The 57295-nt window shown below is 54.8% G+C and carries 57 protein-coding genes and 2 pseudogenes (1 of these 59 cut by a window edge); 34 read left to right on the top strand and 25 right to left on the bottom strand.

Annotated features, from left to right (window positions below):
* The 4 genes from H573_RS0115035 to H573_RS19185 form a co-directional block, all read right to left on the bottom strand.
* Positions 1–770 carry the start of a GMC family oxidoreductase gene (locus H573_RS0115035; protein WP_036257001.1) on the bottom strand. The gene continues 844 nt to the left of window position 1, outside the view, so the window shows 770 of its 1614 coding nt (coding positions 1–770); its start codon is at positions 768–770; the stop codon falls past the left edge of the window.
* Positions 771–880: 110 nt separating this feature from the next.
* Complete coding sequence (locus H573_RS0115030; protein WP_051171358.1) at positions 881–2158, bottom strand: cytochrome P450; 1278 nt, start codon at positions 2156–2158, stop codon at positions 881–883.
* Between the two features lie 17 nt (positions 2159–2175).
* Complete coding sequence (locus H573_RS0115025) at positions 2176–2496, bottom strand: 2Fe-2S iron-sulfur cluster-binding protein (protein WP_027874990.1); 321 nt, start codon at positions 2494–2496, stop codon at positions 2176–2178.
* Positions 2497–2727: 231 nt separating this feature from the next.
* Entirely contained in the window at positions 2728–3756 is a 1029-nt protein-coding gene (locus H573_RS19185; protein WP_027874989.1) for a helix-turn-helix transcriptional regulator, read from the bottom strand.
* A gap of 249 nt (positions 3757–4005) precedes the next feature.
* Between H573_RS19185 and H573_RS0115015 the strand changes: the two genes are divergently transcribed.
* From H573_RS0115015 to H573_RS0114965, 10 genes are all read left to right on the top strand, one after another.
* On the top strand, positions 4006–6507 hold the full coding sequence (locus tag H573_RS0115015) for a TonB-dependent receptor (protein WP_084498107.1): 2502 nt from the start codon (positions 4006–4008) through the stop codon (positions 6505–6507).
* A gap of 37 nt (positions 6508–6544) precedes the next feature.
* Complete coding sequence (locus tag H573_RS0115010) at positions 6545–6958, top strand: hypothetical protein (protein ID WP_027874987.1); 414 nt, start codon at positions 6545–6547, stop codon at positions 6956–6958.
* Positions 6959–6984: 26 nt separating this feature from the next.
* Entirely contained in the window at positions 6985–7464 is a 480-nt protein-coding gene (locus H573_RS18495) for a styrene oxide isomerase (protein WP_036256990.1), read from the top strand.
* A gap of 13 nt (positions 7465–7477) precedes the next feature.
* Positions 7478–8710: an NAD(P)/FAD-dependent oxidoreductase gene (locus H573_RS0115000; protein ID WP_027874986.1), complete on the top strand. Its 1233-nt coding sequence runs from the start codon at positions 7478–7480 to the stop codon at positions 8708–8710.
* A 173-nt stretch (positions 8711–8883) separates the two neighbouring features.
* Complete coding sequence (locus H573_RS0114995; protein WP_051171357.1) at positions 8884–10179, top strand: alpha/beta hydrolase; 1296 nt, start codon at positions 8884–8886, stop codon at positions 10177–10179.
* A gap of 69 nt (positions 10180–10248) precedes the next feature.
* The gene (locus tag H573_RS0114990) at positions 10249–10968 is read left to right on the top strand and encodes a spermidine synthase (protein WP_234701882.1); all 720 of its coding nucleotides are present in this window, start codon (positions 10249–10251) and stop codon (positions 10966–10968) included.
* Between the two features lie 20 nt (positions 10969–10988).
* The gene (locus H573_RS0114985) at positions 10989–11423 is read left to right on the top strand and encodes an SRPBCC domain-containing protein (RefSeq protein WP_036256989.1); all 435 of its coding nucleotides are present in this window, start codon (positions 10989–10991) and stop codon (positions 11421–11423) included.
* 141 nt (positions 11424–11564) lie between these two features.
* Positions 11565–12926, top strand: coding sequence for a bifunctional UDP-N-acetylglucosamine diphosphorylase/glucosamine-1-phosphate N-acetyltransferase GlmU (gene glmU, locus H573_RS0114980; RefSeq protein WP_027874982.1), 1362 nt, complete (start codon positions 11565–11567; stop codon positions 12924–12926).
* 26 nt (positions 12927–12952) lie between these two features.
* Positions 12953–14782, top strand: coding sequence for a glutamine--fructose-6-phosphate transaminase (isomerizing) (gene glmS / locus H573_RS0114975; protein ID WP_027874981.1), 1830 nt, complete (start codon positions 12953–12955; stop codon positions 14780–14782).
* Positions 14783–15381: 599 nt separating this feature from the next.
* On the top strand, positions 15382–16563 hold the full coding sequence (locus H573_RS0114965; protein ID WP_027874979.1) for an acetyl-CoA C-acyltransferase family protein: 1182 nt from the start codon (positions 15382–15384) through the stop codon (positions 16561–16563).
* Positions 16564–16667: 104 nt separating this feature from the next.
* Here the strand turns inward: H573_RS0114965 and arsB are convergent, their stop codons facing one another.
* The 5 genes and pseudogenes from arsB to H573_RS19795 form a co-directional block, all read right to left on the bottom strand.
* Positions 16668–17687, bottom strand: coding sequence for an ACR3 family arsenite efflux transporter (arsB, locus tag H573_RS0114960; protein WP_027874978.1), 1020 nt, complete (start codon positions 17685–17687; stop codon positions 16668–16670).
* Between the two features lie 34 nt (positions 17688–17721).
* Entirely contained in the window at positions 17722–18441 is a 720-nt protein-coding gene (arsH, locus tag H573_RS0114955) for an arsenical resistance protein ArsH (protein ID WP_027874977.1), read from the bottom strand.
* The gene (locus tag H573_RS0114950) at positions 18441–18905 is read right to left on the bottom strand and encodes an arsenate reductase ArsC (RefSeq protein ID WP_027874976.1); all 465 of its coding nucleotides are present in this window, start codon (positions 18903–18905) and stop codon (positions 18441–18443) included. Before H573_RS0114950 ends, arsH begins: the two co-directional genes overlap by 1 nt.
* Positions 18906–18921: 16 nt before the next feature.
* Positions 18922–19182, bottom strand: a complete 261-nt coding sequence (locus tag H573_RS19800; protein ID WP_234701881.1) for a metalloregulator ArsR/SmtB family transcription factor — start codon at positions 19180–19182, stop codon at positions 18922–18924.
* A gap of 99 nt (positions 19183–19281) precedes the next feature.
* Positions 19282–19650: pseudogene (locus H573_RS19795) on the bottom strand (arsenate reductase ArsC); the annotation flags it as partial.
* Between the two features lie 449 nt (positions 19651–20099).
* On the opposite strand from H573_RS19795, the gene H573_RS0114940 reads away from it, so the two are divergent.
* Complete coding sequence (locus H573_RS0114940) at positions 20100–22514, top strand: TonB-dependent receptor (protein WP_027874974.1); 2415 nt, start codon at positions 20100–20102, stop codon at positions 22512–22514.
* A gap of 242 nt (positions 22515–22756) precedes the next feature.
* Entirely contained in the window at positions 22757–23614 is an 858-nt protein-coding gene (locus H573_RS0114935; protein WP_027874973.1) for a TIGR03619 family F420-dependent LLM class oxidoreductase, read from the top strand.
* A gap of 119 nt (positions 23615–23733) precedes the next feature.
* Here H573_RS0114935 and H573_RS18490 read toward each other — a convergent pair whose 3' ends face one another.
* Genes H573_RS18490 through H573_RS0114920 form a run of 3 tightly spaced genes read right to left on the bottom strand, consistent with a single transcriptional unit; the run spans position 23734 to position 27455 of the window.
* A complete protein-coding gene (locus tag H573_RS18490; protein ID WP_051171355.1) occupies positions 23734–25506 on the bottom strand; it encodes a monovalent cation:proton antiporter-2 (CPA2) family protein in 1773 nt (590 codons plus the stop codon).
* 36 nt (positions 25507–25542) lie between these two features.
* Positions 25543–26793 carry an ABC transporter permease gene (locus tag H573_RS0114925; RefSeq protein WP_027874972.1) on the bottom strand — a complete coding sequence of 417 codons (1251 nt, stop codon included), beginning with the start codon at positions 26791–26793 and terminating at the stop codon, positions 25543–25545.
* Positions 26793–27455 carry an ABC transporter ATP-binding protein gene (locus H573_RS0114920; RefSeq protein WP_234701879.1) on the bottom strand — a complete coding sequence of 221 codons (663 nt, stop codon included), beginning with the start codon at positions 27453–27455 and terminating at the stop codon, positions 26793–26795. Before H573_RS0114920 ends, H573_RS0114925 begins: the two co-directional genes overlap by 1 nt.
* Before the next feature lie 129 nt (positions 27456–27584).
* On the opposite strand from H573_RS0114920, the gene H573_RS0114915 reads away from it, so the two are divergent.
* Positions 27585–28157: a DUF3299 domain-containing protein gene (locus tag H573_RS0114915; protein WP_234701878.1), complete on the top strand. Its 573-nt coding sequence runs from the start codon at positions 27585–27587 to the stop codon at positions 28155–28157.
* Here H573_RS0114915 and H573_RS0114910 read toward each other — a convergent pair.
* The 7 genes from H573_RS0114910 to H573_RS18480 are packed head-to-tail and all read right to left on the bottom strand — an operon-like array spanning position 28145 to position 33998.
* On the bottom strand, positions 28145–29182 hold the full coding sequence (locus H573_RS0114910; protein WP_027874969.1) for a CobW family GTP-binding protein: 1038 nt from the start codon (positions 29180–29182) through the stop codon (positions 28145–28147). The two genes, H573_RS0114915 and H573_RS0114910, sit on opposite strands and share 13 nt — an antisense overlap.
* A gap of 36 nt (positions 29183–29218) precedes the next feature.
* Entirely contained in the window at positions 29219–29392 is a 174-nt protein-coding gene (locus H573_RS19405) for an SEC-C metal-binding domain-containing protein (protein WP_084498105.1), read from the bottom strand.
* A gap of 41 nt (positions 29393–29433) precedes the next feature.
* The gene (gene hisI, locus H573_RS0114905) at positions 29434–29847 is read right to left on the bottom strand and encodes a phosphoribosyl-AMP cyclohydrolase (RefSeq protein WP_027874968.1); all 414 of its coding nucleotides are present in this window, start codon (positions 29845–29847) and stop codon (positions 29434–29436) included.
* A gap of 4 nt (positions 29848–29851) precedes the next feature.
* Positions 29852–30247: a MerC domain-containing protein gene (locus H573_RS0114900; RefSeq protein ID WP_027874967.1), complete on the bottom strand. Its 396-nt coding sequence runs from the start codon at positions 30245–30247 to the stop codon at positions 29852–29854.
* A 60-nt stretch (positions 30248–30307) separates the two neighbouring features.
* A complete protein-coding gene (locus H573_RS19180; protein ID WP_161624279.1) occupies positions 30308–30826 on the bottom strand; it encodes a ZrgA family zinc uptake protein in 519 nt (172 codons plus the stop codon).
* A 33-nt stretch (positions 30827–30859) separates the two neighbouring features.
* Positions 30860–33301, bottom strand: a complete 2442-nt coding sequence (locus H573_RS0114890; RefSeq protein WP_036256983.1) for a TonB-dependent receptor — start codon at positions 33299–33301, stop codon at positions 30860–30862.
* Positions 33302–33344: 43 nt separating this feature from the next.
* Positions 33345–33998, bottom strand: a complete 654-nt coding sequence (locus H573_RS18480; RefSeq protein ID WP_051171353.1) for a DUF1826 domain-containing protein — start codon at positions 33996–33998, stop codon at positions 33345–33347.
* A gap of 384 nt (positions 33999–34382) precedes the next feature.
* Here H573_RS18480 and H573_RS0114880 point away from each other — a divergent pair, with 384 nt between their 5' ends.
* From H573_RS0114880 to H573_RS0114865, 4 genes are read left to right on the top strand one after another with little or no spacing between them, the layout of a single operon-like run.
* Positions 34383–36065, top strand: a complete 1683-nt coding sequence (locus tag H573_RS0114880) for an ankyrin repeat domain-containing protein (protein WP_027874965.1) — start codon at positions 34383–34385, stop codon at positions 36063–36065.
* Positions 35981–36979 (top strand): hypothetical protein, encoded by a 999-nt coding sequence (locus tag H573_RS18475; protein ID WP_036256981.1) that lies wholly within the window; start codon positions 35981–35983, stop codon positions 36977–36979. The genes H573_RS0114880 and H573_RS18475 overlap by 85 nt, the downstream gene beginning before the upstream one ends.
* Positions 36976–37434: a hypothetical protein gene (locus tag H573_RS0114870; RefSeq protein WP_027874964.1), complete on the top strand. Its 459-nt coding sequence runs from the start codon at positions 36976–36978 to the stop codon at positions 37432–37434. Before H573_RS18475 ends, H573_RS0114870 begins: the two co-directional genes overlap by 4 nt.
* 15 nt (positions 37435–37449) lie before the next feature.
* A complete protein-coding gene (locus H573_RS0114865) occupies positions 37450–37824 on the top strand; it encodes a PaaI family thioesterase (RefSeq protein WP_027874963.1) in 375 nt (124 codons plus the stop codon).
* Here the strand turns inward: H573_RS0114865 and H573_RS0114860 are convergent.
* Both H573_RS0114860 and H573_RS0114855 read right to left on the bottom strand, forming a co-directional pair.
* Positions 37808–38218: a hypothetical protein gene (locus H573_RS0114860; protein WP_027874962.1), complete on the bottom strand. Its 411-nt coding sequence runs from the start codon at positions 38216–38218 to the stop codon at positions 37808–37810. The two genes, H573_RS0114865 and H573_RS0114860, sit on opposite strands and share 17 nt — an antisense overlap.
* 61 nt (positions 38219–38279) lie before the next feature.
* Positions 38280–38795 (bottom strand): winged helix DNA-binding protein, encoded by a 516-nt coding sequence (locus H573_RS0114855; protein WP_154653921.1) that lies wholly within the window; start codon positions 38793–38795, stop codon positions 38280–38282.
* 176 nt (positions 38796–38971) lie between these two features.
* On the opposite strand from H573_RS0114855, the gene H573_RS0114850 reads away from it, so the two are divergent.
* The 12 genes from H573_RS0114850 (at position 38972) to H573_RS0114795 (ending at position 48900) form a co-directional block, all read left to right on the top strand.
* Positions 38972–40354, top strand: coding sequence for an aldehyde dehydrogenase family protein (locus tag H573_RS0114850; protein WP_051171352.1), 1383 nt, complete (start codon positions 38972–38974; stop codon positions 40352–40354).
* The gene (locus H573_RS0114845; RefSeq protein ID WP_036256979.1) at positions 40351–41610 is read left to right on the top strand and encodes a cytochrome P450; all 1260 of its coding nucleotides are present in this window, start codon (positions 40351–40353) and stop codon (positions 41608–41610) included. Before H573_RS0114850 ends, H573_RS0114845 begins: the two co-directional genes overlap by 4 nt.
* The gene (locus tag H573_RS0114840) at positions 41607–42437 is read left to right on the top strand and encodes an enoyl-CoA hydratase-related protein (RefSeq protein WP_027874958.1); all 831 of its coding nucleotides are present in this window, start codon (positions 41607–41609) and stop codon (positions 42435–42437) included. The genes H573_RS0114845 and H573_RS0114840 overlap by 4 nt, the downstream gene beginning before the upstream one ends.
* A complete protein-coding gene (locus H573_RS0114835; RefSeq protein WP_027874957.1) occupies positions 42437–42739 on the top strand; it encodes a 2Fe-2S iron-sulfur cluster-binding protein in 303 nt (100 codons plus the stop codon). Before H573_RS0114840 ends, H573_RS0114835 begins: the two co-directional genes overlap by 1 nt.
* A 10-nt stretch (positions 42740–42749) precedes the next feature.
* Entirely contained in the window at positions 42750–43145 is a 396-nt protein-coding gene (locus H573_RS18470) for a nuclear transport factor 2 family protein (protein ID WP_051171351.1), read from the top strand.
* Positions 43135–43515 (top strand): hypothetical protein, encoded by a 381-nt coding sequence (locus H573_RS0114825; RefSeq protein WP_027874956.1) that lies wholly within the window; start codon positions 43135–43137, stop codon positions 43513–43515. Before H573_RS18470 ends, H573_RS0114825 begins: the two co-directional genes overlap by 11 nt.
* A 57-nt stretch (positions 43516–43572) precedes the next feature.
* Entirely contained in the window at positions 43573–45939 is a 2367-nt protein-coding gene (locus tag H573_RS0114820) for a TonB-dependent receptor (protein ID WP_027874955.1), read from the top strand.
* A 95-nt stretch (positions 45940–46034) separates the two neighbouring features.
* Positions 46035–46460 (top strand): hypothetical protein, encoded by a 426-nt coding sequence (locus H573_RS0114815; protein WP_027874954.1) that lies wholly within the window; start codon positions 46035–46037, stop codon positions 46458–46460.
* 149 nt (positions 46461–46609) lie between these two features.
* On the top strand, positions 46610–46999 hold the full coding sequence (locus H573_RS0114810) for a hypothetical protein (protein ID WP_027874953.1): 390 nt from the start codon (positions 46610–46612) through the stop codon (positions 46997–46999).
* Positions 47000–47021: 22 nt separating this feature from the next.
* Positions 47022–47420, top strand: coding sequence for a SirB2 family protein (locus H573_RS0114805; protein WP_027874952.1), 399 nt, complete (start codon positions 47022–47024; stop codon positions 47418–47420).
* 72 nt (positions 47421–47492) lie between these two features.
* A complete protein-coding gene (locus tag H573_RS0114800) occupies positions 47493–48089 on the top strand; it encodes a pentapeptide repeat-containing protein (protein WP_027874951.1) in 597 nt (198 codons plus the stop codon).
* Between the two features lie 268 nt (positions 48090–48357).
* Positions 48358–48900 (top strand): porin family protein, encoded by a 543-nt coding sequence (locus tag H573_RS0114795; protein WP_027874950.1) that lies wholly within the window; start codon positions 48358–48360, stop codon positions 48898–48900.
* A gap of 23 nt (positions 48901–48923) precedes the next feature.
* Here H573_RS0114795 and H573_RS18465 read toward each other — a convergent pair whose 3' ends face one another.
* Complete coding sequence (locus H573_RS18465; protein WP_051171350.1) at positions 48924–49583, bottom strand: sterol desaturase family protein; 660 nt, start codon at positions 49581–49583, stop codon at positions 48924–48926.
* 180 nt (positions 49584–49763) lie between these two features.
* On the opposite strand from H573_RS18465, the gene H573_RS0114785 reads away from it, so the two are divergent.
* Positions 49764–51215, top strand: a complete 1452-nt coding sequence (locus H573_RS0114785; protein WP_027874949.1) for an SLC13 family permease — start codon at positions 49764–49766, stop codon at positions 51213–51215.
* 48 nt (positions 51216–51263) lie between these two features.
* Entirely contained in the window at positions 51264–51671 is a 408-nt protein-coding gene (locus H573_RS0114780; RefSeq protein ID WP_027874948.1) for an MAPEG family protein, read from the top strand.
* 7 nt (positions 51672–51678) lie between these two features.
* Here H573_RS0114780 and H573_RS0114775 read toward each other — a convergent pair whose 3' ends face one another.
* Both H573_RS0114775 and H573_RS0114770 read right to left on the bottom strand, forming a co-directional pair.
* The gene (locus H573_RS0114775; RefSeq protein ID WP_051171349.1) at positions 51679–52512 is read right to left on the bottom strand and encodes an enoyl-CoA hydratase/isomerase family protein; all 834 of its coding nucleotides are present in this window, start codon (positions 52510–52512) and stop codon (positions 51679–51681) included.
* 23 nt (positions 52513–52535) lie between these two features.
* Complete coding sequence (locus H573_RS0114770; RefSeq protein ID WP_036256977.1) at positions 52536–53297, bottom strand: SDR family NAD(P)-dependent oxidoreductase; 762 nt, start codon at positions 53295–53297, stop codon at positions 52536–52538.
* Between the two features lie 180 nt (positions 53298–53477).
* On the opposite strand from H573_RS0114770, the gene H573_RS0114765 reads away from it, so the two are divergent.
* Positions 53478–53909, top strand: coding sequence for a hypothetical protein (locus H573_RS0114765; protein WP_027874945.1), 432 nt, complete (start codon positions 53478–53480; stop codon positions 53907–53909).
* Positions 53910–53933: 24 nt separating this feature from the next.
* Complete coding sequence (locus H573_RS0114760; protein ID WP_027874944.1) at positions 53934–54353, top strand: GFA family protein; 420 nt, start codon at positions 53934–53936, stop codon at positions 54351–54353.
* 55 nt (positions 54354–54408) lie between these two features.
* Here the strand turns inward: H573_RS0114760 and H573_RS0114755 are convergent, their stop codons facing one another.
* Positions 54409–56427, bottom strand: coding sequence for a TonB-dependent copper receptor (locus tag H573_RS0114755; protein ID WP_154653920.1), 2019 nt, complete (start codon positions 56425–56427; stop codon positions 54409–54411).
* A 597-nt stretch (positions 56428–57024) separates the two neighbouring features.
* On the opposite strand from H573_RS0114755, the pseudogene H573_RS0114750 reads away from it, so the two are divergent.
* Positions 57025–57295 (top strand): annotated as a pseudogene (locus tag H573_RS0114750) (transposase); the annotation flags it as partial.

The raw sequence follows: 57295 nt of genomic DNA, 5'->3' as shown, positions 1-57295 counted from the left end.
AAAAAAGCAAAGCTGTTAACCGTCTTTACACGATAGCCCTCTTCACCGTCACCGGAGGTGCCCAGTGGTGATACATCCACAACACGCGTTTCAGGAAGCAACTGAACGCCATTATGTTCAGCCAGGTATAAGTAGTTTTTGTCTAAGCTGTTTTTCGCATTATAATGGCAGCCCACCATACAACCACCGCAACCGATACAGGAATTGCGAGAGGGCCCCTTGCCGCCAAAATAAGGGTCGCTATATTCAGTGCCAGGTGCGTCGTGCTTTTCTCCGAAGAAAACGCCAACATCGGTATAGTAAAAGCTATCTTCTACGTCTGCCGCCTTTGCCATCTGCCGAAGTTTTTCATCCGCCGCCGCTCCGCGTTCATTGCGCGTGACGCCTAACATTTTCTTGGCCATGGCATAGTACGCTGGCATGATATTCTGCCAATCATCAAGAGACGACCAGCCACCATCATTCCAAACTGAATCGGGGGGAACAAGCAGAGTTTGGGCATAGGTGATAGAGCCTCCACCTACGGCATTGCCATGAAGGACCATCACATGTTTAAAAAGACGAAGCCGGAGAAAGCCGTGCAAACCTAGTATTGGTTGCCAAAGGTAAGACCAAATTTTCCAGTTCGTCGACGGTAAATTCTCGGGAGTCCATCGCTTTCCTTGTTCGATGACCAGTACACTATAGCCTTTTTCGCTTAATCTATATGCGCTAACACTGCCACCAAAACCCGAACCGACGATAATATAGTCATAATCGAACTTATTCATAATATCGGCCAAAATAGTAAAAAAGCCTCTCAGGAAAAATCCTGTGTGATAATAAGCGTGCCAGATCCGATCACATAGAGGCGTAAGGGGAGGGTGATTAGTTATAATAATTACGAGGCTTTAGGAATCACTTTAACTTGCATATTTACATAACCATTCACAAAATTTGAATGTACTCTCTCTGGCTGTTTAAGAACTTCTATATTATCGAATCGCTTGAGTATCTCTTCCCAGGTAATTCGAAGCTGCATCTCGCCAAGCCGATTACCCATACAGCGGTGAATTCCCATACCAAATGATAGGTGTTGACGCACTCGAGGCCGATCAATAATTACCTTATCAGGATTGTCGATCACTCTTTCATCGCGGTTTCCGGAGATATACCACATAACGACCTTGTCGCCTTTCTTGATCAATTTGCCATTGAGGTTGAAGTCAGATTTAGCTATGCGGCGCATATAGGACAAGGGGGTCTGCCAACGAATAATCTCGGAAACCATGCTGGGGATTAGATCCGGATTATGCTTAAGTTTCTCGAGCTCACCTGGAAACATGTTCATGGCTAGAACACTACCTGTGATCGAATTGCGAGTTGTATCATTGCCGCCGACGATTAACAGGCCTAAATTGCCAAGAAACTCAGCAGGGCGATTGATCATATCTCTGGTGTCGGCATTAGCTTCCATTAAGCTAATTAAATCGAAGGTGGGTTCATGTCCGGCTTCTCTTAGCGCCGCTTTCTGAAACCACATTTTCGAAAACGTTTCTGCCATATCTTGGAGTGCCGCATTCCTCTCTTCTTTATCGGCGGTGCCTCCCGACAGTTCGGGGGCGCCTGTGGCAATATCAGACCAATACGGCAACTTATGACGATCTTCATAAGGAAAGTCAAAAATCGTTGCCAGCATTTGCGAGGTTAGCTCGACGGAAACTCGAGATACCCAGTCAAAGCTTTCATTGAGCGGCAGATTATCTAAGATCACGCCGATTCTTTCGCGAATGAGGCCCTCCATTGCCGATAAATTCCGCGGCGCCACGACTGGTTGAACCGCTGCGCGCTGAACGTCGTGTTTTGGCGGGTCCATCGCAATAAAATTTTCTAGCGGGAGGTCGGGCTCCGGGTCACCGATCATAATAAAAGGTTCAGCAGAGAAAACCTCATGATTGGTGTCTACGGCAACGATATCCTCAAAACGAGTAATAGACCAAAAGGGACCGAATGGACTGTCCTCTAGAAAGTGCACAGGATCTTCGTCACGAACGCGCCGGAAGTATTCCGGCCACCTGTGTTGTGAATAAAGACGCGGATCGCTGAGATCGATTCTATCTAAGGGAACACTGGTCGCATCCGGCAAGGTATTATTTTGTGGGTCTAGCTGATTTGCCATTACTATCTCCTGATGAGCTACATCTGAAATTCTGGAAGTTTTACAACCAATCCGTTTAAAGGCGTCTCAACAGTTATTTGGCAAGCTAACCTGGACATTTCGTTTTTTTCTGGGGTCATTTCCAGCATTGCACACTCCGATTCGCTGGGCTTGCCGGCTTTGTCCATCCAGCTAGTATCGATGAAAACGTGGCATGTGCCGCAGGCACAGCTACCACCACAATCAGCATCAATACCTGGGACGTTGTTATCCAGCGCAGCCTGCATTAGATTGGTACCAGGTGCAGCGCGTACGTTATGTACTTCGCCGTTATGTTCAATGAAAGTGAGTTCAATCAACGTCGTTCTCCTTATTTTGGGTAATGCTGATATTGTCGAAAGAAATATAGGTTGGAACGACTTGTCATTTTCAGTCCATTCCTGTTCATAAGACGACAGCATGCACAGCCTGTTGGAACTCAAGGAGAGAAATTATCTGGATGGAACGAAAAATTGTGCGCCGATTTGGACTACGGATAAAGTATTTGAAATATATAAGGAGGAGAGCAGGCAATATCAACGGTTTTAAGCCTATTGATCTTGACGAAATCTCTTGGGTGTTTTGCCGGTAAAATTTTTGAAGGCGCGTGAAAAATTGGAGTCGCTGTTATAGCCACAAGCGTGCGATATTTTACAAATTGGATCGTCGGTGCTGGCTAGTAAAAACTTCGCATGTTCGATCGAAACTTGTTGTTTTAATTCAAGAAATGATGTGTTTTCGCTCTGTAGGTGGCGCGCGAGCGTGCGCTCTGAATAATGCATTTGTTCGGCAATAGGAGCGATATGTATCGATAAGCCCTTAGTGAGTCGTTGCCGAAGAAGGTTTTTTACTTTACTGGATAATGACGTCGTGGACGGTGGGGTAGCGGTTTTTAAACTAGCGTAGACCTGCTCAAACGTGGATTGGTTATGGGTGTGAAGGTGTTGAATTAGATGATGGTTGTCGAAAATTACCTCAATAATGCGCTTTGAGAAAGCAAAGGTCGCTTTGAAATGATATTCATACCGGGAAATATCATTTTCAATGCAATGAGTCAGATGAATTCTTGGGGCAGGCAAAGGCAAATTACAAAAATATCGCAGGTTTAAAAAATAGCCTGCAACAACCTCATCTAAGTAATGCTGTACATCACCAAAATCGATGACCGGACGCATAACTATGTGGCACTTTCCGCCGCTATCAATTCTTTCGAAGTGATATGCGGGCATTACGGTATGTGAGTAGTCAACCATTAATTTCAGTGCCTGATCCACTGTTTTGGCTGTGAAGGATGCTAATCCAAACATACCGCCAGGTACCGTTATCGGCGCAAACTCCGAAAGTAAGACGGAAAGTGGTTGGCCCGGAATGGCGATGTCTCGACAGCTGCGGAGCATCTCGCGTAGTTGCCAGCCTGAAATATAGCTATCGCTACGGTTAATCTGATCGGCTGTGATCTCGCAGCGGTCGTATAAATTTTTTACATCTACTTTTCTGTGTTCAAAAAAATTTTCTCCTAAGTCCAGTAAGGAGATAGAGAAGGTTGAACCATCGATAGGGAGGAGCGTTGCTGTCGTCATTATTATCGTGTCTATTTTTCTGCGGATGGCGGGAAATGAATATAAACACTGAGCGTTAAAGAGTCCAGAGGATTGTGATTTACCGATATGGCGGTGATGCCCGCTTTGGTAGTTATCGTGTAAGTACCTTTGGTGACGGGCAATAGCTTGACCTGATTTGAATAATAATGGCGGCTATTCATAAACGCACAAGCGTATCTTGCGTGAGGTTATAAATCATAATATCTAAAGTTGCGGGAGATAATAATAATGGAGTCGCGGAAGTTATTGCTAGGCAGTGCTATTAGTATTGGTCTGCTTAGTGTTGGGAGTACAGCAGTCGCTGCTCCTATGCTCGAGGAGGTGATTGTTACAGCTCAGAAAAAATCTGAGAGCACGCAAGACACACCAATCGCAATTACCGGTATGTCGGAGAATCAACTGGAAAAATTTGGATTTTCTAGCGCTAATGACATATCGGCCCAGGTGCCAAATATGCAAGTTAGTGGCCCTTACGGAGAAGTACAGCCGATTTTTTCGGTTCGCGGCGTTAGCATGTCGGACTACAGCTCAAACCAAGCAAGCCCAATAGGTGTGTATAACGACGAAGCATATATGGGTGCCGTGTATACCCATGGGATGAGTTTTTTTGACGTAGCTCGGTTGGAGGTATTGCGCGGTCCTCAAGGAACACTGTACGGCAAGAATACTACGGGTGGAGCTATCAATATTGTTACGAAAACTCCGCAGATCGACGATGGTCTTCACTTCGATGCTAAGCAGGGAGTTGGGAACTACAACAGCCATAAAGGCGATTACGGTGTAGAGGGTACGTTAGTCAAAAATAAGCTGGCTGCGAGGCTTGCTTACTCTTATTCGCGTCGCGACGGCTATTATAAAAATGCGCTTGGCGGACCTGATCTATCTCAGCAGGATTTCCAGGGTGCGCGCCTAGTACTTAACTATGATATGACAGATCATATCAATATGGTCTTCAAGTATACCAAGGCAAGAAACGACGCCTTGGGTAGCCCCAGTCGCAATGAACCGCGTGGCAGGTTGGCAAATAATCCGGCATTGGTGACTGCGTTAGAGACGTCTGGGGTCGGTGTCTACGATCAGCCTAACAATGGATATATCGACAATACCGGCTACTCCCGGCCTGCGAGGGGCTTAGACTATTACGAGGTTGAGGATAACTACACTGGTGCTTTAGTGGTTAATTTAGACCAGTACGTGCATAAAATAGATTATATCCATGATGCCTTTACGGTTACCTCGGTTACGTCTTACACCGACAATGATTATGCGCAACAGCAAAATGTAGATGGTAGTCCTGATGGGCTTCTCGAAATCGATTGGGCGGTCGCTACCCAGGCATTTAGCCAAGATCTACGGATATCGACGACGTTTAAAGAGGATTTTGATCTGATAGCGGGCGCTTACTACCAGTTCGAAGATCAACAGCTAAACAACGTTTATCGATTGTATGAAACGCCGCCGGATACGCGTGTAGCAGCTACCTTCCCAGGGGTTGGGGGTTACTATCCATATCTACTGGATTTTGGTGCGCTCGACCAAAAAATGGAAACTGAGAAAGAGAGCTTTGCACTCTATTCGCAGATGCGTTGGAACGTCACCGCGGACTTTGGTATCGATTTCGGCGTACGCTATACCGACGACAAGATAGACCTCCCCTATTTAAATATCTCACGCGTGGGCTATGACGGATCGCCCAGGGGTACCTACGTTCCAGGGAATAATACGGGTGTTGATAATATCTTCATTCCAGCAAATGTAGCGGGGCAAAGCCCCTTTGAGCCTGGGGTGTTGATACAAGAGCTCCTCGCCGGAGAAATAAGTGTGAATGACCTTTTGCTAACGGCACAAACTGGCTATACCCACGGTCCCTACACCGAGGAGTCAGCGACCCCGCTGAGTGCTCACGAAAAAGAATGGACCGGAAAAATAGGTATGGACTACCGTCTGAATGATTCCCTGATGGTATATGGCTCATATAGCAAAGGCTTCAGAGCGGGGAACTTCAATGCTGGCGTGTATTACGAAGAGCGTGAATTTGAAGACGCCTATGCCGCTCCTGAATTCCTGGATGCTTATGAAATAGGCATTAAAGCTGACTTTTGGGATCGGCGCGCTCGCATCAATAGCGCGTTCTTTTACTACGACTACACCAACCAACAATTTATCAACGTAGTCGGGGTGTCTAACTTTCTTGAAAACGCGGGTGGTTCTAAGATCATTGGCTTTGAATCTGAAATGTTTTTCGCGATGACGGAAGCGCTTACCGTCCAGCTAGGTATGGGAATTCTTGAGACGGAATATACCGAACTGGAACTATCAAACGTGCAAACGGTTAACGATGACGATGATGTTGTGGATCTCTCTGGTAATGAGTTGATTTCAGCACCCAAGATCAGCGCAAACGTATCAATCGATTGGGAAATATTCAGCAATAACGCTGGCTACCTGAGTATGAATCTGAATGGTAATTACCAAGACGACCAATGGTATAGCGCTTACAACGACAAAATTGGCTACGAAAATATAAAGCAGGATGCCTACGCAATATACAATGCGCGGTTTACCTGGTTTAGTTCCAATGACGACTACACTATTGCTATTTGGGGAAAAAACATCACTGAAACTAAATACGATAGTTACGCGATTAATCTGCAGGCTGGTTTCGGGTTCGATTATTACCAACAGGGCGCGCCGGCAACCTACGGTTTAGAAATGACATATCGTTACTAAAATCGATTTATTATGATTTGATAATAGGGTTATAAAAATGAAAATAAAAAATTATATTTATACGCTTATAACAATTTTTTTACTAAGTTCAGCAAATTCTGCGAGTAGTATGGGTATTCCTGTCGTCAGTGGCGGTTCGCTGGGCTCCTTAATACCGGTGGGTGTTTTGTCCCAGGTAGATGGGTTGTTTATTGGCCGCGATATCCCGGTGTTAAGTGACCTCGTTTTGGTGGAAGACCTCCCTGTTGTTGACGGCAGAGGCATACCGGTTATTAGAGGTGTTGATGAGTCGCTGAGGATTAGCGAGGGGCTGGTTGCGGTAGTCCTTGGAAACCAAAACCTTGCAGCTAGTGAGTCGCTTCCGGCAACTGACCCCTTGTTCATTATTGAGCTACTGTTGCCCCCCGATGCTCTGGTCAACGTAATTTCTATCAATGAATTATTTTTTTGAATAAGCGTAAATAATGAGATGTTGGCATGACTGATTTTTACAGCTGCCGGCTGGTTCGGCAAGGTTTTTGGGCGCTGCTAGTCGCTTTAATTTCTGGGTTTACGCTAATTTTTTCAATGATAGGTGGGGTTTCGCTTAGTCCGATTCCCTTACACATTCCCGTTGACATTCCTGGCACGACCGAGGGCTGGAGAACGGTACATACTGGAATGCTTATGAATGCATTAATGGCGATATCTATAGGCTCGTCGGTTAGATTGTTGGGCGTAGATGGCGATTCAAGCAGAAAAATATTTTTAGGATGCTCAATCGCCATTTGGGGGAATTTTTGCTTCTATGTATTTGGCATGTTCGCCCCGAATCATGGCCTTACACTGCAAAGCAACGCGCTGGGTGCGGCATCGCTGTCAGGTGCACTGGCTTTCTTTCCCGCGTTATTGGGAGCTGTCTCATTGATATATGTGGTAGTCATCGTGTTGCTCTCTAAGCCCGGCAATCGCTTTTAAATTGGGGGTACCTATGTCTGTAGATAATTGCTTGATTATTGGCGGTAGCCACGCGGGTGCGACCCTGGCTGCGTCACTAAGGCAGGAAGGTTGGTCTGGCAAAATATCTCTTATTAGCGCCGAAGAATCCCTGCCGTATCATCGGCCGCCACTTTCAAAGAGTGCTTTGAATGGTGAAAAAGAGGGTAGCGAAATATTAATTCGTCCAGCCGATTTTTATAAGAAGGCTGACATTGATGTGGTGCTTGGGGCGCGTGTACTAAAAATTGACCGCGTGGATAAAAAAATAGCTCTCGAAGACGGGCGTGAGCTGTCATATAGCAAGCTGGCCTTAACTACCGGTGCCAGCGTACGGAGAATTAAACTTCCAGGCATTCATTTGCCGGGAGTGTGTTACCTGCGTGACCTTCAAGATGTTCATGAAATTCGTAAGTATATTGGCAATGGGCGGTCAGCGGTCGTTATCGGTGGTGGCTATATTGGCCTTGAGGCTGCAGCGTCGTTAAGGGCCGTTGGCATGGACGTGACAGTACTAGAGGCATTGCCGCGAGTACTGGCTCGAGTGACATCGCCAGAGATCTCCGAATTCTATGCCAGGGTGCATCGCGAAGAGGGCACTCGGGTACTCACAGATGTGTCCATTGATAGAGTCGCGGGGGAAGGCTCTGTGACCGGCGTTCAACTGGCCGATGGCAGTTACATTCCGGCCGACCTGGTATTGGTTGGTATAGGGGTTTCCCCGGCGACTGGGCTTGCAGAAGAGGCTGGACTAGATGTGGACAATGGCATTGTTGTAGATGAGTTTGCCCAAACCAGTGATGAGGATATCGTTGCCGCGGGTGATTGCACCCTCCATTACAATCCGATCTATAAAACCACCCTGCGTTTGGAGTCAGTGCAAAATGCCAATGATCAGGCCAGGGTTGCTGCAAGGACAATATGTGGTAAGTATCAGCCATATCGTGCCTTGCCGTGGTTTTGGTCTGATCAATACGATGTAAAACTGCAGATTGCCGGATCTTGCGCTGGTTTTGACAAGGTGGTCTTACGTGGTGATCCGAAAAGTGGTCGCAGCTTCGCTGCTTTCTATTTTAGTGGCGATACACTTTTGGCTGTGGATGCGATAAACCAACCTAAGGCATTTTTATTGGCCAAGCGATTTTTAAGTGAGGGAAAAACGGCGGATCCATTAAAGGTAGTGGATGAAACAGTTGATCTAAAAGACGTATTTTTCGACCCTAGATAGTGTCCGTGTGAAATAGGGCGCTATCTTGATGTCGCCCTTCGGTGTCGGGAGAAATTACCCTTCTTCGTATGTTGATCGAAAGCCAGCGAGATGCTTTCCATTTTCGGTATGCCCAATAACTACGCCGCGTTGTGTACAATGTGTAATTCCATGTGCATTTCTTGGCAGTTTCTATGAGCGTCTCCAGTTACCGTATTGTCAACACGTGTTTCCAACTCGTGTGTTGGAAAAAACAGCTTCTTCGTGGTTTGGTTGTTCCTTTACTCATTCTTTCCCTTGTAGCCTGCGGTGGCAGCAGTAGTAGTAATAGCGGTAGTGCAGGTTCAGGCAACAGCCTTCGGGTGTGGCCGGCCTCGCAACCCGGTGAAGACCCCCCGGCTGCGCCCGAGGAATTGGCGCCATTGATCACTAATTTGTCGCTGCTGTCAGCGGCCCTGCCACGCGATGTCGCCGCCCGCCTGTTCGACCCCGTTGCCCTGGGCTACACCATTAACGATATTAGCGACCCGGTGATTGTCGAGCACATGGTGCGATCAACCCTGGCACAGGGGCAGGATGGCTCGCGCATTGAGCACGCTTACCACTGGTACGGTCACCCTTACGAAAACCCCAATGTGGCGCTGGTGCCGGTGGAATTTAATAACCGCTACGGCACCCGTCTGCACGGCGAAATCGTGCTGCCCAAACAGGGTTTGGTACCGCCTACGCAGGGGCCGTTCCCGGTGATTGTTGCCCTGCAGGGCTTAAACACCAACACCGCCATGTATCGTTGGTGGCACCGCCTGTTCGCCGATAATGGCTATGTGGTGTTCGCCTTCGACTTCAGCGGCCAGGGCCGCTCGGATGATGCCGGCGAGTCCGACCCAGACAATAATCTGCACGATGCCCAAGACGCCATTCGCTACTTGTTTGAAGACTCTCCCGTGGCCGCCGCGTTGGATGCCGACCGGCTGGGCGTGATTGGCCATAGCATGGGCGCGGCTGCGGCGCTGCGCGTGCAGGAACAAGAGGCCGCCGATGCCGCCGAGCCCAACCCGGTTCGCGTTCGCGCGGTTGTGGCGGCGGCGCCAGTATTCGAGTCGGTCACCGCCAGCCCGGTACCGGTGATGATCCAAACCGGCGATCACGATGGCCCCATTGCGCCACTGCCGTTTGTGAACCCCGCCGTGGTGCGCCCGCTCTACGACAGCCTGAGCAGCGACCGCGCCTTTATTGTTGCCGAGGCAGCCAGTCATGCGCAGCACACTAATTATCCCTTGCTGCCCACCTCAACCTGGGGACGCGAAATTGCCGCGAACTACTCGCTGGCATGGATGGAGTACTACCTAAACAACAATACTCAGGCGCTGTTGACCCTGCTTGGCGGCCATCCGCATTTGTCGTATTTGCACGACAGCCTGGTGCGTATTGGCGACAGCGAGCAAAGCTACCGCGGCAATGGTCTGGCGCCCTCAGGCGACGAGCTGTAGCGACCAATATTGCGTATGATGGTCGGCGCACCGCAACAGACTGAATAAGGAAGCATCACCGTGTCGCTAATGTTTGAAGAAATCGACAGCCAGGACTCTGCCCTGGGTGAAATTTCCCTGCGTCGGCGGCGCATTCCCGCACTGGGTGAGCGCGATATTTACGAGGTAAAGCTGGGCGACGAGTTTCTGATGTCGAGCATGTTTTACGATGCCGAGGAAGCCCTGTCGACCCTGGGCTTAGCCGCTGTGCAGGGCGAAAACCTCAGCGTGGTGGTGGGCGGCCTGGGCCTTGGTTACACCGCCGTTAAAGCCCTGGAAGACGCGCGCATTGATGAGTTGTTTATCGTGGAGGCGCTGGACACGGTGATCGGCTGGCACCGCGATGAAAAAGTGCCGCTGGGTAAAATACTCAACGCCGATAGCCGCAACCACTATGTGCTGGGCAGCTTTTTTGAGCTGGCCACTCAGCCCGAGCTTGGCTTTGACCCGGCGGTGCCCGGCAAGCGTTTCGACGCCATATTATTGGATATCGATCACTCGCCGTCGGAGTTTCTCAACGCCGCCAACGCCGGTTTTTATACCACGCAAAACCTCTCCCTAATGGCTAGCCAGATCAAGCCCGGTGGCGTGTTTGCCATGTGGTCGCAAAATCTGCCCGACGCTGAATTTGAAGCGCTGCTCGGCAGCGTATTCGCCAGCGTGGCGTCCCATGTGGTGTCGTTTTACAACCCCTTCCAAAATACCGAGTCCACCAACTCAGTGTATGTGTGCACCGTGGCGGCCGAATAGTCGTTAACCAGGGCAGCAATATGTTTGAAATTCGCTTTACCGAAACCGTGGCGGCCCCGGCCGAAAAAGTCTGGCAGGTTCTACTCGATACCGCCCACTACGCCGAGTGGAATCCGTTTATCGTGGCCTGCGAATCCAGCTTTGTTGTGGGCGAGCCTATCGTCATGCAGGTACAACTGCTGCCTTCGCGCTGTATTTCGCAAACCGAAACTATCCTTGCGAACACGGCGGCTGAATACCTGGAGTACGGTATTCAATTGCCGCTGGGCTTGCTGTCCAGTTCGCGCCAGCACCGCCTAACCGCGTTGGATAACAACAGCTGCCGCTATGAATCGGTGTTTATCCTGCGCGGCGCATTGTCACCGCTGGTGCGCCTGTTATTGGGCAAGCACTTGGCGCGCGGCTTTCAGGGTATGACTCGCGGTCTGGTTCGCCGCGCTGAAGCACAGCGTTAACACAACCCGCTTTACCCACCCATGTTCGGCGGCAGTGGTCAGCTTTTCCATTTATAGCAAGTACTTACGTTCGCCACGCTGGTGGCGGTGGGCGGCATTCGTTACCATTCTCCTGTTGCCACGGTATTGAAGGGATCATCGGTGTCTTTAGAAGTCATTATCCTTGCAGCGGGTCAGGGTACTCGTATGCGTTCGGCCTTACCCAAAGTGTTGCACCCATTGGCGGGTAAGCCGATGTTGCAGCACGCCATTGATGCGGCTGCGCAAACTGATCCGGCCGCTATTCATGTGGTGGTGGGACACGGCGCCGAGCAAGTGAAGGCCGGGGTTTCGCACCCCAATTTACAGTGGGCCTTGCAGGCAGAGCAGAAGGGCACCGGCCACGCGGTGGCTCAGGGCTTGGCCGCGGTAGCCGAGGATGCCACGGTGTTGATTACCTACGGCGACGTGCCGCTGGTGCGCCCCGAAACCTTGCAGGCCATGGTTGCCCGCTGCCGCGACAACCTGGTGCTGCTCACCGCCACGCTGGACGACCCCACTGGTTATGGCCGCATTATTCGCAATGCCGACGGTGCGGTGCAGGCCATTGTTGAGCAAAAAGATGCCAGCCCCGAGCAATTGGCCGTTCGGGAAGTGAACACCGGCATGATGGCTCTGCCAGCCAAGTATTTACGGGAGTGGCTGCCTGCGCTGTCCGCCGACAATGCGCAGGGCGAGTACTACCTAACAGATATTATTGCCATGGCGGTGGCGGCGGGAGTTGCCGTTGACGTGGCTCAGCCCGAGGCGCTGTGGGAAGTGGAGGGCGTGAACAATCGCCTGCAACTCAATGCGCTGGAGCGCCAGTACCAGCGTTTGATCGCCGAGCAGTTAATGACTGACGGCGCGACTCTGGCCGATGCCCAACGTATTGATGTGCGCGGTGCGCTGACCATTGGTCAGGATGTCAGCATTGATGTGAACTGCGTGTTTGAAGGCGAGGTCAAGCTGGGTGATGGCGTCGAGATCGGCCCCAACTGTGTGATCAGCAACAGTCGCGTGGCGGCGGGTACGGTCATCAAGGCCAACTCGGTGTTAGAAGATGCGGTGGTCGGTCAGCAGTGCACCATTGGCCCCTTTGCGCGTTTGCGTCCTGGCACTGTGCTGGCCGATACGGCGCGCATTGGCAATTTTGTGGAAACCAAAAACGCGCAGGTGGGCGAGGGCAGCAAAATCAATCACCTCAGCTATGTTGGCGATGCCAGCCTTGGTGCGGGCGTAAATATTGGTGCGGGAACCATTACCTGCAACTATGATGGAGTGAACAAGTCGCGCACCGAGATTGGCGACGGCGCCTTTGTTGGCTCCAATACCGCGCTGGTCGCGCCGGTGTCGGTGGGCGAGGGCGCGACGGTGGCGGCGGGCTCAACCATCACCGGAAATGTCGCCGACGGCGAACTGGGCGTTGCCCGTGGCCGCCAACGCAATATCAAGGGCTGGAAGCGGCCCGTTAAAACATCCTGATCGCTACTATTTATTAGGGCTCGAATATGTGTGGAATCGTCGGTGCTGTTGCCCAACGAGAAGTTGCTGGAATTCTGCTAGAGGGCTTGCGTCGCCTGGAATACCGGGGCTACGACTCAGCCGGTATGGCGGTTATCTCAGCCAATGGCGACAACGACTGCCGCAAGCGTGTGGGTAAAGTCGAGGCGCTGGCACAGGCGCTGGGCGAGCAGCCGCTGCCGGGCCACACTGGCATTGCCCACACCCGCTGGGCCACCCACGGCGAACCCTCGGAAGCCAATGCCCACCCCCACAATTCCGGCAAGCTGTCGCTGGTACACAACGGCATTATCGAAAACCACGAAGCGCTGCGCAGTAAACTCAACGCGCTGGGCTATACCTTTTTATCGGCCACCGACACCGAAACCATCGTGCATTTGGTCCACCACTATTACCAACAGCAGCGCGACCTGCTCGGCGCGGTCAAGCTGGCGGTAACGGAGTTGGAGGGGGCCTATGGCCTGGCGGTTATCCACGCCGACCAACCCGACAAACTGGTGTGTGCGCGCAAGGGCAGCCCGCTGGTGATTGGCATGGGTATTGGCGAGAACTTTATCGCCTCTGACCAACTGGCGCTGCGCCAGGTGACCGATCGCTTTGTGTATCTGGAAGAGGGCGATATTGCCGAAGTGACCGTTGGTCACTACCGCATTTGGAATGCCGACTTGGAGCCGGTCACCCGCGACGTCAGCCAGATCGATACCGCGGCAGAATCCGCTGACAAGGGTCAATACCGCCACTACATGCTCAAGGAAATCTACGAGCAGCCCACCGTGATTCAGCGATCCTTGGCGGGGCGACTGGGCAGCAAAAAAGTATTGGCCGAAGCCATGGGGCCGCGAGCCCACGAAATTTTACAGTCGGTGTCCTCGGTGCAGATCGTGGCCTGCGGCACCAGCTACCACGCCGGTATGGTCGCCAAGTATTGGATCGAAGGCATCGCCGGTGTGCCTTGCCGGGTCGAAGTTGCCAGCGAGTTTCGCTACCGCAAATTCAAAGTGCAGGAAAACACCCTGTTCGTCACCATCAGCCAGTCCGGCGAAACGGCCGATACGCTGGCCGCCCTGCGGCTGGCCAAAACCCTTGGTTACAGCGCCAGCCTCACCATCTGCAATGTGGCGCTCAGCTCGCTGGTACGCGAGTCCGATCTCTATTTAATGACCGAGGCCGGCCCGGAAATCGGTGTGGCATCGACCAAGGCCTTCACCACCCAGTTGGTGGCACTGTTGCTGCTTACTGTGGCGCTGGGTCGCCACCACGACCTCACCGAAGAGGAAGAGCAAAGCATTGTTGCCGCCTTGCACCAACTGCCCGCTCGACTTGACGAAACCCTGACCCTGGATGCCGCGATCCAGCAAATGTCAGAAGCCTTTGCCGACAAGCACCACGCCTTATTCCTGGGGCGCGGTGCGCAGTGGCCGGTGGCGATGGAAGGCGCGCTTAAGCTGAAGGAAATTTCCTACATCCACGCCGAAAGTTATCCCGCTGGCGAGCTTAAACACGGCCCGCTGGCGCTGGTGGACAGCGATATGCCGGTTATCGCTGTGGCCCCCAACGACGAGCTGCTGGAAAAGCTGAAATCCAATCTTCAAGAAGTGCAGGCGCGCGGCGGACAGCTCTTTGTTTTCGCTGACAAAGCCGCCGGCTTTAGCCCCGAGCCCAGCTTGCAGATTATTGAGCTGCCCCATGTCAGCGATATCGTCGCACCGATTTTGTACACCATCCCCCTGCAACTGCTGAGCTACCATGTGGCGATTTTAAAAGGCACCGATGTCGATCAGCCGAGAAACCTCGCCAAGTCGGTAACGGTGGAGTAAGCGCCCTTAGCGGCGCTCTCGTTCACGGCGCGGTGACCCGGCCGTGCAGTGGGTTGGAGTCACACTGCTTTTTCATATTCACTAGGTGTTTTACAGGCCGCTATGAAAAGAAGATGCCCACATTGCAAAGAGACGTGCATCGCCCCGCAAGACTTTAAAGTGGGCGTCTTGCATCGCTGTCCACGCTGTCAGGCCGGGGTGGAAGTGGGGAGGTTTTATACGGTGGCGCTATCACTGGTTCTGGCGTTGCTCTGCGCTTACTTTTTCAGTGTGGGTAAGCCAGAGACCGGATTTTTACTCTTTGCCCTAATACTGTTCAGGGCGTTTTATTCAAAAGCGGTGGATGCCCTTTTTCTGCCCTTACAAAAAAGTGTGGATAAATAGCGTTTGGCCCACCGCCTAAGTTGTTGTTTTTCTGAGCGGCCTTGGCGTTGGTAGGCTGTATTCACCACAGTTAGATAAATACAATAAATGGTAGGGATTTCCTCTGTTTATTGTATTGATGTCGGTACTCGTTATAGTAGCGCCTACCTTGCGACGCCCTGGCGCAGTGCTGGTGGGGCCTGTACGCTACCGTTGACTAAACAGGAGAGAATTTCATGACCCAAGATGTTGTTGTATTGAGCGCGGCCCGTTCGGGCATTGGGACTTACGGTGGTGGCCTGAGCGGTATCGAGCCCCATGAGTTGGGCGGCCAGATTATGAAGGCGGCCATTGATCGCTCTTCTGTTGATCCTCAGAACATTAACTACGTGACAGTGGGTAATTGTATTCCCACTGACTCTCGCTATGCCTACGTGGCGCGTGTGGCGTCAATTCAGGCTGGCCTGCCAATGGATTCCGTGGCGATGGGTGTAAACCGCCTTTGTAGCTCGGGCCTGCAAGCCATTGTTACCACTGCGCAAAACATTATGTTGGGCGATTGCGACTACGGTATTGGCGGTGGTGTGGAAGTCATGTCGCGCAGCGCTTACTTGTCGCCCACCATGCGCAACGGTGCGCGCATGGGCAATGTGGAAATGCTCGACGCGATGACCTCGGCGTTGACCGACCCCTTCGGCGTTGGCCACATGGGTATTACCGCTGAAAATCTGGCAGACAAATGGGAGATCAGCCGCGAAGAGCAAGACGCCTTTGCCGCCGAGTCTCACCGTCGCGCGGCCGCTGCCATTGAAGCGGGTTACTTCAAAGAGCAAATCGCGCCGGTGACGCTGAAAACCCGCAAGGGTGAAGTGGTATTCGATACCGACGAGCACGTGAAGCCTGGCACTACCACAGAAACACTGGGCAAGCTCCGCCCCGCCTTTAAAAAGGATGGCACCGTAACTGCTGGCAATGCTTCAGGCCTGAACGATGGCGCTGCCTTTATGGTATTGGCCTCTGCACAAGCTGCTGAGAAAGCGGGTCAGAAGCCCATCGCGCGTATGGTGTCTTACGCGGTAGCGGGTGTGCCTAACCATATTATGGGTGAAGGCCCGATTCCGGCATCGACGAAAGCGCTGGCCAAGGCTGGTTTGTCGATTGCCGATATGGACGTGATCGAATCTAACGAAGCCTTCGCTGCGCAGGCCCTGGCAGTGGCTAAAGGTCTGGATCTGGATTTGAGCAAGACCAACCCCAACGGTGGTGCCATTGCACTGGGTCACCCAGTCGGCTGCTCTGGCGCGTTCATTGCCACTAAGGCGATCTACGAACTGCAGCGCACTGGCGGTAAATATGCGCTGGTCACCATGTGTATTGGTGGTGGTCAGGGTATCGCGGTTATCTTCGAGCGCGTATAAGCCTTTCAACACCGGCGGCTGCAATAGCCGCCGGTGAATTCTGTACTCATTTCTCTCCGTTCAGTTTCCCCAACACTTTTTATCTGCGAGCAAAGCGCGTTGTCTTAGTGCGCAAACCAGTGGCGGGTGCGATTCGCAAACCACACTAGCGACAGCATTACCGGCACTTCTACTAACACCCCAACCACTGTGGCGAGGGCGGCACCAGAATGCAGGCCAAACAGTGAGATAGCCACGGCCACTGCCAGCTCGAAGAAGTTGGAGGTGCCAATCATGCAGGCGGGGGCGGCGACATTGTGCGGCAACTTTAATTGCTTGGCGGCAAAGTAGGCGATGGCAAAGATGCCGTAGGTTTGTATCAGCAGGGGAACAGCGATTAACGCGATCACCAGAGGTTTGGCGATAATGGTTTCTGCCTGAAAACCAAACAGCAGTACCACGGTTGCCAGCAGGCCGATAATCGACCAGGGTTTTAGCGTGGCAACAAAGTTATTCAGGCGGCTGTGGTCATTGGCGCTGTCCAGGCGGTGACGGGTAATGGCGCCGGCGATCAGCGGTAGTACCACATACAGCACCACCGACAGCAGCAGCGTTTCCCAAGGCACTTGAATATCGCTGATGCCAAGTAAAAACGCGGTAATCGGCGCGAAGGCGAAGATCATAATAATGTCGTTGATCGATACCTGCACCAGGGTGTAGTTGGCGTCACCTTTGGTGAGCTGACTCCAGACAAATACCATCGCGGTGCAGGGCGCAACGCCGAGTAAAATCATCCCGGCGATGTACTCCCCGGCGGACTGAGGGTCTACCCAGTCAGCAAATATCACCTTGAAAAACAGCCAGCCCAGCATAGCCATGGTAAAGGGCTTGATGAGCCAGTTAACGGTGAGTGTTAGTAGCAGACCCTTGGGTTTTTTACCCACGTCTTTTAGTGAGGCGAAGTCGATCTGAATCATCATTGGGTAGATCATCAGCCAGATCAGCACCGCCACCACCAGGTTAACGTGGGCAAGCTCCAGGGCGGCAACCTGTGCAAATACTCCGGGGATGGTATTGCCCACCACAACACCGGCGGCAATACACAGCCCAACCCAAAGCGAAAGATAGCGCTCAAAAAATCCCATGATTTGTCTCTCTTGATTACAACTTAATTGCGGCTTAAATAGAGCGTTGGTTAACGCGTTCCATTAATTTTTCGGCGCTTTCCACGCGCTCGGAATAGCGGTCGACCAGGTAGGCGCTGTTATCGCGGGTGAGCAGGGTAAATTTCATTAGCTCCTCCATGACATCCACAATGCGGTTGTAATAGCTGGAGGGCTTCATGCGGTTATTGTCGTCGAACTCGAGAAAGGCCTTGGCCACCGATGACTGGTTGGGGATGGTGATCATCCGCATCCAGCGGCCCAGCACCCGCAGTTGATTCACCACATTAAAAGACTGGGAGCCACCTTCCACCTGCATCACCGCCAGGGTTTTGCCTTGGGTGGGGCGCACCGCGCCCTGTGAGAGCGGGATCCAGTCGATCTGCGCCTTCATAATGCCGGTCATCGCGCCGTGGCGTTCGGGAGAGCACCACACTTGCCCCTCCGACCAGATGGCCAGTTCACGCAGCTCTTTCACCTTGGGGTGATTCTCGTCAGCGCCGTCAGGCAGTGGCAGGCCCTCGGGGTTGAAGATACGCACTTCGCCGCCCATATGGCTAAGCAGTCGCGCGCATTCTTCGACCACTAAGCGGCTAAAGGAGCGCTCGCGCAGCGAGCCATACAGCAGAAGAAAACGCGGCTTGTGGCGGGAATAGTTCGCATTAAATTGCGCTGTGCTCGGACTGGCGAACTGGCTGTCGTCCACATTGGGCAGAGACATATCATCAAGACTCATTACTTTGCTCCCAGGTCTGCCAACGCGGCCGCCCACTCAGATTTGTCGAGGGTGGCAATGGTTTTGAGCGCCGCTACGCGCTCACTGATCAGCGCAATGCTGGCGCGGAATGCCGCGTCAATCTCTTCCTCTGTGCCAGTGAGTTTCGACGGGTCTTCCAGGCCCCAGTGCACTTTCAATGCCTTGCCGAACCACAGCGGGCAGGACTCACCAGCGGCCGAATCGCAAACGGTAACCACCAGGTCGGGGGCAAAGCTCTCCAGCTCGTTCCAGGACTGGCTCTGTAGGCCGCTGGTATCAATACCGGCGGCGCGCAGGGCTTTTAGTGAGTTGGGGTGCACTTCACCAGCGGGCTGGCTGCCGGCACTGCGGGCCTCGATAAGGTCGCTGGCAAGGTGGCGAGTGATCGCCTCGGAGAGGATGCTGCGACAGCGGTTGTGGGTGCAGATATATAAAATTTTCATAGTAGCCTCGTGGCAATTAGCTCTGGGAAGACAGCTCTTCCAGGCGGCTTTTTAGGTAGTTGGCATTGTTGCTGAGGGTGACCTTGAGTATGTCGTGGGCCCACTCAGGCAGTGCCGGATGCAGTTGGTAGTACACCCATTGCCCCTGCCGACGGTCCTGAAGAATGCCGCGCTTTCGCAGCTGCGCGAGATGACGGGAGATCTTGGGTTGCGACTCGTTAAGCGCTTCCATCAGGTCGCACACGCAGAGCTCGCCACGATCGGTAATTAACAGCATCGACAGCAAACGGGTGTCATCCGCCAAGGCCTTAAAAAAGTCCACCGGACTGAGCGGCGGTGCGCTGACCGTTTTGCTGTTCACCAATAAAAACAGCCGAATGCGTTCGCTGATTTCCTGCAGGGTGTGAGCGAAGGCCTGGGGCTGGTCGCTGGCTTTTGGGTCTGGAAAATCCCAGGCCATGACAACACCAGCGCCTGGCCACTGCTGACAGGCATTGTGCGCCTTGTCGCAGAGCGTAATGACATAGTCAAAATGCTGATCGGCGAAGTCCTCCACTGGCTTTGACGACAGCCCAGCCGTGGACACTCCAGCCTCGGCGAGGGTGGACAGCGTTCTCGGATCGATGGCCTGCGGCGCAGTGCCAGCACTAAAGACCTCTGTGCCTTCGACTGCCTGGTGGCGAAGCACCGCTTCGGCCATTTGCGAGCGCACGGAATTCCCCGTGCACAGAAACAGTACTTTCATGGGAATCTCAAGTTGAGAGATGACGTGGTCATATACTAACAACTATATATATGAAATTCCATATATATAGTTTGGCGAATTTGAGCGGTCAGTTTTCGGCACAAGTTTTTGGTTCAGGAAGAGGCAAATAAGAGTTGAATAGTTGAACCAGTCGAAGACGGGGGAAAATTATTTTTATAAATTCGCCTTAACTTGGGTGTTTTCCTTTTGCGTAGTACGACTCGGTTACAGTGCAGTAACTCGAGTTTTCGTGATAAAAGCCCGCCATTTCGCACTAGTTCACGATTGTTAGCGTCTGCTATTACTCAGCACTTTTGCTATCGCTGCGGTAACTACGTATCCCATCAGGGGTTACAGATTATTAACTTGTGCGCCGCTGCAAAAGCAAAAATCCATAAAAATTAAAAGTTTAACAACCCACTGACAAAATACTGGCAGGGAGAGTGAAAGTGAAATCTAACGAAAATGATAAGGGATGGTTGTCGCTAGTGGCATTGCTGGCCGCGCCAATGGCCGTGGCACAACCCGGCGACACCCAGCGTTACGCATTGGAAGAGGTTGTCGTCACGGCGCAGAAAAAAGCCGAGTCACTGCAAGACGCGCCCATTTCGCTAACCGCGTTTGGCCAACAAGCACTGGAAAACAAGGGCATCAACAGCCTTGCTGATATCGGTGCCAATGTGCCGAGCATGAGTATTGAACCCTTCCCCATTAACAATGCGACCCTGCGTATTTTTATTCGTGGTATCGGTATTTCCGATGCGCAAATCACCCAAGATCCGCCGGTGGGCATCTACATGGACGGTGTGTACATCGCTCGCTCTACAGGCACCGCGCTGGACGTAGCCGACCTGGAGCGCATCGAGATTTTGCGTGGCCCACAGGGCACACTCTATGGCCGCAACACGACCGGTGGCGCCATCAACCTGGTTAGCAAGCGACCGAATACCGACGCCTTCGAATTCGAGCAAAAATTCACTGTGGGTGATCGCTACCTGCTTACCTCGAAAACCTCTGCCAATATTCCGATCACCGATACCCTGGCAGCGAAGTTGGCCTTCTTGCATACCGAGCAAGATGGCTTTGTGGAGAACACGGGGCCGGGTGGCGATTTTGGCGATCGCAAAGTCCAGGGCTACCGCATGGATGTGCGTTGGGATATCAACGACAGTCTGACCCTGGACTACGCCTACGACCATTCGGAGCTGGATTACTACAACTCCATGTATCAGTCGGTGACTCCGCCTCTGGGTGATAAGGGGCAGGCTGAGCCGATAAAAGAGCACGCCGCGGAGCAAAGTGTATTCAGTAAAAAACGCTTGGACTCACTCGCAACCGGTATGCCGCTGGAAGAGTCCAATACCGAAATCACCGGCCATGCCATCACGCTGACGGCGAATTTTGATGCCGGCGAGTTTAAGTACATTGGTGCCTACCGCGAGCTTAGCGACTCCTCCTACGCAGATCTTGGCGGAGGTGCGGGCTCTACGGAATTCCGTTTGGACAGCCACGGCTACGACGGCCAGGCAACCGACAAGGTAAACGGCGGCCCAACGGATCTGGTAAAACCGCTGGTTACCCAGCGCCAGCGTTCCCACGAGCTACAATTTAGCGGTGATGCGGCTGATGGCCGTGTAGAGTTTTTGACCGGCGCTTATTACTTCAGCGAATCGGCCATTGAAGACAACTCGCCGTTACACCATCAGCTAAGCGCTGATGCACGCGTGCCCGGTGTGCCTTTCCGTACGCATGCGGTTAACTTGCTGTCGCAGCATTACAAGATCGACAACGAAGCGCTGGCGCTGTTTGGTCAGGCCACCTGGACACCGGCCATCATGGAGGATCGCCTGCACCTGACCTTCGGTGCGCGCCACTCCCGTGACAAGCGCGCGGCAGTTAAGAACCAAACCGACCTGAATATTATTGAGCTGTACGGTTTGGTAATGGATTTGCCTTGGGGCACCATTGATGAGACCGACCCCTCGCGTCAGTTCGACAACGTAAAAGCGGAGAAGGATTTCACCGATAACTCGTTCAGCTTTGTTGCCGAGTATGACCTGAGCGACACCGTGAATATCTACGGCAAAATCAACGAGGCCTATAAGAGCGGCGGCTTTAACACCCGCGATCCGCAGCGCGACGGCAATCAGGGGCCAGCCAGCGATGGCGTGAATTACGGCTTTGGTTTTGCCGAAGGCTTTGATGAAGAAAAAGTGCGATCAATGGAGCTGGGTATTAAGAGCGAGCTGATGGATCGCCGCCTGCGGATTAACGCCGATATCTTCCGCAGCGTATACAGCGATATGCAGCTGAACTTTATTCTGGCGGGCACCGTCGCGGACACCAAGATCACCAACGCCGGTGAAGCGGAAATGCAGGGCTTTGAAGCCGATATCACCTTCATGGCAACACGCAATCTGCTGCTGATGCTCAACTACGCCTACCTGGATGCCGAGGTGACTAAAGCCAAAGACGTATCGGGTAAAGATGTGAGTGACGAGTTTGTCTTCTTCGCGGCGCCGGAGCAGTCCTATACCGCGGCGGCGGATTGGACACTGGCCGATGCCGACTGGGGCCGCACCTCGTTGAACCTGAGCTACAACTACATGGATGAGCGCAACGGCGGTTCGCGGGCAGAGAATGTGAAAAACACTCGCCTGGAAGCCTACGGTGTGTGGAATGCGCGCTTCGGTGTGAGCGACATGCCCTTTGCGGGTGGCAACCTCAGTGTTGCGGCCTGGGGTAAAAACCTCACCGACGAGGAGTACGCGATTACTGCCATCGACAATCAGCCGCAATCCGACCGCTCGGTATTGTGGGGCGAGCCACGCAGCTATGGCCTCGACCTGATTTACCGCTACTAATCTCCCACCCATCACCCTTCGCCGCCTGCGGGCGGCTTTTTTATGCCTTGGTGAAACGCAGCCGTGTGGCAGTTTAAGAATCTGCGCCCCCGGCGTATTTCGGCGCTGCAAGGCCCTTAAAGGTTTGACGGTCTTCACCATCGAAAATACAGTGCCGTAAGCAGATCAGGAATGGCCGCCCATACCCGAGCTCCATAGCTGAGCTCAATAATAGCTGCGCCAAATAATAATGGAGAATTGCGATGCAACTAGGCTTTACCTCAATGAACACCGTGCACGACCAACGCCCAGCGGAGTTGGCGCGCATTGTGGAAGATGCCGGCTTTGACTCACTTTGGTATGGCGAGCACAGTCATATTCCCATGTCGCGGAAAACGCCCTATCCGCCCGGTGGTGAGTTGCCCGAACCCTACAAAGAAATGATGGACCCCTATATTTCTTTAATGGAAGCCGCTTCAGCGACCACAACGCTAAAGCTGGGTACTGGCATCGCCTTGCTTATGGAGCGCGAATTGCTCTCCCAGGCCAAAACCATTGCCACTCTGGATAGGTTGTCGGGTGGCCGTGTGATTATTGGCACCGGGGTTGGTTGGAACGAAGAGGAATTTACCAACGCCACCTCACTGCCCTGGAAGAAACGCTACAGCGGCTTGCGCGAAACCGTTCAAGCGACACGCGCCTTGTTTCGCGATCCCGCGCCGGAATATCACGGCGACATGATTGACTTCGATCCCGTGTGGTTTGAGCCCAAGCCCGTGCAGGCGGGCGGCCCGAAGTTTCTGTTCGGCGCGATGGGGCCGCTGGGCATTAAACACGCTGCCGAATGGGCCGATGGTTGGATGCCGGTGGATGTGGTGATGCCTGATGTCGGTGAGGGTATTGCCCAATTTCGCCAAGCCGTGCGCGACAACGGCCGCGACCCCGATCAAATAGACATCACCATGGTGGCCATGGGCGAGCTTAGTGTCGATTTGCTGAAGCGCTATCGCGATATGGGCATCAGCCGCGTGAACATCGGTGTGGGCATGGAAAACTGGAACAAGCCGGAAATTGTTATGCCGATGATTAGCAAGTTCTCAAAGATCATTCCGCAGCTGTAAAGATCAGCTATTTTTGAAGGCCACCTATCAAAGCGTTCTGATTTGCTGGCCCTCGAACTTCACGCTAGTTGCCACCACTGCCAACGACCTGTCAGCGAAATTCGTTGCCGGTGTTTCGTTCAGTCCAGTTTCAGCGGCTCTGGCTGCACCGGTTTAATATGCAGCTTGTCGCTTCCCGCCATAATGCCGTCCTCCACTTGCTGGCGGAGTCGATCCAAGTCTAGGCGTCGTATGTCGGTGATAATTCGGTTGGCGAGGGTTTCGTCGGTGCCCATACCAATCAGCGTTTGTCGACTAAGAGCCAGTGCTGACTCAAAGCACTCGCGCACACTGAAGTCAGCTTTCAACGCGTTCAACTCGATGGAGTGCAGACGATCATAGGAGCGCACATAGATCTGCGCCTCTGGGTTCTCCTTTTTTACGAGTTCCACTATGCGGCTATTGCACTGAGGGTCGTCGGTGGCGACAACAACGGCTTTTACGTTCGCTATGCCCGCTGCCCGAAGAATTTCTCTGCGGTTGCCATCGCCGAAATGCACACGAAAACCAAAGCGCTGGGCGTCTTCAATACGGCGAGTATTATTATCAAGAGTAATGACCTGAAGGCCGTTGGCAAATAGCGGTTGCGACACTATCTGACCAAAGCGCCCAAACCCGATAACCAGGATACTACCAACGGCATCTGAGTAATCCTCTTCGGGGTCACTGCCTTTCTGCTGGCGAAGCATTCGCGGTAGTAATTTGTCTGTCAGTCCAGACAGCGCCATTGATACAGAAATAATACTGATAAGAATCGATGTTAGTTCCGCGCCAAGCAGGCCTGTCCCCGCGGCTGCAGCGAATAACACGAAGCCGAATTCACCGTGTTGAGACAAGCCCAGAGCCGTTCGCACTGAGGTGTTGTGCTCGTTACCAAACAAGCGTGTTATCGCATAAAGAGCAATCGCTTTTAGCATCATTGCCAAGGGCGCTGCGGCGACAATAATTAGCGCGTTATCCAGGATGGTTTGAATATCCAGGGACAGCCCTACTGCCATAAAAAACAACCCTAAAAACAGACCGCGAAACGGTTCAATATCGGCCTCGATTTCGTGGCGATAGGAGGACTCCGCCAACATGACGCCGGCGATAAAGCTACCCATCGCATAGGACATACCCGCTACATCCATAAGTAGGGCTGCGGCGATGACAATACCGAGCGCCGTAGCGGTCATAATTTCTGGAACGCCCGACTTGGATAGCAAGCTGAACATTGGGCTAAGTAAATAACGGCCAGCCAATATGAGCAGGATAATTGCCACTAGCGCGACTCCTACATTTGTCGCGCTGTCGGCAAGGCTGAGAGATTCATCGGTGGGCGCGAGAAGCGTCGCCAATAGGAGTAAAGGCACAATGGCCAGGTCTTGAAAAAGCAGAATACTAAAAGACTTGCGGCCGTGGAGGGTGTTGCGTTCGCGGCGCTCATCAAGTTGTGTCATCACGATGGCGGTCGATGATAGCGCTAGCCCTAGCCCGACTATGAGCGCAGCGCTGGGAGCGATGCCGAACAGTGCCGCAGCAGTGGCCAATAGTGCCCCGCATCCCAACATTTGAGCGAGGCCGAGGCCAAAAATATCGCTGCGCATTTGCCACAGTGTTTGTGGCTTGAGCTCTAAACCAATGACGAATAGGAAGAGTACGACACCAAACTCAGAAAAATGCAGCAGCTCTTCCGGGTGCTCAGAAAAATTGCCGGCGTAAGCGAGATTTACCACGATGCCTGCGAGCAGATAACCGAGAATGGTGCCCAGGCCTAGCTTTTTCATGAGGGGTGTAAAAAGACACGCCGCCGCAATGAGTGACAGGGTTTGCCAGAAGAGTAGCTCGAGGTGACTGGGCTCATAGTCGATCATGGGCGAATCCTGTAATAGTCTGCGGCGTAAGCTACCCTAGCGGCACAGCTGCTGGTGCAGGGCGCGGCGATAGGCGCTGATGCCGGGAATCAGCGCAATAATGGCGGTGCTTAATAGTAATAGCGCTAATACGATAGCGGCGGGTTTTGCCAGTAGCGCATAGTCGATAAACAAACTGAATTTCTCTGCCAGTAGCGGCGCGGCCAGCGCGGTAGTCGCCGTCAACGCACCGCTTGCCAGCACAAAACCGCTCAGCGCAATCAGCGTGGCCTCGCCTTCAATTAATAGCAGCAAAAACCACGGCGGCGCGCCAATAGCGCGCATAACGGCAATTTCCTGCTGGCGCTCGCGAATGCTGGCAAGCAGCATCGCCGCCAGGCCAAGCAGCGCAGCAAAAAACACCAGCGCGGAAATCAGCCGCAGGGTATTTTCCATCACCGACATTAACTGCCAGAGCTGACTGAGGGTTACCCCGGGCAAAATGGCCAGCAGTGGCTCCGTTTGAAAGCCATTAATTTGTCGCTGTAGCGAGAAGGTGGCCATTTTAGATTGCAGCCCCACCATAAAGGCGGTGATGCTCTCGGGGGGCAGGTCAACATGCTGCGGTGAGTGATGTGCATTCAGGTGGCGGGGCAATTGAACACCGTTTTGCCAGCCCAGATGAATTGCTTCGATCCCTTCGAGGCTAACGGTCAGCGTTTGGTCTACGGGGGTGCCGGTGGCCTTTAGAATGCCCACCACGGTAAAGGGCTTGTCGCTGTGTTTGCTGAAACTGGTGCGACCGAGACCATGGGCCAGAACAACCTTGTCGCCAAGCGTGTAACCCAATTTTTTAGCGACCTCACTGCCTAGCACCAGATCGAAGGTGTCGGCAAAGGCACTGCCTTCTGCAAAAGTCAGCGGCTGTTTTTGGCCGTAGCGAAAGTGCTGAAAGTAGTCGCTGCTGGTGCCCATAACCCGATAGCCTTTGTGTGAGTCTCCCTGCGCGATGGGAATGCTCCAGGCCACTTCGGGCTTGTCGGCAATCTGCCGATAGCTTTCCCAGGAAATAGTGTTGGTGGCGTTGCCGAGGTGGAACACCGAGTAAAGAAGAAGGTTGATGTCGCCGGTGCGCGCACCCACGATAAGATCAATGCCGGAAACCGTATTATAAAAGCTGCTTTTCGCCTGGCCGCGTACCAGCTCCACGCCCAGCAATACGAATACGCTAACGGAGATGGCCAATAGGGTAAGCAGGGCTGACCCTTTTCGATTCCACAAACTGGCGATGGCGAGGCGTACTAGCATTACAGTGCAACCTCGGCGCGGTTGATATCGAGCAGCGACTCCACGCGATCAAAGGGTTTGGCCAAACGCGGGTCGTGACTGACAAAAATCAGCGCGGTATCGCCCTCGCTCAATTGCTCCATTAATAGCCCCATAAACTTATCGGCATTTTTTTTATCCAGCGCCGAGGTGGGCTCGTCCACAATTAATAGCTCGGGCTGGTTGATTAGCGCCCGAGCTATGGCAATGCGTTGTTGCTGACCAATACTCAGGCGGCCCGTGGCGCGGTGCTGATCGGACTCCGCCAAACCCAGTGCGGCCAGCAACGCTTTGGCGCGGGTGGTGGTGTTTTTGTTGCCGGCAAAATGCCCGGCAAGCTTGATATTGTCTACCGCACTAAGAAAGGGAATGAGATTAAACTGTTGAAAGACCACACCGATATGTTTGGCGCGCAGCGTATCGCGTTGGCGGCTGCTAAGTTGTGCGGTGTTGTTACCGAGTATCTCGATGCGGCCCTGGCTCGGTAATAATACGCCGGCGATCAGATTTAGCAGGGTCGACTTGCCAGTACCGGAGGGGCCGTGCAGGAACACCTGCTCACCGCTGGCGAGTTGCCAGTGAGGAATATTAAGAATGGTGGCGTGATCGGCGCGGTAGTGAAAACGCAGATCGTCAATCGTCACGAGCAAGGCCTGACTCCGGTTCTGATCGTTTGGCAAACTATGATATAACATTTCTTTTGTGAGATATCTCGCCACATTGGCCTGCGGTTGCCGCGCACTGCGCGGCCGGGGCCGAGCTTCGGAGTTACTTTGATAAACACCTTGATAAAGATGCTCGCGGCGCTACTGCTGCTGCCCGGGTTGTTGGCGCCCAATGCCGCTCTGGCGAAGGACTACCGCACCATAGAATGGACGGATCTCATGACAGCGGACGATCTGGATGCGCTGCTGAACCCGCCTGAGTATCTCAATGAGATTGAAGACGGCTCCGAAGAAGACCGGATTGCCAGCCAAGTGTATTCAGCGGTTAAGCAGGCGAATGACAGTGCCTATCAGCGTGCGCTCAGCTCGACCAGGGTTCGGCCGGAATTTGATGGTCAGTCACTGCGGGTGCCGGGGTTTATCGTGCCCCTTGAATTTGGCGCCACGGAAAAACACGTAACGCGCTTTTTCTTAGTCCCGTATTTTGGCGCCTGTATTCACGTACCGCCGCCCCCGCCGAATCAAATTATCTATGCCGAGTACGACAAGGGTTTTGTCCTGGAGTCGCTTTACGATCCGTATTGGATCTCCGGCCTACTGACGACCAGCCTCACCGAGAACGACACCGCGACCTCCGCTTACTCGATAAAGGTCGAAAGGGTGGCGCCCTATACTGAGTAAAGCGTTGACGGGGCCTGCTCAATAACGCAGTTCAACAGCGCGGCTTCCATGCCCTCAAATACGGCTGGGTCGGCGCTAATGCATTCCACGCGGCTGTCCATACATTCATCAAGCGGCACCTCTGTTAGTACGTCGTCGGCTTTGTTGTAGGCGGTGATACCTCGGTCAGTAATAAACACGCCTTTTAGGCGCTCCGCGTTAATACCCAGCAGCAAGTCATAAAGCTGCTGACTGTTGAAGGTCCACTCCGGCTTGAATATCCAGCCGCGACTAAAGAAGCCCTCGCCCTGATTGTCGATACTGAGATAGCCCGCCTCGGGTATTTCCGGGTCGATAACCGCCGCTTCGGCTTCATGGTGATGATGGTGGTGATGGGGGAGCTGATGTTCGCGGGCCGGCGCTGCCAGCCATTCCAGCGCCAATTCACCGTGGCTCACTTGAAAGACCGACTTCGCGTCCAGCCCGATGTCTGCTTCAAGAAAGCTCAACAGGGCAGGAAAGTCCTCGGCCTGGTATTGGTCGGCCTTGTTGGCAACAATCACGTCGGCAATCGCTAATTGCTGTAAAAATGTCGGGTGCTGGGTGTAGCGTTCATCACTGACTTTGCGCGCATCTACCAGGGTGACAGTGGCGCGAAGATCGAGCAGGTCTTTATAGTGGTCGGCAGACAACACCGCCAACACCTCTTTGGGGTGGCCGAGGCCGGTGGGCTCGATAATGAGTCGATGGGGACGAGAGCGGGACAGCAGTCGATTCATCGCGATCTGCATGGGCAGCCCCGCTGCACAACACATACAGCCGCCGGGTACTTCGCTGATGAATACACCGGAGTCCTCCGACTCGCGGCCGCCTAATACACTGCCGTCGATACCGATTTCACCAAATTCATTGACCAGTACCGCCCAGCGTTCATCGGCGGGTTTTTGCTGAAGCAAATGAAGAATGGCGGTGGACTTGCCCACGCCGAGAAAGCCAGTAATGACATTCGTGGGGATAGCGCTCAGTTTTTCTTTGCGGGAACTCATTACATACCTTTATGGCGGGTTATCATCGGGCCGTCGCTACAAAGACCGACCGCAGCATTTTTTGAATTTACGTCCATTGCCGCAGGGGCAGGGGTCGTTGCGGCCAACCTTGGGTTGGGCGCGGCGGCTGGGTTGGCTGGGGCAGCAGCTACTAGTGCTGCAGCAAGATTGCGCGTTGGCCCCGTTGGGGGAGTTAGTTTGCGTGTTCATACGTTGCTCCCGTTATGAGTGGTTTTTGCAGCGGGAAAGTCTTACTCACCATCGAGAGTGACGCTATTTCTGTGGCGATCAACAGATAAATAAAAACAGTTGGATCGGCCGGTATGACAGGCGGGGCCGACTTGCTCAACGTCGCACAGCAGGGTGTCTCCGTCGCAATCGATGCGCAGCTTGACCAGGCGCTGGTGATTGCCACTGGTTTCGCCCTTGCGCCAAAGCTGAGCGCGTGAGCGCGACCAGTAAGTGACGTTGCCGCTTGCCAAGGTGTGCTCTAACGCCTCGCGATTCATCCAGGCCATCATCAACACCTCGCGGCTGACGTGATCCTGGGCGATCACCGGCAGCAAGCCATCGCGGTTAAACGATAGCTCTGCCAATAAGGTGTCCAGCGGAAACTCAGTGCCTTTGGCAGAGTTCTCAATAGACCGAAAATAGCGGTTCTCCATCAGTTTACTCGCAGGGGCAGTTCTGTTGCTGGCAGAGTCGATGATTTATCCAGTGCCCGACAGCAATAAGTGACGCGCCCAGTAGCGATGCCAGTTTTTCCCCGGTTTCGCCCAGTAGGTCGTGGCCCCACAGCGCGGTGAAGGAAAGAATCAACAAGCCGGGAATACCCCAGCGCAAGGTGCTGAAATTGTGATGCCGACGGCAGCCAAGGCCAAGCGCCACCACACTGATCGGCAACACGGCGATAAGTAGCCATTGGTGGAAGGCTTCGCTGGCAAAACCGGAGGCAGCCAGCGTTGGTGCCATTACCAGTGCTACAGGTAATAACAGGCAATGTATGGCGCAAAATAAAGAAAGGCCAATGGCCGTTTTATCCAAGCTGACAGCGGGTGTCTTCACATGGTCTCCAAAATCACGGGTAGAGGTATTTCGTATTCCCTCGCCACATCGTAGGTGGGGCTACTTAAATACAATGTGTTGTTGGTTGTGGTTTATGTTGGCCGCTCCCTGACGATGATTCAGTACCCACTGAGCGTTCAGCGAATGTATGCTGGGAAAGACGCGTTGGATGCTGGTAGAAAGCGACTGCAATGTCCCTGCGCGCTTGCACTGATATACATAGCTTGCGACAACATCGTTGTGACGCTGATGGGCGCTGTCGTTTGACGAGCCCGCGATGTCGATCGACACCGTTGCGAGTTGGCAAGCCCCGCCTTCTAAGCGAAAAAGTGAACCGCTGTCAGACAGTTTTGCCCGCGCTTGCTCGGCGGCCTGCAAGTAGTCGGCGTGCTCTACCGGGTGTTCAAATCCTAAGATGTTCAGCGCTGGCGAGCGCAGCTCAATGCTCAGCATTTCGCCATCTTGTAGTAGTTGCAGTTCCGCCACGCCGTGAACGTGGGCACGGTGATGCTGTGCATGGAGCGGACTAGCCGATAGGGCGCAGGCAGCAATGGCGAGATACGGGGTGTATCTCGCCACGCGTGTTGCTAACCGGGAGCCCCTTGGCCTCACTTAGAAGCTACCCCGAACGCCGAGGCTAAAGCCGCGCCCTGGCAGTGGTGCGCGATCCTTCAGGAAGGAGGAGTGCACGCGCGCTTCTTCGTCGGTCAGGTTGTTGCCTTTCACGTAGACGGTGACATCGCCGGGGTATACCGCGAAGGTATAGGCGAGCTCCGCATCGATTATGGTGTAGGCGTCGGTTACGGTTTCCAGTTCCGCGATCTGATCTTGCTGCAGGTAGCGTGTGGCGCTGATCGCGGCATCCCAACCATTGCTGCTGTAGGCCAACTGGCTGCCGAGTCGCGCGGGCGGAATGCGGGGCAGGTCACCGCCGTCGTCGAGTTCGCCCCAGGTGCGGTCTGCCCATAGGCTCAGTTTAAAGGGAGATGCGAGTTGCCATGCCAGCTGAGCTTCCATGCCGTAGAGCGTCGCATCGGCCTGCTCGAATACGTAGAGGGGCAAGCCACCGTGGTCGTGGTCATGCTCGTCTTCGGCACCGGCGTCGTGTTCTTCATGCTCATGACCTTCAATATCTTCACTGCTCAGGCCGGTGTTGCGCTCGTAGTAAAAATTCTCCACCTGGTTGTAGAACACGTTTAATACCCAAGCGACATTCCCGGTGTGCTTACGCAGGCTGAGGTCGATATTGTTAGAAATTTCCTCCTCAGCGCTGTCGCTATAGTGGAAGTGTGGCTCATCGCCCTCGTGCAAGCGCAGCAGGGCGCCCACTTCAAAATTGCCGCTAGCGATATGCGGCCCATATGAGAATAACTCCGCTGCACTGGGTGCGCGTTGGGCATGGGTAAGCGAGATACCAGCGTTGTAATCGGGCGCGAAGTCCCAGACCACTCCTGCTGAAAAACTGTAGGGGGTGAACTCAAGGTCGTCGAAGTGCAGCAGCTCGTCGCCATGCTCTTCTGGCATCGCTTCTTCGCTGTGGTGATGCTCCTCCCACTCAATGGGGTCTGCCTCTATGCTGACCTGCTCGACGCGTGCGCCCAATTGCCAGAGGAAGTTGCCAATGTGCTTTTCTTGCATCACCGAAATGGCAAAACTGTCGGTGCGGCTCGGTGGGGTAAAGGCTTCTTCGCCGATCGCCTCGAAGTCAGTACTTTTGGCTTCAAATGACAGTGCGCCTTTCCAGCCGGAAAACTCCTGCAACAATAAATCGATGCGGGCTTGCAGGGTTTCATTCTTAAATATCGTGCCGGTTTCGCCGTCTTCAATTTCCGCGTGCTGATAGTCGGTGTAGCCAAGGCGGGTGTTAATACCGCTCAGCAGCGCGTTGTCCAACGACAGCTCGCTGATCAGCTGCCAGCGATCTTGTGTAAGGTCGGAGAGCACGCCTTCTTCCTCGTGGTGCTCTTCGTTATGGTGCTCGTCTTCGTGAGCGTCTTCATGGCCTTCCTCTTCGTGCTCGCCATGACTGTGGCCGGGTACGCCATTCAGGCGCTCAAGGCGACCGTAGGAAACACCCACATAGCCGTTGTCCAGCAGTAAGCTACCACCAATATTGAAGCCCTCGCTCTCTGATGCGCTGTTTTCAAGCACACCTTCGCGGTGCTCCTCGTGACCTTCTTCCTCGTGCTCTTCTTCGGTTTCCAGAACAGCGATGCCGGGAATCTCGTAGTCGTTGCCCTCGCGCCAGAAGCCATCAACATGAAAAGCGAAGAACGCATTGCCGCCAGTGAAGGCCAGAGATGCCTCGTTTTCGTCGGCGACGGTATTGTGGCCAAGTGAAAAGGCGCCGGTCGGCTCGCTGGAGGAGGGCACGCGATCATCGACGATGTTGACGACGCCGCCTATGGCTCCAGAGCCGTAAAACAAGGTGGCAGGGCCGCGCAGAATTTCAATTTGCTGGGCGGTCATCGCCTCAGTAGCCACGACATGGTCCGGGCCAACCCGGGATGCGTCGCTGACATCCAGGCTGTTCTGGGTAATCAAAACGCGGGGGCCATTAAGGCCGCGAATAATCGGGGTGCTGGATACCGGGCCGAAGTAGCTGGAGTGAACACCCACTTCGTTTTTAAGCGTTTCGCCGAGGGTGGAAGCCTGTTTGCGACGCAGCTCTTCACCGCTAACCACGGTAACCGGCTGAGCGGATTCCATCACCGAGATATGCAGGGGCAGGCCGACGACATCGACTTGTTCTATGGGGGAGCGCCGCAGGGTGATGGTCAGCTCGTCGCTGCCGGCATCCAGGTGCAGAGTCTGGTGACTGAAGCCGGGGGCAGTGATATGAATTTCTTCGGGAAGCCCCGCACCCGTTTCCAAATTAAAGCGGCCATCGGCAGACGTGCTGGCGGTTTGTTTGCCACCCACCGCATCAATGGTTGCCCCGTAGACAGGGTTACCCTGGGTATCGCTGACCTGGCCGGTCAACGCATGGGCGGCGCTGGACAGCGCCAGCCCCGAAATACCGATCAGGGTGCAGTGCCCCAAAACTACTTTCATTGTCCGCTCCTATTGGTATTGGGTTTTGCCTGTATGTTCAGGCTTATAAAAAGTCGAGAGTTAACAGTAATCGCTGTTGGCCCGGCGCGACGGCGGGTGAACGGTGAACCAGGCCAGCGCCTTCGTTCCCCTCCCAGTTTTCGCCTTTTAGCAGGGCCACATGGTGTGTTTGCAAGGTATTGATGTCGCTTGCCGCGGGATACAAACCGCTATCGGCTTCGCTGAAGCCGCGGCTACCCGCGCCCAATTTTCTGCGGTCTACGCAGTGGTGTGGCAGCCATTGGGTGCCGGGGCCGCTGTAGCTGGTTACCAGCCGACAAGCCACGTTGTCGGTGTGGAACTTGGGGCACATTTTGCCGTTCAGCGGGGTGAGTCGCAGGCCGACGGCGTCCAGTTCAAATAGCAGGCTAAACATATCGGCCAGAAGTTGGATGTCGCTGCTTAATGCCGGATACGCTTGCAATACCGGCTCGGCCTCGCTCAGTGTACCGAGCTGGCTTGTTGGCAACGAGAGGCTGCAGCCGCGAAAGCGGCCTTCTGTTAGTAAGGCGTCGCACTCGGTGCTCAGCGCCGGGCTAACGGCGCGCTGCCAAACCGCCATATTGACGTCGGCTCGGTAGATATCGCCGAATATTTCCGCGCTGTCTCCGGTTACGGTGTATACCTCGGGCATCGATGTTTGCAGTGGAATAGCCATATTATCGCGCCTCCGCAGTGGTCACGCCTATCAGCCTGTTGCCGTCACCCATTGTTTTCGTCGTGGTGTTCTGCAACGCCGGACAAACAAAACGGGTTCTGCCAGTGAGTAATTCGGACAAAATGATATGTTATAACATGTCTAAAGAAAAGAGGGAGGTGACATTTCCCAGATCGGGTATGGGTATTGCTTGCTTAAGAGGAGAGTGGCCGGGTCTATCAATAGGGTCTGTGAATAGGGTCTATCAATAGCGGCTGTGAACAGAGCCGAGGGGCCGCGAGTTGACCAAACGGTTGTTGGGCCGCCCTCTAAATTGGGGATTCATCTGCCGTTGAGCGCTGCTAAGATGATTCGCGCCGCTGAAAACTTTCTCTGGGAGCCGCCATGACTCGCATAAATACTTTGTTCTCCAAAGGCTTACTCGCCCTGTGCTTTGCACTGCTCTCCGCCTGTGCCAGCTTCTCGGACTACACCACCGCTGCAAACCAAGGCGATATGGCCTTTATCGACAGCTACCTTGCCGAGGGTGGTGCGGTCGATGAGCGCGATGGCATGGGCTACACCGCCCTGCACCGCGCAGCACAAAGCGGCCGATTGGCGGTAGTGACGCGTTTGCTTGATGCCGGTGCGAACCCCAATGTGGAAATGGGCGAAAGCCAGGAAAATGCCCTGATTGCGGCCGCGGGTGCCAGTGCCAATAGTGCTGACATGGTGGCGGCTCTGCTGCGCAGTGGTGGCGACCCCAATCAGGCCAACGCATTTGGTAAAACGCCACTGTGGGCCGCGGTGAGCATGAATAATGTCGAGGCCGCGCGCCAGCTGATGGATGCCGGTGCCGACCCCGACGTGCAAGTGACTGGCTATACCCCCCTGATGTTGGCCGCTCATAACAAGTACAGCGAATTGGTGCGCTTGCTGCTGGTGCGCGGCGCCGATGTTGAGGTCGTGAGCAATGGCGTTGTGGCTGGTTACAACGCGCTGTACTTCGGCGTTGAGCGCCGCAACTGGCACCAAAAAAGTGGCTGGCAGAGTGCGACCCGACTCGGTCCGGTGGCCGCCTCTCATCGCGGTGTAAACGGTGTTAATGAAGCCTTTTTGCACAGTGAGCAGCAAAAAGTCGTGGATATGTTGCTGGCTGCCGGTAGCGACCCCAATATCCGCGGCAAGTGGACACCGCTGACACGAGCGGCGCGTCAGGGCGCGGATGCAGGGATTGTTGAGTCCCTGTTGCTGGCAGGTGCCGAGGTGGATAAGAAAACCCCCGACGATTACAGCCCCCTGTATCTCGCGTCGGGCTGGAACCGCGACGAGCAGGTTGGCCTGCTATTGGCAGCAGGCGCCGATGTAAATCTGGGCAATGACAATGAATTTGAAACCGCCTTATTCAACGCGGCAAATAACGGCCATGCTGGCCCGGTAAAACGCCTGCTGGCGGCCGGTGCCGATGTTGAGATAACCGATACGGAAGGCTTTTCGCCACTCTATTTGGCCAGCTATGACGGCTATGAAGAAGTGGTTCGACTTCTTCTGGCGGCGGGTGCGAATACTGATACACGCAATGGCAAGGGCGAGTGGAGCCCCCTACATACGGCAGCGGAAAGAGGCCATACCGACGTGGTTCGTGAGTTGGTGGCGGCCGGTGCTGATGTGAATCAACGAAGTAAGCGCGGCTCTACAGCGGTTTACTTTGCGGCGACGTCCGGTAAGAAGGCCGCAAGCGATATTATCAAGATGCTGGCGGTGGCGGGCGCCGATGTTAATGCGCGCTGTGATGGCTATTACGCGTTGCATCTTGCCGCCGACAAAGGTTACTACGACACCGTAAAAACCCTGCTGTCCTATGGCGCCAACCCCAACCTGCGCGACAAAGACAATGATTCGGCGCTGGATATTGCCATGCATCATGGCTACAAAAAACCACAGCCTATATTCAGCAATACGGTGGCCAGACCAACTCCTATAAAAAGTCCAACAGTGGCGATATGTTCGGCAAAATCTTCGCCACAGTGGCGATTGGCGCCATTGCCGGCAGTGCCGATATTCCCATCGAAAACTCGCTGGATGTGATGGGAGCGGCCGTTGGTGATATTTGGGTAGACGATGGCAAGGGCACGCGCCTGGCGCAAATGCAGCAACAGGCTGCTCAGGGCACTTACCAAATTAAAGACCCCGCGCTGCGCCGTTTGGCAGAAACCCGCGTGCAACTTGAGCAGCAAAATCGCGAAATTCAACAGCAGGTTGCGGCCTACAACGCCGAACAAAAGCGTCGCCAGGAAGAACAGCGAGCGCAAATCGCAATGAAGCAGGCCCAGTACGCCGAGCAAAAAGCGGCGTATGAACAACGCCAACGAGAAGCCGCAATAGCGCGCCAGGAAGCTGCCCGAGCGGCAGAGCAGGCACGCCGCGAAGCGGAGCAGCGTCGCCGAGAGCAACAAGCCCAACAGCAAGCCCTGCAACAGCAGGAGGCCGCGCAGGCACGCGAGCGTGAAGCCGCCAAGCGCGCAGCAGAAGCGGCGCGGCCCAAGCCGCGCTCAGGCAGTATTAACAGTGGCCGCATGAACACCGCCGAGAAGGCGAATTGTGATTGTGAGGGAACGCTAACCAAGCAGAACTTTTCCGTTGGCGCGTGCCAAGTGGCCTCGTTGAAGGTGGCCTACGAGGTGAGCCACTTCTTTGGTGAGCCCTTGGTGAAAGGCGACTACAAATGGCAGAAGGGCGGCGCAGAAGATGACTGCCTGCCGAGCGACTTCACCCTATGGCTGAAAATCCAAAATGGCGATGCCTTTGGTTATGTGGAAATCGACCCAGCAATCCCTCGTGCGGGCCAGGTGTCTTTTTCTGGCACCGCCAGCAGCCCCGACTGGGACAGCTTCATCTGCGGTTATCAGGGCGGAACACGCACCGCGTGCTTCGACGCGGAAACCGCGAAAACCCTCTACAAGCAGGGCCGAGTGGTTGGCTTTGAGGTCTCCCACCAATGATCGCCCCCTATGAAGCCCGCGACTGCCAGTATCTGGAGACATGGCAGCTTGGGGATTGGCGCATGAAGGCCTATGGCATTCGCTATGGCGGCGCGCCAATCCAGCCGCAGTTGTTGCGCGCAGCAAAACAGCTAACTGCAGATAGACTGGCAGAGAGCGCCGATGTTAGTGCTCACTATCACGTGGGTTATGTCGGCGTTCATCAGGGTAAAACCGCGCACTTTGTCTTCGTTGATTGGTGGGCCGATGAAAATGAGCTTCACCACCACGTGTACGTGGCACCACTGGAAGACCCAACGGCCTTTCGCTATACCACGCCCTCAGGTTTAATCGCCTGTGTGTGGGATATGAAACTGATGGCCTTTGAGCGCGACGCCTGGGTGGAAACGGTATTGGCAAACCCGGCGGGCAGCGTTGAGGACTACCTGGCTCGACACATGAACGGGCCACTTTAGCGGGAGCATGCGGTAATGGAACACCCCTTTGCAGAACATATCGGTTTGCAGGTGCTGGAGCAGCGCGACGGCTACAGCGAATGTGAACTCACCTTGGACCCCGCCCGCCACATGAACCCCCATCAGGTGGTGCACGGCGCCGTGCTGTATGCGCTGGCTGACACTGGCATGGGGGCGGCGGTGTACCCCGGTTTGGCGGCAGACGAGTACTGCGCCACTGTGGAAATCAAAATTAACTACTTTCGCCCAGCAACGGCTGGCACCGTGCGCTGTGTAACGGCTTTGGTTAATCGTGGGCGCAGCCTTGCTAACCTTGAGTCGCGACTCTACTGCGGCGATAAGCTATTGGCGCAGGCCAACGGCAACTTCGCCATTATTCCCCGCCGCTGAAATCCCCGGATTGGGAGGGGTGAACTGCCCACAGCAGCCGGGCGACCAGGGTCGATAGCACCAGGCCCAGTGAACTCAACAGCCAAACTAAAACTGCGATATCGCGAATCCCGTGCTGGGAGAGGGTTGCCTGCACATTCATGGCGAAGGCAATGGCGGCTATGGGCGAGAGCGCTGCGGCGATGGCGACGGTGGTATAGGGTTTGTGAAATAAAGAACGACTGCGAAAGTAGGGCTTAATGGCCACCGCCAGCACCAGGCCGATCAGGCTGAGCAATACGCCGCATACCCAGGGCGTGATGGCGAGCAGCGAGTCAGAGGGCAGCCACAAGCAGGCCGCTGCGCCGAGAAGGCCCCAGGCGGGTAGCAGTGTGCGGCAGGCAATGGTGAACACAGTAACTCCGATTAGAAATGCATAAAACGCTTACTACGGAGTAGGTCGTTCGGGAGATTTTCTAGGTTCTTACCTTGGAGAACTCTTCATCCATTCGCATAAACATATACACGCCCATGCGGTTCTCGTCGTCGTTGAAGTTGTCGGTGATATTGCGAATCACCTCGCAGGCACTGGCGATCATATCCTCGCAGTGCTGCTTGCCCGCGGGCGTCATGGTGATCAGTTTTTCGCGCCCGGAATTGGGGTCTTCGGTTAGCTCGATGTACTCCAAAGGGGCTTTCGCGAGTGCGCGAAGGGCCTTGGAGACACTGCTGCTGGTAATGTCATACCAGTTGGTCATCAGCCGCACAATTTCTTTGCGATTAATCGACGGCTTACCGCTGCGCTGCATCTCTGAGCGCAGAATCCACATAATCACGGTTTGGTGTCTATCCAGCTGGCCACAGCTCATCAGGCCGGCTTCTATTCGCATGCCTATAGAGAAGTGAATCGGATAGAAATAATCCAAAAACATCCTCGGTGCATTGCTGCTGTTGGCCGGCACATCTTCAAATTTTTGCCATTCCTTGTCCAAGCTGACCTCCAACCTGCTGATTTATAAGGGCATTCTCTTCCTCGAAACAATTTATGTCAAGAATAATAAGCAATAGAAATATTGTTAAATAATTAATAGTGTCGAGTTGACACTATTTCCAAAAGAAAATAATATCGCCCCAACAATAACAAACAGAGACGGATATTCAGGTGGATATGTCTTCGCTTAACCAGGCTTTCGCTGGCCTGCGCGAAGGGGCCTTGGCTTTGCCACACCCCTGCGCGGCACAACGCCGAGATCGTTTGCGTCGCCTAAAGCAGCTTTTGTTAGAGAACGAGACCCGCTTTTGCGAGGCCCTGTCGGAAGACTTTGGCTATCGCTCAGCAGACCAGACGCGCTTTGCCGATATCACCACAACCATCAAGTCGGTGAATCATGCGCTGGATAACCTTGGTTTTTGGATGCAGCCACAGCGTCGCGCCGCCGATTTGAGCTTGCGTATGGGCGGTGGTCGCGCACGCGTTCACTTTCAGCCCAAGGGCGTGGTGGGCATCGTTAGCCCCTGGAATTTTCCGGTGAACCTGGCGCTGTCGCCACTGGTGAGCGCCCTGGCCGCGGGCAACGTTGCCTTTATCAAGCCCTCGGAGCTGACTCCGCGTTGCGCTGAGGTACTGAGCGAAGGGGTTGAGAAGTGGTTTTCACCCCAGGAAGTTAATGTTGCCTGCGGTGATGCCGAACTGGCCCGCGCCTTCGTTAACCTGCCTTTTAATCACTTGATCTACACCGGCGGCGAACGCATTGCCAAATCGATAATGCGCGATGCATCCGAAAAGTTAACGCCGCTTACGTTGGAGCTGGGCGGCAAGTCACCCGTGATTGCCGGGCGCGGCACCAACTTGAGTGAGCTCGCGGAAAAACTCATCTTCGGTAAGTTCTTCAATGCCGGGCAGGTGTGCATTGCCCCCGACTATTTGATGATCGCCGACGAGCAATTACCGCGCCTTATCGCCGAGCTGCGCCGTGCGCTGCACGCGATGGACGGCAATACCGGCCGCGATGCCGTGCAGGTGATCAACGACAACCACCGCCAGCGCCTGCAACGGCTCTGCGAAGATGCCGAGTTCTACGGCGGCAGCATTCACCATCTGGCGGTAGATGGCTCCCCCTATGCGCTGACCCTGGTAGTAAACCCCGGCGAAGATGCGCTGATCCAGCGTGAGGAAATTTTTGGCCCCGTGCTGTTGGTGAATACCCACGACGACTTTAGCGACATGGTAGATGACCTTCGGCATCGGGAATCGCCGCTGGTGTCTTACTACTTTGGCCGCAGCCACGATGAATTTACCCAGTTGCGCGAATCGACCCGCTCCGGCGCGCTGGTAAAAAACGATGTGGTGTTTCAGTACGCCAACGACGATCTGCCATTTGGCGGCGTCGGCAACTCCGGAATGGGTCGTTACCGGGGCATTGACGGTTTCCGCGAATTCTCCCATGCGCGCGCAGAGTTCCACGCGCCAATTCTCGACGTGGCTGCAATGGTGACACCGCCATTTACCGGCCTTTTCTCAACAATAAATAAGATGATGAGGTGGCTATGAGCGCTATCACTGCTGCGCCGCAAAATGCGGCCGACATTCTCGACAATATGTTGTCGCCTGAATGTATCCAAAACCCCTATCCGGTTTACAAGCAACTTCGCGAGCTGGGCTTGGTATTTGGTTTGCGAGACTTCCCTCCCGGCACGGTACCGGGTGTGGATACACCGTTTCCGGCCTGGGTGGTGACCCGCTATAACGACGTCGATTTTGTATTGAAAAACGCCGACCTGTTTTCATCAGAAGACCCAATGCAGGCAAACTCCAGCGCCCCGAGCTTGATGCTGGTGAATCACGACCGGCCACGCCATACCTCACTGCGTAATCTGGCCAAGGCGGCCTTTACGCCGAAACGCATTCACGATGATATCGTCGATCGTCTGCGCGCCGATGTCGCCGGAATCATTGGCGGCATTCAGGGCAAGGAAGTCGACTACATGGAAGCGGTCGCTGGTGTGATTCCCGCACTGGTTATGACCTATCTGTTCGGTTTGCCGAGAGAAGACTACAAAAAGCTCGTCAACTGGGCCAACGCCTTTATGGTGTCGTCAGACTTTACCCCCGAGCAGCGCCTGGCCTGTAACGAAGAGCTGTTCCATTACTTTGTGAATAAGGTCGAACTGCGCGACCGCGCGATCGCCAACGGCGAAGAGGTGCCGGATGATTTGATGTCGGCCTTTATTCGAGCCGAGTGCGATGGCGATGTGCTGACCAAAGACGAAGTGGTGTTGTTCTGCATTACGCTGGTTGTGGCCGGTGCAGAAACCACTACCTACTTCCTCGGCAACCTGATGGGCGTGCTGCTGGAAGACAAGTCATGGTTCGGCAAGCTCAAGCAGGATCGCAGCTTAATTCGTCCGTTTATGGAGGAGTGCCTGCGTCGTGATGGCCCGCCGCAGCGTCTGTTCCGGGTCGTGAAAGAAGACTGCGAAATTGCCGGGCAGCCAATTAAGGCCGGTGAGTGGATCGCTTTCTTTATGGCCGCGGCCAACCACGATGAAAGCATGTTCCCCGAGCCTGAAAAATTCATTATCAACCGCCCCAATATTTCCCGTCACCTGACCTTTGGCCGAGGTATTCACCACTGCCTGGGTGCGCCGCTGGCGCGGGTAGAGGGCGAAATTCTGCTCAACACGTTGCTGGATACGTGCGCAGGTATTGGTGGCTCACTGGATGATTCACGCCGTCAGTCCGGCGGCTTGTTGGCCTACGGTTTTGCCTCATTACCTGTGCGCCTGTTCACGGAGGCCGAGGCATGAGCGACTGGCAGAATTTTTCCCTGAGCACTGAGGGCGGTCTTTACCGCCTCACGCTGGATACCCAGTGCAAGGGCAATGCCTATAACCGCTTGTTTTGGCAGGAGCTTGACGCACTGTTGTGTGAGCTCAAGCAAGATCGCGGCTGCCGAGTGCTGATACTGGATGCCAAAGGCCGCCATTTCGGCGGTGGTATGAATGTGGATTACCTGGCCGAACTCAATGTGAGCAAAGGCGATGATCCCGCCCGCTACAACCATTGGGTACGAGAAAAGGTGCTGTATTTGCAGGCGGTTATCAGCCGTCTTGAAGCGCTGCCGATGCCGGTTATTGGTGTGGCGCGCGGCGCTTGCATTGGTGGCTCGCTGGCGATATTCGCGGCCTGCGATCTGCGCCTGGCCGACAGCAGCGCGTTCTTCTCTATCCATGAAACCAACATCGGCATTATGTGCGACCTGGGCACCATCCAGCGCCTGACCTACCTCTGTGGTGAATCGGCATCGGCGCGCCTGTCGCTGACCGGCGAACGTATCGACGCCGCCGAGGCCAAGCAATTGCAATTGCTGAGTGCCGCACCTAGCGCCCCCGAGGAATTGGACGCCACCGCACAGGCAATGGCAAAGCGTTTATTAAACCTGTCGCCGCTGGCCTTAAGTGGTGTGAAGCGCACCTTGATAGAAGGTCGCGATATGCACTTCTCGTCATCGCTGGCGATGTCCGCCACCTGGAATGCCGGTATGTACACAAGCAGTGAAATTAGCGAAGCCATTGATGCCCAGCGTCAACACCAGCCAATGAGCTATCGCCCGCTGTACGGAGAGGTTGAGTAATGAGAGTAGATGTAAAAGATCGCCAGCAGCAGAGCGGCGAATACCTGGTGGAGGATTTTCAGGAGTTGTTTGACGAGCTGTCATCGCAAATGAAGATCGACGCCCTGTGTGGCGGCTGTTGTTCCTGTGCCACCTGCCACGTGTATGTCGATAAGCCCGACGCTGTTGCGCCCGTGCAGGACGCCGAACAAGAAGTATTGGAAGGCCTGATTCACTACCGTGAAAACAGCCGACTACTGTGCCAGTTGGAAGCGGCGCAAGACATTAACGAGCTCAATATTGAAATCGCCCCCGCTGAATAAGGAGATAATAATGAATAATCTTGAGGTCACCCAGGAAATCTTTGCGCGCTTTGGCGCTCACGATGTCGACGGCATTGTCGAGTTGCTGCACGAGCAGTGCGTCATCGATTTCTACGGCCCGGAAGTGATTCCCTATGCCGGTCACTACGAGGGTTTGGCTGAGTGTCGCGGCTTCTTCGATACGGTGCTGTCGTCGGTGGATATTCATGTGTTTGACGCCGACCAGTTTATCTGTGAAGGGGATCACGTTGTCGTGGTTGGTAAGCTGCGTTTAACCACCAAGCGCGACGGTCGCGAGATAAAATCTCCCTTCGTTCACGTTATTCATTTGCAGGACGGCAAGTGGAAACACTTCCGCGACTTTATGAATACGGCGGTTGCTCAGGAGGCATTTCGTGAGCTTTGAAAACCGCCATCGCCTGGTTTACCACGCTGACTTAGGTCTGTTCCTTGTGCTTGCTGCGCCATGGGTGAACGCGCAGCTACTGACGCTGATATTTTCCTTCGGTAATACCGAGGTCTATCAGGGTAACTCGGCACTGGCAATCAATGCGTTTGTTGGTTTGATGGGTGTACTGGGGTTTGGATTAAGTTATTTGCGCCTGAGCATAGACGATAGTCGCGTCGTCGTTGCTCGCAGTGCACTGGTTAAGGCACTGGCGGCCATGTGGCTGTTCTACGCCTATGCGTGTGGACTGTCGCCGCTGTTTCTTGTGTTGGCGTTAATGGATGCAGGCGCACTGCTGTTACTGCTAAGTAGTTTGCGCCGACGTTAACACCGGCTCGAATTGCAAATTAACTAACGATAAAAAAATAACTAGGGTGAATGAAAAATGAAACAACAGCCCAGAAAACTGGCCTTGTCGCTGTTGGTTGCCGCGGTTACCGCCGCGCAATCAACACAGGCTGCAGAAGGCAATACAACGCGTGGTAGTCGCCTGTTGGAAGAGGTCATGGTGACGGCGCAAAAGCGTGAAGAAGATTCGCAAGACATTCCTATTATGATCAGCGCCTTCGGCGCGGATAAACTCGATGCCTTCGGTATAGAAGCGACGGCCGACCTGCAAAAAATCACACCGGGGCTGACCTTTACCTACGCCTATGGCTACACGGTTATTTACCTGCGCGGTGTGGGAACGGATGCCTTTCTACCGAACGCCGACCCGAGTATTGCTACCTATATAGACGGTATTAACATCGGCCCCAGTCAGGGTAAGCAAGACACCCTCGGCGCTGTTCAGCGGGTAGAAGTACTTAAGGGGCCACAGGGAACCCTGTTTGGTCGCAACGCGACGGGTGGTGCGATTAGTATCGTGACTGAAGATCCGCCGGAGGAGTTTGTCGGCACTCTGAAAACGGAGTTCGGTAACTACAATGCCGAGTCCTACCAGTTGTATATGGGTATGCCAATTACCGACAGCATCGGTGCCACGGTATCGCTGTTTAAAAGTCATCAGGACCTCTACGGCCGCAACGAAGTGTTCGGTGAGCCGGGGCCAATGCGCGACGAATTTGCCGAAGGCGCGCGGGTAAAAATTCGCTGGGATATCAGCGACACCTTTAACGCCACCCTGATCGGTTCCTACGGCAACCAGTTCACCAGTAACTCACTGTCGCAGGAAAACACGCGGCCATCGCCCGTGTTGTTGGCCGGTGTTGAGCCCGACGAGCGCGACCGTGTCTGGCACAACAACAAGCTCGGTGGTAACTCCACCATGAACGAGCTTTACGGTGGTATTTTTGAGTGGCTGCCGGGCCCGGTGGATGTGAAGTTCATCTACTCTGAAAACTACGCCGATGTTGATGAAGCTCACTATGACCTGGACTCCACCGAAACGTCGGAGGCCTACTTCTACAGCGCCGACCAGTTCAACAACCAGAAAACCTACGAATTGCAGGTGCTTTCTAACGAAGACACCTGGTTATCTGAGCATGTTGAATGGGTAGCGGGCTTGTACCGTTTGGAAGGCGAGGGCGGTTTCGGCAGCTTGTACCTAACGCTTAACCCACTCGGCTTAGCGACGAACCTGGTGGGCTTGCCACTGCCTGATTTACTCGAGCCAATCCTCGGCCCCATTATCAACCAAAGCCCGGATGTGGTGCTGGGTAATGGCGGTATTCTTACTACCGAGTCCAACTCGGCCTATATGCAGGCGACGTGGTTTACCACCAGCTGGCTGAACCTGACCGCCGGTGTGCGCTACCAGGAAGAGACTCGCGGTATTACGAATAGCTACCTCGATGTGGTGAACCCGCTGGTGGGCAACCCGCCCAACGAGTACTACAAGTCGGGTGATCAGTCGCAGAATATTCGCCTGGCGGATTTCAGCGCGCCCGATCTGGAAGAAAAAACCTTGTCGCCGCGTTTGGCTGTGCAGCTTTTCCCCACTGAAAATCTGCAAATTTTCGCCTCGGCGCAGCGCGGCTATAAGAGCCCGACTTACAATATCGTGAATTTCTTCACCGACCCGAATCCGGTGGAGCGCGAGGAAGTTACCGCCTTTGAGCTCGGCTTTAAATCTGACCTGCTCGATGGCGCGCTGCGTTTGAACGGCGCAGTGTTTAAAACCAAAACAGAGGGACTACTGACCGCCTTGGTGGCCATTCCGTCGGGCGGTATTGTGAGTTTCCGCAACGCCGGAACCGCCGAAATTGAAGGTGCTGAAGTGGACTTCCAGTGGCAGCCAATGCCCAACTGGAATGAAGGGCTGGTAATCACCGGCGGCGCGACCTACCTCGATGCGTACTACACCGAGTACAAAGACGGTGCGGGTTTTGACGACGATACCGGCTTGTACTTCGGCCCCGACAGTCTGCTAGGGGATACCTCGCGCGACTTCTCGGGTAACCGCATTGTGCGCACACCGCGTTTGACCTCAAGCTTGTCGTTGAATCAGTTTATTCACGCCGGCGATTGGGGCGCGTTTGAAGTGGGTGTGGATTACTACTTCAACAGCGGCTTTAACACCACCGCACAAAACTCTCCCCACTACGAGCAGGATCAGTACGAGCTGTGGGATGCGCGCCTGTCCTATTTCTACGACCCACTGGGCATTCAAATCACCGGCTTTGTTCGCAATGCCAAAGACAAAGAATATGCCCAAGCCATTATTCAGCAGGACTTTGGCCGCACCGAAACACTGGCGCCACCCAAAACCTATGGCGTGAAGCTGAAGTGGGACTTCGACACCTTGTTCTAAGCATGTTGTAGGGCGTGTGCCCAACTAGCGTTTTGCCGGGATCCCTGCTTGCACATCCCGGATTTTTCCATCATCCAATAACAAGAGGAATCGCTATGAAAACGTTAACTACTCACCTTGCGGGTTTGCTCGCTGGCGTCACACTGTGTGTTGCCAGCGCATCGGCGCAAGCGCAGCAGGGCCTGTTGGCGATCTTGCCGATCGGTGGCGGGGCGCCGTCGCTGTCTGCACTCGATCCCGTGATCATGCCGCTGACCGATGCCGGCGTGCTGCCACGCGGTTTGCAGAATATGGACCTGTTAATCGGTGTGGGCATGGAAGTGCTCACCAATGAAAATGGCCCTATGGATACGCTGGGCGGCCTCGGCGGGCCAATCACTGCTCAATTTGTGCCGGTGTTGGATGTGCTGATGACTGACCCCGGCAACACCCCCAACTATTTGTTCTTTGAGGGCGGCACCATCATTGGCCCCAACCTCGCTATTCCGTTTGATATTCCCTTGGTTAACGCGCCGCTGTAAGCGGCGATAACCACCCCTCCACTCCAGTGTGACCTTTGCCAGCGCTGACCCCGCTGGCCTTTTTTTGCCTGCCATTTTCTCCGTCACGCCTATTGAGGCGCTGTGCGTTCTGGGTTTCACTAAGCGCAGCACGGTGTCGGGGTGGGCAAATGATCATTGCGCGAAAAACAGCTTACTTGATTGCTACGGCCATTCTTGTTGCTGCGGGAGCGCTTTACCTCGGGCGCGGCGCTGATACCTCCCCCGGCGCGGTAACGCCCACACCAACAGGCCAACAACGCAGCGAGAAAAGCGTTCGTCACCAGGCGCTGGTGCAAAGCCCCAGAGGTGATGCGGGCCAAACAACCGAGGGTTTGACCGACATGCAGCGTCGAGCCCAGCAGCGCGAGCAGGCATTCACGGCGGCGTTTACGGCGTGGTATCAACCACCCGCCGAGTGCGAAGACATCCAGTCAGATGCGCAAATGCTGAAATGCGCCAGCGATAAATTGGCCGCCAAGCGCCGCTTCCGCCAACACTATGAGGCGGCGGAGCCCTAGGCTGCGTGGAGGGCAAGTCAATATGGATTACTCACTGATCAAGGCACTTCACATCAGCGCGGCGCTGAGCAGCTTTGCATTCTTTTTGCTGCGCGCCACGTGGTCACTGCGTGCCTCGCCTATGATGCAGCGGCGGTGGGTGCGGGTGTTGCCCCATGTGCTCGACACCTGCCTGCTGGCGCTGGGTGTCAGCCTGATGATTATGCTCAGTGCCTGGCCGCAGCAAACCCCTTGGCTGGCGGCAAAGCTTTCGGCCTTGCTGCTGTACATCGTTCTGGGCAGTGTCGCGATAAAGCGCGGTCGCAGCCCCGCGCAAAAGGCCGTTTTCGCCGCGTTGGCGGCGCTGGTCTTTCTCTACATGCTCAGCGTCGCGTTTAGCCATAACCCGCAGGGCTTCTTTGCCCTATTAAAACTGCAATAAGCCGTTTGTGCCTTGTGATGCCGTGGGTAGCAGGGCAGCATTGTCCTCCACTTTCACCAGACGAGCGCCGCAATGACCGCCTTTACCGACAGCAGCTACTACTCAGAGACCTTCTCTGAGCTTGAGATGCAGGATCAATGCATCGAGGGTGTGGAGTTTGAGGGCTGTTACTTCAAACAGTGCAATTTCTCTCAGGCCAGTTTTCAGCGCTGCAATTTTGTCGACTGCGAATTTGAACAGTGCGACCTCAACTTACTGGACCTTGGCTACAGCAAGTTTTCAGACAGCCTGTTTCGCGACTGCAAAATGCGCGGCGTGGATTGGTCGAAAGTTTCCTGGCCACGGGTATTGTTTGCCGCGCCGGTGCAGTTCTTTCAGTGCCTGTTAGACGACGCCTCGTTTTACGGCCTGCAGTTACCGGAATTGGTCGTGGAAGACTGCCGGGCCTGTCGCGCAGATTTTCGCGAGGCAGATCTGAGTCAGGCCAGTTTTCAACGCAGCGATTTAAGCGGTGCGCAGTTTTCAAAAACCATTCTTGAGCGTGCAGATTTTCGCGATGCGCAGAATTATCACATTGATATTTTTCACAATCGCATCAGCGGCGCAAAATTTAGTCGCTACGAAGCGCTTAGCCTGCTCGACAGTTTGGAAATTGAACTGAGTGACTAGCATTTTTCGCTAAAAAATCCGGTTTTTTCCGCGCATTGATTCACCGTTTCAATACTAATTATTGCTGCGCTGAATGCGTAAAATGTATGTATGATCGCGACATAAATAATGCGGTAGAATTTGGCCGTTTTTCCCTTGCGATCCGCTTTTTCAATCTATATCGTGCCCGACAAATTTGCTGTCTGTCGGTGACGCGCTGCGTGTATCACGTGCCGCATAAGCGACCGGGCAGCGTGCTCATTCCCTAGCGATGTAGAAGGAAAACACCATGCGTAACACATTTTCTGCTCTGGTTCTGGCAAGCGGTATTGCTGCAGCGTGCCCGGCGCTTGCTGAAGAAGACCGTTATTTTGGCGCCGCGGCGGGACAATTCACCGTATCTGAAAGCGGTGAAGAAGCGGAGCCGGCGTTTGCCTTTTTGCGCTATGGCATGGAATTTAACGACTATCTAGCGGCCGAGGTTCGCGCCGGTATGGGGCTGGGCGATGACAGTGTTAACGTCGACGGCACGGCGGTTCAGACTGAGCTTAAGCAACTGCTCGGTGCCTACCTGAAGGTCGGGCTTCCGATTACCGACAGCATTTACCCCTACGCTCTGCTAGGCGCGTCACACACCAAGTTCAATGCCTCGGTGGCACAGCGCCTTGGTCGCGAAACGGTTAGCGAAGAGCGCGACAGTGTTTCCTACGGTTTGGGTGTGGCATTTGAGGTAAGTGACTTGCTGGCTATTACGGTTGAGCAAATCCGCTACACCGATAAAGACGAGCTGGAAATGGACGGCCTGAGCATCGGCTTCAGCCGCAACTTCTAAACGTTGGCGGGCGCAACGCCCGCCTATTGCCGCGTTTTTAGCAGGTAGTCAAAAATGGGCAGCGTGATATTAAAATTGCACGCTGCCATTTTGTCGCGCCGGTGGTGAACACGGTGGCTGTGCCGCAGTGATCGCCAGCCGGGAATGCAGGCAAATACCCGTTCCGCCGCAGCGCCCTCGGGAATGTGATAGCTAAAGTGCAACACCTCGTACAACAGATAGCCGCCAATCGCAGCAATGACATAAAGGTAGGCAATGTTCGGGCTGGCAATCTGGCTTAACACCAGCGCCCCGGGTATTGCCAAACCGACAGTAAACGCCACGATCAAATAGCTGGGAAACAACACCACGCGCCAGTCCCGCGAGTTGGCGTAGTCCATATCGTCGTGCAGAAAAAAGCTGTGATGATCGCCCGTGTGACGTTTGTAAAATAATCCGCCCAGCCGGGTTTTACGGTGTCCCAGCCAGCGATGGGCGTAGTACTCGGCAAAGTTCACCAGTATTAAGGTAATCGGCAGCGCCAGGTACTCGGCAGGCGAGGGCTGCTCAGTTTGCATCACGGCGTAGGCGATCACGGCCAAACCCATCGCTGCCACACTGAGCATGTGCAGCCAGCCGGAATAGTAGGGGCTGATGTCGCGGCGGTAGCGCTCTCGAAACGCCAGCATGGCATCGCGTTGCATGGTGTCTTCTCCTATAAAGCTGCTCAGAGCATAGCTATTGAAGTGGGGCTTGGGTAGTGGCTTACGAGAGTTGTTCGAGGCACCGATTTTCTATCTTGAACATGGCACGCGCTGGGCGGTAGTGGAAGTGGCGGCAGGCCGTTACTATAAGCCTTTGTTTTGTCGCCATGGATTCCGCCAGTGCCGAGTCAACCTGCTGATACCCCATCGCCTGCCAGCACCCTGCGCCGCGTTGCGCTGGTACTCGGCCCTGGCTTGCTGGTTGGCGCGATGCTGTTGCCTGCACCAGCAGGGATGAGCGACTCCGCCTGGCTGTGTGCGGCGCTAGCACTGTGGATGGCGCTGTGGTGGGGCACCGAGGCCATTGCCATTCCCGCTACGGCGCTGCTGCCACTGCTGTTAGCACCGATCATCGGTCTGTCGCCACTCAAGGCGGTGGCGGCGGCCTATGCCCACCCCATTGTGTTTTTATTTATGGGCGGTTTTATGCTCGGCTTGGCCATGCAGCGCTGGCAACTGCACCGGCGTTTGGCGCTGATTATTCTGTGCCGGGTGGGCGCCGAGCCGCGTCGGCAAATTGCCGGCTTTATGGTCGCTACTGGCTTTTTAAGTATGTGGGTAAGCAATACCGCCACCTCGGTAATGATGCTGCCGATAGCGATGTCGGTGATTGGTCTGCTGCCGGAATCGCTGGGCGCGGCCAGACGTAACTACGCTATCGCGCTGTTGTTAGCCATTGCCTACAGCGCCAGCATTGGCGGCATGGCTACTCTGATTGGCACGCCCCCCAATGCCTTGCTCGCTGCCTACCTGCAAAATAGTCACGGTATTGAGGTGGGCTTTGCCCAGTGGATGGGGCTGGCCCTGCCACTGTCGCTACTTATGTTAGCGATCTGCTGGCGGCTATTATGCCGCCGTGACTTTAGCGGCGTTGCCGACTACAGCAATGCCGATATCAGCCGGCAGGCGCTGATTGAGATGGGGCCGATCACCACTGCCGAGCGCCGCGTGGCCATTATATTTTGCGCCGCCGCTGTGGCGTGGATCGGTCGTCCCTTCGCCCAGCAACTGCTGCCGGGCTTAAGTGATACCGGCATTGCAATGGCGGCGGCGCTGAGCTTGTTTGTGATTCGCTCCGGTGTGCCGGGCAGCGCACTACTGGACTGGAAAACCACCGAAAAACTACCCTGGGGTGTACTGCTGTTGTTCGGCGGTGGGCTTGCGCTGGCGGCGCTGATTGGCAGCTCGGGGCTGGCAGAGTGGATCGCCAGCCGTTTTGAACAACTGGCGGCGCTGCCGCTGGCGCTGGTATTGCTGTTGATAGTGAGCGTAATGATCTTCCTCACCGAGCTAACCAGTAACACCGCCACCACGGCCGCGTTTTTGCCACTGCTCGGTGCACTGGCGGTGGCCCAGGGAATCTCACCTCTGCTGTTTTGCTGCGCCGCTGCCTTGGCGGCCTCTTGCGCGTTTATGATGCCCGTGGCCACCCCGCCTAACGCGGTTGTTTTTGGCAGTGGCGAGTTGGAAATTCGCGATATGATGCGTGCTGGCTTTGCCCTTAATTTGGTGGGTATTGCGTTGGTGTCACTGTGTAGTTACGGTGTTATCGCGCTGCTATGGCTGGCTTAGCAAAGCGATTACGACGCGCGCATTCACAACAACGATAACGAGGTATACATGAATATTCCGATGATCTGCATCGCGGTGCTGGGGCTGCTGTGTTTTGTGCTGGGTTTAAACGTCAGTATTGCGCGCACCAAGGCTAAGCGTGGCAGCGGCTGCCCCACCGACCCGAAAGACCCACTGCACAAAGCCATTCGCGCCCACGCCAACACGGTTGAATACGCACCCGCGCTGATGGTGTTGATCTACATTGCCAGTCAGGCGCAAATGGCCTTGTGGGTCATGTGGACCATGGTGGTGGTCACCGCCTGCCGCATTCTATTTGTGCTGGGTATTCTCACCACGCGCACCATGGCGCGCCCCAACCCGATGCGGTTTATCGGCGCACTCGGCACCTATGCGGGCGGTATTGCGCTGGCGGTTGAGGTGCTGTTTCAAGCGTTGGGCTGGCGGGTAATGTAAGCCGACCCTAGTCATCAAAGAGCGGCGGCCGTTTTTCAAAAAAGGCCGCTGCTGCCTCTTCAACATCCCCGCTTAAACCGTTCAAAATCTGATTGCGATTCTCCAGTTGCAGCGCCTGCTGCAGTGACTGGGCGTTAAGGTTTTCCCACATTGCCTGCTTGGTCGAAATCAAGCCATAGGGGCTGAATTCAGTGAGCGAGCGCGCCAGTGCCCGGGCTTCCTCGGTCAGTGCGTCATCGCTGGCCAGGCGGGTGACTAAGCCCCATTGCTCGGCGCGCTCGGCATCGACAACACGGGCGGTCAACATCATGTCGTGGGCGCGACTGGCACCGATCAAGCGCGGCAGGGTATAGCTCACGCCAAAGTCGCAACCGGAAACCCCCAGGCGAATAAACTGGCTGCAAAAGCGCGCCGAGCTTGCCGCTATGCGCAGGTCGCAGGCCAGTGCCAAGGCTAGTCCGCCACCGTAGGCGTGGCCGTGCACGGCGGCAATAATCGGCTGCTGAATGCGGCGCATCAGCAGTGCAATACCCGCCATGTATTCCTGGGCGCGCATACCGGCGCGGCTTCCGGCTTTGATCTCGCCAATGGTGTCGCGCAGGCTGTCCGGGTTGTTTTGGTCGAGTAAATCCAGGCCTGCACAGAAGGACTTGCCGGCGCCGCTGAGAATAATCACCCGCACGCGGTTGTCCTGGTCAAGCAGGTGCAAAGCGGCCTTTAGCTCGCGCATCAGTTTCCAGCTCAGCGCATTGCGGGATTCCGGGCGGTGCAGTTGCAGCTCGACGACCTGGCTTTCCAGTGGCGTGATGCGCAGGCAGTTAAAGTCGGGGTAGTTGTTCATCGTGCTAATCCTTTTACGCTGCTTTACAGCACCATAAAGCCGCCGTCGGCGACGACGGTACTGCCCGTGGTGTAGCGCCCTAGGTCGCTGGCCAAATACAGTACCGGGCCAAGAATTTCGTCCGCGTCGGCAATACGTTTTTGTAAATTGCTCTGCAGGGTGGCCTCTTCAAAGCCCGGTACCTGGAAGCTGTTTTTCACCATGTCGGTCAGGTAAGTGCCGGGGGCCAGCGCGTTAACGCGAATGTTCTTATCGGCCCACTCGGCGGCCATCACTTTTGTCATGGCATTCAGTGCGGCTTTGGTGGTGGCGTAAAAGCCCATCAGTGCCGAGGGCTTTAAACCGCTAACAGAGATGACATTAATAATGCTGCCGCCACCGCTTTCCGCCATATGGGGCGCCAGCCGCGAAGCCAAATACCAAGGCCCCTTCAGGTTCACATCCACCATTTTGTCGAACATGGCGGGCTCCAGTGCCGATAGCTCGCCAAAGGCGGGGTTAATGCCAGCGTTATTGATCAAAATATCCACCTTGCCCATCGCCTCCAGTGCTTGGCTGATTAAGGCGTCGAGGCTGGCGCAGTCGCCAGCGTGGGCAGCAATGGCCACGGCGCGGCGGCCGCAGGCGCGCACTTCCTCGCAAACGGCTTCGCAGGCCTCCAGCTTGCGACTGGCCACAATAATATCGGCGCCGGCTTTCGCCAGGCCGAGGCTCATGGCGCGCCCCAGGCCGCGACTGCCGCCGGTAATTAACGCGACTTTGCCGCTGAGATCGATGTTGTGCATGGTGATGGCTCCCTGTTTTTATCGTTAGTGGGCTGCGACCATAGTAGGTGGCAAAGTGGCGGCCCGCCAATGGCAGAGTCGGCCAAGCTGTTAGCCACACTACCGACCGTGCTATAAACCTTGGCAGTGCCACTACCTTCAGTTTCGGGCAGCGCCAAACTGCCGCCAAAGGATATATTCATGTCTGCACCGTTATACGATGAGATTCACTGCCTCACCCTAAATCTGCTGCGCGCCGCGGAGGGCAACGACCGCAAGGGCGAGGCCAAAGCCTTTCAGGCCTTAAAGGCGCTGTGCGCAGACAATGCCGACACCGAGGCCGACCACCCCCTGCAATGGGAGGCCTTGGGCGATTTTTCCAACAACGTGGAGCAGGCCATTACCGCCTACGAAACCGGCTTAGCCTGCGCCGAGCGCGCGGGCCTGGATGAATATATCGCCTCATTAAATTTCGCCCTGGCAGAAGTGTTTGCCGAGCAGCAAGACATAGCGCGGGCGTTAACGCATGCCCAGCAGGCCAGTGAGCTGAGCGAACAGCTCGACGACAGCAAGTTTGCCGAGGCGGTCAGCGAACTGGTGGCGCAACTGGAACAGGCGACAACCGAGCAGTGAAACTACCCCAAAAAGGAGAGTGTGATGGCCAGTGAAACGCAGCAACAAGGCAGTTGTTTATGTGGCAAGGTGTCGGTGTTTGCCACTCCATCCTCTATGCATATCGATGCCTGCCACTGTGACATGTGTCGCCAGTGGGGCGGCGGGCCGCTATTGGCCGTGGAGTGTGATGGCGAGGTGCGGTTCAGCGGTGAGGAATATATCAGCCGTTATCAGTCTTCTGAGTGGGCCGAGCGCGCCTTTTGCAGCCAGTGCGGCACCCACCTGTTTTATCGATTAACGGCCGACAATCATTACGCTCTGCCGGTGGGCTTGTTTGGCGATGTGGACTGGCAATTTAGCAAGCAGATCTTCATCGACCAAAAACCAACCTACTACGCGTTTGCCAATGTCACCGAGAAGTTGACCGGCGAAGAAGTATTTGCCGCCTACGCTGCTAAGTAGCGTTGCTCCGGCGGCAAAAAAAGCACCCGCGGCGCAATGCCAGCGGGTGAAGGGGTTAGAATTGATAGCGCGCCTTGATCCAGTACTGGCGTCCGGGTTCGTTCACGCGAACGGCCGTTGGGTCGAAGGGGTCAGATGAGGCGGTGTTAACGTGGTAGGCGTAGTTCTTATCCGCCACGTTTTCCACACCGGCTTCCAGCGATAGCGCGTCGGTCACTTCCCAGTTCCCGTAGATATTCACCACACCGAAACCGGCAGTTTCTTCCGGTACATCGTTGTCGACATCAATACGGTTTTGACGGTCGGCAACAATCCACTGAACGCCCACCGACCAGTCTTCGCGCTGATAATCAACATGGGTGGTGGCTTGCAGCGGCGAGATAGTCGCCAGGTCGCCGTTGTCGCCTTCACCCTCGGTATAGGCAATACCCACCCGCGCAGATACGCCGCCAAACAGTGGTTTGCCCGCCTCCAATTCCACGCCGCGCAACTGGGCGTTGGTGTTGCGGTACAGGGTGGAAGTGCCGCGATTGTAGCGCTCGATGTAGTCGGTCACTTCGTCCCAGTACACCGTGGCCGACCAGTGGCTGTCGCCCTGGCGAGACAGCAAGGTCAGGTCTAGCTGCTGGTGAATTTCCGGGTCGATATTGGGGTTGCCCACCCAGCTCTTGCCCATGGCGCTGCGGGCAATAAAGTTCTCGCTGGCATCCGGGTGGCGAACCGAGCGGCTAAGGTTGGTGCTAAACAAGGTGCTTTCGCTCAGCTTGCGGTCCCAGCCCAATACCAAGCCCAGGTCGTTAGTAGTGGCCTTGTTGCTGCGCGTACCGTAGTTAGCCTGATAAAGGTTGGCGGGGGTGGCCGCGCCCATCATGCCGGCGGGTTTTTCGCTGGAGGTAGCCTCTGAGCGGAATTGGTCATAGCGCACGCCTACACGAAGCTCATCCACCGCGTTCAGCTCGTAGTCCAGTTCGGCAAACAGGCCCGTTAGGCGCTGCTCAATATCGGGCCACATGCGAGACACCAGCATATCGAAGCTGCCGTCTTTGCCGGCATCCATAAACAGGTCGGCACGGCGGTCGTTGGCGCGGTGGTCGATACCCACTCGCCATTCGCTGTTGTCGCCATTTAGCGTGGCCATAAAACGGCCGCCCCAGGTGTCAGATGAACTGGGCGCTGCCATGCTGTTGGGCATCGCATTGCGCGGGCGTAGCGTGTAATTGTCCATCAAGTGCGTAACATCGCTGCGATACAGGTTCAGCGACAGCGCATCTACCGGGCCAATCGAGGCGTTGTAATCCCACTTAAAGCGGCTGGTGGTGGAATCGGCATAGGGCGCGTCCATGCCGTTCCCGGCATAGAACAGGTCTTCCTCATTGGCCACTTCGTGAGAGGCTTCAAGATAGTGGTTGCCGATATCGCCACCCACAATCACGCCAAAGCTGTTGGAGTCAAAGGCCGACGACACGGTGTTGCCGTCACCATCATCGTAGTTGTCCGATTCAATATTCTCGCCGAATACGCGAACGAAGCCGCGGTCATTGCCTGCGGCAAAATCCACCGCTGCGCTGCGCAGGTCTGAGTTGCCGGTGTAGCCAAGGCGAACATTGCCGCGATAACCGCTTTCATCAAACTCCGGGCGCTGGTGTTCAAACAACAGCGTGCCGCCGCTGCCGCCAGCGCCGTAAATCACCGAGCGATTGCCCTTAATCACCGAAACCTGATCAAAACTGTCAAAGCCGACATAAGTGGTGGGTGGGTCCATGCGGCCGGGGCAGGCGCCGTAGTTAAACGCGCCATCGGAAATAATATTCAAACGGTTCTGGCTCTGGCCGCGAATAATTGGCTCAAAGCCACGACCGCCGCGCCGCGTGGCACTCATGCCCGTTACCGAGCGCAGCAACTCACCGGCGTCGTGCACCGGCTTGGTGAGCGGCGCATCGCTAAAAATCTGATCCGCTGTCGGGTCCAGGTCGCGCTCAGCCGTCACCTCAACCAATTCAATGGCCAAGTCGTGGTTGGCCAAACCGAGTGCGGGCGCCATCGCGAACGCCGTCAGTAAACATTGCTTCTTCACAGAAAAATCGCCTAATTATAGATGTCGGCAATAGTCTAATGACTGACTCAACGCCTGAGGATGTGACATGGTGTCGCACCAAACCCGCCGCAAAACGCAGAGGTCACCAATTAAATTTATAAATAAAAAGACGCTTGGCGGTTAGCGCATCGATAATTCGCCGGTTCCAAGCCGCCAAAGAGTGTGGAATACTCAATGCAGCGTGAGTACCTGGTTATGGCGCTGCAGGCCGCAGCAAAACGCCACCGCGTACTTAAGAATGGAAGCAATAAGTGACTACGGCATGGATCTGAAGCCCTCCTTAAAGCACACCCCCAGCAAGCCCGCACCTGGCGTACTTTGCCATTGTTCTCGTGAAGCGTTCACGTTGCTCTGGCGGGCACGGTTTGAGTTGAGAAAATTCAACGCCAGTTCAGTAGGTTGCAAGTCTAAGCGAATCAAGATCGGCGATTGTCGTGAATTATCGATAATTATTATGAGGATGAGTTCCGTACTAACAGGCTGTTATGTGTGATGAGCGAGTTAAGAAACGACTGAATCGCCCCCAGTTTGCTAGACACCTTTTAGCCATAGAAAATGGCACAAAGAGAGGTGTTTATGAGCAAGCAGCGTTATCCAGAAGAGTTCAAGATTGAAGCGGTTAAGCAGGTCACGGTATCGGGTCACAGCGTAGCCGATGTGGCCCAACGGCTAGGCACAACAACTCATAGCCTTTACGCATGGATTAAGCGTTACGGCCCTAACTCAGAAGCGCATCGCAAGGAGTCCGATGATGCTGCGGAGATCCGACGTCTACAGAAGGACTTGAAGCGCGTTACTGAAGAGCGTGACCTGTTAAAAAAAGCCGCGGCGTACTTCGCAAGCCACC

The sequence above is a fragment of the Neomelitea salexigens DSM 19753 genome (assembly GCF_000422345.1).
In the GTDB taxonomy this organism is placed as follows: Bacteria; Pseudomonadota; Gammaproteobacteria; order Pseudomonadales; family Spongiibacteraceae; genus Spongiibacter; species Spongiibacter marinus_A.
The sequence above is the reverse complement of the archived record's forward strand: the minus strand, read 5'-3'. Positions and strand labels throughout refer to the sequence as shown.

Coding starts and splice junctions, on each gene's coding strand:
- H573_RS0115030 (WP_051171358.1), bottom strand. CDS start 2,158: ATGGCAAATCAGCTAGACCCACAAAATAATACCTTGCCGGATGCGACC.
- H573_RS19185 (WP_027874989.1), bottom strand. CDS start 3,756: ATGACGACAGCAACGCTCCTCCCTATCGATGGTTCAACCTTCTCTATC.
- H573_RS0115015 (WP_084498107.1), top strand. CDS start 4,006: ATGGAGTCGCGGAAGTTATTGCTAGGCAGTGCTATTAGTATTGGTCTG.
- H573_RS0115010 (WP_027874987.1), top strand. CDS start 6,545: ATGAAAATAAAAAATTATATTTATACGCTTATAACAATTTTTTTACTA.
- H573_RS18495 (WP_036256990.1), top strand. CDS start 6,985: ATGACTGATTTTTACAGCTGCCGGCTGGTTCGGCAAGGTTTTTGGGCG.
- H573_RS0115000 (WP_027874986.1), top strand. CDS start 7,478: ATGTCTGTAGATAATTGCTTGATTATTGGCGGTAGCCACGCGGGTGCG.
- H573_RS0114995 (WP_051171357.1), top strand. CDS start 8,884: ATGAGCGTCTCCAGTTACCGTATTGTCAACACGTGTTTCCAACTCGTG.
- H573_RS0114990 (WP_234701882.1), top strand. CDS start 10,249: ATGTTTGAAGAAATCGACAGCCAGGACTCTGCCCTGGGTGAAATTTCC.
- H573_RS0114985 (WP_036256989.1), top strand. CDS start 10,989: ATGTTTGAAATTCGCTTTACCGAAACCGTGGCGGCCCCGGCCGAAAAA.
- glmS (WP_027874981.1), top strand. CDS start 12,953: ATGTGTGGAATCGTCGGTGCTGTTGCCCAACGAGAAGTTGCTGGAATT.
- H573_RS0114965 (WP_027874979.1), top strand. CDS start 15,382: ATGACCCAAGATGTTGTTGTATTGAGCGCGGCCCGTTCGGGCATTGGG.
- arsB (WP_027874978.1), bottom strand. CDS start 17,687: ATGGGATTTTTTGAGCGCTATCTTTCGCTTTGGGTTGGGCTGTGTATT.
- arsH (WP_027874977.1), bottom strand. CDS start 18,441: ATGAGTCTTGATGATATGTCTCTGCCCAATGTGGACGACAGCCAGTTC.
- H573_RS0114950 (WP_027874976.1), bottom strand. CDS start 18,905: ATGAAAATTTTATATATCTGCACCCACAACCGCTGTCGCAGCATCCTC.
- H573_RS19800 (WP_234701881.1), bottom strand. CDS start 19,182: ATGCTGTTAATTACCGATCGTGGCGAGCTCTGCGTGTGCGACCTGATG.
- H573_RS0114935 (WP_027874973.1), top strand. CDS start 22,757: ATGCAACTAGGCTTTACCTCAATGAACACCGTGCACGACCAACGCCCA.
- H573_RS18490 (WP_051171355.1), bottom strand. CDS start 25,506: ATGATCGACTATGAGCCCAGTCACCTCGAGCTACTCTTCTGGCAAACC.
- H573_RS0114925 (WP_027874972.1), bottom strand. CDS start 26,793: ATGCTAGTACGCCTCGCCATCGCCAGTTTGTGGAATCGAAAAGGGTCA.
- H573_RS0114910 (WP_027874969.1), bottom strand. CDS start 29,182: ATGAGTTCCCGCAAAGAAAAACTGAGCGCTATCCCCACGAATGTCATT.
- H573_RS19405 (WP_084498105.1), bottom strand. CDS start 29,392: ATGAACACGCAAACTAACTCCCCCAACGGGGCCAACGCGCAATCTTGC.
- hisI (WP_027874968.1), bottom strand. CDS start 29,847: ATGGAGAACCGCTATTTTCGGTCTATTGAGAACTCTGCCAAAGGCACT.
- H573_RS0114890 (WP_036256983.1), bottom strand. CDS start 33,301: ATGAAAGTAGTTTTGGGGCACTGCACCCTGATCGGTATTTCGGGGCTG.
- H573_RS18480 (WP_051171353.1), bottom strand. CDS start 33,998: ATGGCTATTCCACTGCAAACATCGATGCCCGAGGTATACACCGTAACC.
- H573_RS0114880 (WP_027874965.1), top strand. CDS start 34,383: ATGACTCGCATAAATACTTTGTTCTCCAAAGGCTTACTCGCCCTGTGC.
- H573_RS18475 (WP_036256981.1), top strand. CDS start 35,981: ATGTTCGGCAAAATCTTCGCCACAGTGGCGATTGGCGCCATTGCCGGC.
- H573_RS0114870 (WP_027874964.1), top strand. CDS start 36,976: ATGATCGCCCCCTATGAAGCCCGCGACTGCCAGTATCTGGAGACATGG.
- H573_RS0114865 (WP_027874963.1), top strand. CDS start 37,450: ATGGAACACCCCTTTGCAGAACATATCGGTTTGCAGGTGCTGGAGCAG.
- H573_RS0114850 (WP_051171352.1), top strand. CDS start 38,972: ATGTCTTCGCTTAACCAGGCTTTCGCTGGCCTGCGCGAAGGGGCCTTG.
- H573_RS0114845 (WP_036256979.1), top strand. CDS start 40,351: ATGAGCGCTATCACTGCTGCGCCGCAAAATGCGGCCGACATTCTCGAC.
- H573_RS0114840 (WP_027874958.1), top strand. CDS start 41,607: ATGAGCGACTGGCAGAATTTTTCCCTGAGCACTGAGGGCGGTCTTTAC.
- H573_RS0114835 (WP_027874957.1), top strand. CDS start 42,437: ATGAGAGTAGATGTAAAAGATCGCCAGCAGCAGAGCGGCGAATACCTG.
- H573_RS18470 (WP_051171351.1), top strand. CDS start 42,750: ATGAATAATCTTGAGGTCACCCAGGAAATCTTTGCGCGCTTTGGCGCT.
- H573_RS0114820 (WP_027874955.1), top strand. CDS start 43,573: ATGAAACAACAGCCCAGAAAACTGGCCTTGTCGCTGTTGGTTGCCGCG.
- H573_RS0114815 (WP_027874954.1), top strand. CDS start 46,035: ATGAAAACGTTAACTACTCACCTTGCGGGTTTGCTCGCTGGCGTCACA.
- H573_RS0114810 (WP_027874953.1), top strand. CDS start 46,610: ATGATCATTGCGCGAAAAACAGCTTACTTGATTGCTACGGCCATTCTT.
- H573_RS0114805 (WP_027874952.1), top strand. CDS start 47,022: ATGGATTACTCACTGATCAAGGCACTTCACATCAGCGCGGCGCTGAGC.
- H573_RS0114800 (WP_027874951.1), top strand. CDS start 47,493: ATGACCGCCTTTACCGACAGCAGCTACTACTCAGAGACCTTCTCTGAG.
- H573_RS0114795 (WP_027874950.1), top strand. CDS start 48,358: ATGCGTAACACATTTTCTGCTCTGGTTCTGGCAAGCGGTATTGCTGCA.
- H573_RS18465 (WP_051171350.1), bottom strand. CDS start 49,583: ATGCAACGCGATGCCATGCTGGCGTTTCGAGAGCGCTACCGCCGCGAC.
- H573_RS0114780 (WP_027874948.1), top strand. CDS start 51,264: ATGAATATTCCGATGATCTGCATCGCGGTGCTGGGGCTGCTGTGTTTT.
- H573_RS0114775 (WP_051171349.1), bottom strand. CDS start 52,512: ATGAACAACTACCCCGACTTTAACTGCCTGCGCATCACGCCACTGGAA.
- H573_RS0114770 (WP_036256977.1), bottom strand. CDS start 53,297: ATGCACAACATCGATCTCAGCGGCAAAGTCGCGTTAATTACCGGCGGC.
- H573_RS0114765 (WP_027874945.1), top strand. CDS start 53,478: ATGTCTGCACCGTTATACGATGAGATTCACTGCCTCACCCTAAATCTG.
- H573_RS0114760 (WP_027874944.1), top strand. CDS start 53,934: ATGGCCAGTGAAACGCAGCAACAAGGCAGTTGTTTATGTGGCAAGGTG.